The organism is Nonomuraea sp. NPDC050733, from assembly GCF_040654215.1.
In the GTDB taxonomy this organism is placed as follows: domain Bacteria; phylum Actinomycetota; class Actinomycetes; order Streptosporangiales; family Streptosporangiaceae; genus Nonomuraea.
On the sequence record NZ_JBFAHO010000040.1, the window covers coordinates 1 to 56,351 of the forward strand.

The following is a 56,351-nucleotide window of genomic DNA, read 5'->3' on the forward strand; positions in this document are numbered from 1 at the left end:
GCCTGGCCGTACCGGCCGAACAGGTCGCCCTGCGCCCGGAGACCGCCGACATCTACGGGGTCAAGAGCCTCCCGGTCACCTGGGACGTGTGACCGTGAGCCGGTGACGAGTGCGGCGCCAACGAGAACGGGCGGCAACCGCCGAGAAGAACCCCGCAGAAGAAGCGCTTGTTCTTGTATCGCGACAGGTAGAGCACCGCTTCCCTGCGATCCGTGGGAAGGGAGATGGGGTGATCGGAATCGGGGTGGCCGAGTACTGCGGTTTGGACGCGACGAGTGTCTTGAGTCATGAGGTCTCGCAGAATCCCTTCTGCTGCTGATGCAGCAGAAGGGACGAGAACCGCGAGGCAGCGCGCAACATCGCGTTTGGGTCGGTTGCGTCCACGGGAGTGGTGTACGAGTTTGACCTAGTCACAAGCGTGCCGACGCAACCACGGAGCCTCCCTCCCTGACTCCGCCGGCGGTAGAGCAGCCGCCCGACTGGGGATACTCAGGGATCGACCCGAAGCTGATGGGCGACTTCGAACGCGACCTGGGCCGGGCGGAGACCACACTCGCCAGGAGTGAACCACTAGACATTTTTCGACGTCATTCTTTCGGACGACGCGCTGATCGCGTTCTCTTGAATACTCGGACACTTTGGCGCTAACCGCATCGATTGTTGCTTTTTGCCAGGTAGATGCCTCGCTGGTGCCTGAAGTTCGACGTGTTGGCGAGACCCACGCCCGCTTGGTAGCACCGCTCGGACGCGGGGACATTGGGGTAGTCACGAAGGAATACTCTGTTGATGCGGAAGTTCCACATAGAGTAGAACCAGGGCACGCCGTACTTGTCCAGGTTCTGCCATTTTCCCTGGTCGTGGAACTGGTATCTGTTGCCCTTGAAGCTGGTTTTCGACCACAGGCAGAACCAATCTTCGGGGCAATCGGTCGGCTTCTGGGCCGACGCGTCGTCCGCCTCAACCGTGACGATGACCGCACCGTCGTCGTAGGAGATTTGGCGGTCGTTGATGACCACTCCGCCGGGTGCGCGCTGTAGCTGTGCGGCGATTTCTTGGGCCTGTTTTGTCGCCGCCGAGGGGGTGGGGTCGGCCTGGACTGACGTCGCTGCGATGCACAGGAATGCAACAGTCCCGGCGAGAACGGTGGTGCCCGCCCGCATCAGGTCTCTCGGGCGGCGCGTTGCTCTGACGTTCATCTGTCCTCCGAATTGTTCAGGATTGAATGACCGATCACACCTGGCCTGACCTGCACGCAGAGCGGGCGCTGGCGCTCAAGGTGCCCGGCAGCAAGCGGGTCCAGGACCGCTTGCCCGCCGGGGCTGTGCCACCAGAATCGTGGCGGCAGGATTGTTTGGCAGCCCTCATCGGACAGGCAAACAATGCTTCTTGGGTAGATGGAGAGGATCAGAGACAGTTAGCGAGCGCACAGGCGAGAGTAAAGAGAATTATTTCCACGGATCGCCTCGTGAAATTCGAAGATTCCCCGCTCGGTTCGGGGAACGGTGCTCATATCCTCGGGCGCGATCGGCGCTCAGTCGTCAACCCTTGGGCTGAATCGGCGGGTCCTGCCGCAGTAGCCGTAATTCCTCCTGCTGTCGTACGTCCGGGAATTGCTGCTCCTCCTGGCATACTGCAGAAGTTTACGGCGGACTGATATTTCGGCCTCCCGCGCGGGTGACAGGTCTCCGGTCACCACCCAGCGGCTGTTCATCCGGTGCCGGCTTCCATGCCGTCACCCGCCTCGCGAGAATCCGCAAGGCTGAGGTCGAGTGTTTGCAGCAGGTCTACCAGTTCGTGCGACTGGTAGTAGCCGGGCGCACGTCCCACAGCAGCACCCCCAGGATCACGAGGCACCAGGCCTCGCCTGGCTAGATCATGAGGAGTCACTCGGGCGGCGCGAGACGCGGCGCGTCTTCAAGCTTGATCTCCCGCAGATCGTCGTCGGCCTGCTCCGTGGCGGTGTGGAGCTACCGGATCGCGACCCGGGCCTCGTTCAGTGTCAGGCGACCGTCCAGGGCACGGAAGGCTTCACGGACCGGCTTTAGCGCAGCCTCCATCGCCTCTTGGTGCTCATCCATAAATCGACGTCACTTCCAGCACCCGGCCGAGTCATCCACCAGCCCCGGACGACCTGCGGGACGGGGCATCGCGGACGAGGCCGCCGCCTCGTGGCGTTCTTCGCCACCCTCTACTTCGCCGGCCTCCGCCCGGCCGAGGCGATCGGGCTCAGGGAAACGGACTGTGCTCTACCAGAGGAGGGTTGGGGACTTCTCACCCTCGAAGTGACCCGCCCGAGCAGCGGCAAACAGTGGATCGACAGCGGGACCGTGCACGACCAACGCGGGCTCAAGCAGTGAGAGGAACGAGAGGCCCGGCCCGTGCCGATCCCGCCGGAACTGGTTCGTATCCTGCGGGCGCACCTTGAGGAGTTCGGCACAGCCCCGGACGGACGCCTGTTCCGCAACGAGCGTGGTGGCGTCCTGTGCGCCTCCACCTATGCGCGGACCTGGGAGGAGGCGCGTCGCTTGGCCTTGACGCCGAAACAGGTCGCCTCACCCCTCGCCGGAAGACCCTACGGCTTGCGTCACGCCGCCCTGTCCACCTGGCTCAACGCAGGTGTGGACGCGACGGTGGTAGCCGAGCGCGCGGGCAACAGTGTGGAGGTCTTGCTCAAGCGGTACGCCAAGTGCCTCGACGGACGCGACAGCCAGATCAGCCGCCGCATCGAGGCCGCCCTTGAAACCTGATCGAGTTCAACCGGCACGGTTTTGAACTCTGTCTTCGCCGTCCGGGAGAGCGACCACGGAAGGGTTGGTTACGTCCTCACGGACAGCGACAAGATCGAGATGGGGCCTTCGATTGGTTTAAAAGGCGACCGCCACCGGTGGAGTCCTTGATTGGTGCGCCACGCCGCCAGTTGCGACCCTCGGTCGCCCGGAAGGGCGACCGCCACCTCCGGGGTGGCCGAGGATCGCAACATCGTCATCTGCGGCGCCTGCTGCGACTGCCTCGACGGGTGGCGGTCGCCCTCCGGGGCGGCTGAGCATCACAACGAGGGACTGTTCGCTCTGCCCTACCTGGCCTTGGGCGATCGGCCTGGCCGGCTGTTCAATGCACCTGGTTGATACGGCGGACCCGCTGACTCACGCCGATCTCGATCGTATGCCGGGGAGACGAAGCGGCACCTCGTCGTTCGAGACTTGGACGGAGCTCTGTCGTGGTCCACAACTGGTCCACGAGCAGTGAGCGCCAACGAGAACGGGCGGGGCTCCGTGAGACTGGAGACCCGCCCGTTCCTGTGTCGTTCGCCCTGGTCAGCGGCCGGAACCGCTGATCGGGATCGTGTGCCCCCTGTAGGATTCGAACCTACGCACCCGGCTCCGGAGGCCGGTGCTCTATCCCCTGAGCTAAGGGGGCCGAACGTGTGACAAGGCTACCAGTATTCGGCCACCACTCCGCACCACGATAAACCTCCGATCACACATCGCCGGAAAACCGCACGTGACCGCGTCACTACGGGTAGCTTTGCCGCCGTGGGTGAGGTTCTTGGGAAAGTGCTGGTCGTCGACGATGACGAGGTCATCCGTCAGCTCATCGCGGTCAACCTGAGCCTGGAAGGGTTCGATGTGTCGACCGCCACCGATGGGCAGGACTGCCTGGAGCGGGTGCTCGACGTCATGCCGGATGTGATCACGCTGGACGTGATGATGCCGTATCTCGACGGGTGGGTGACGGCGGAGCGGTTGCGTGCGGATGAGGCGACCAGTCACATCAAGGTGGTGCTGATCACCGCCCGTGCGCAGGACGACGACAAGCGGCGCGGGATGGGCATCGGGGTGGACGCCTATCTCACCAAGCCGTTCGATCCGGCTGAGTTGATCCAGGTGGTGCGGGATCTGGCCGCGCTCGCCAGAAGCTGATCCCGCCCAGAGCTGACGGCCCCAGGTGAGGGATCAGGTCAGGAGGCCGTGGGCGCGGGCGGTGGCGGCCGCCTGGGTGCGGGTCGAGGCGTCGAGCTTGCCGAGGATGTTGGAGACGTGGACGCTCACCGTCTTCTGGGCGATGAACAGCCGCTCGGCGATCTCCCTGTTGGTGAGGCCCTCCGCGACCAGCGCGAGCACTTCGAGCTCGCGGGCGGTCAGCCCGCCGTTGGGTGACTCGTGCGCGGCCGAGCCGGCCCCGGCGGCGGCGGTGAAGCGGGCCCTCCTGCCGAAGTCGGCCAGCGCCCTCTCCAGGGGGGCGGCGCGGAGCGTGGTGGCGGTCTCCTGGGCCAGCGCCCACTCCGTCTGGGCCGCCTCCCGGTCGCCGGCGGCGAGCAGCGCCTCGGCCAGGCGCCACCGGGCGCGGGCCGTCTCGTACACGAAGCCGTAGTCGAACGCCTCCACCACGGCCCGCCACAGCTCCGGGTCGAGCCGGCCGTGGACGCGGTGCCATTCGGCCTCGACCCGCAGCCCCCACGCGCGCCCTTCGGGACCGAGTGGGCCGCGCTGGCCCACCGGGCCGGACGTCAGCGCGAAACGGGCCAGATCGGCCATCTCGTCGGCGTCCTCGACGATCCCGAGGTCGCCGAGCGCCCACAGGCCGACGGCGGCGATGCGCACGACGCCAGATTCGCCGGCCTGGAGCACGTCGAGCGTCGCGCGTACGTGGGTGAGCGCCGTCTGGGGGTCGCCCTGCCAGAGGGCGTACTCGGCGGCGAGCCCGCGCGACATGTACGCCACCAGCCCGTCGGACCAGAACGGCCGCAGCCACCCGAGCCTGCTCTCCACGGCCGGCAGCCCGCGCGCCACCTCCAGGAACAGGGCGAACGACGACAGGGTGGCCTCCGGCACGGTGCCGACCCGGGCGCCGAAGGAGGCGGCCACGACCTCGGCCTGGTCCCACTCCCCCGCGACGTAGTGGATGAGGAAGCGCAGGAACCGCAGGTCGGTGCCGTAGGTGCTCCACTTGAGCCCCGTCTCGAACGCCAGCCGGATGCCCTCGTCGGCGACCTCGGCCGCGTGGGCGAGGTCGCCCTGCTCGTAGTGGAGGCGGGCGTGGTGGAAGCGGGCGCGCAGGTCCATGGCGAGGTCGCCGGTGCCCTCGGCGGAGGCGACGGTGACGAGGTCGTGGGCCTTGGGGGTGTCGCCCTGGAGCTCGGCGTGGATGGCGAGGATGAGCAGCGCGCCCACCTCGGCGTCGCGCGCCCCGGCGGCGCGGGCGACGTCGAGCGCGCGCAGGGCCAGCCCCTGGCCCTCGGCGTGCCGGGGGCTCCACGTGAGCGTGCGGGCGTGGGTGGCCAGGGCACGGGCCAGGGACGCCTCGTCGGCCGCCGTGGCGACGGCCTGCTCGGCGGCGGCGATGGCGCCTTCCTGGTCGTCCATCTCGGACAGGTAGTAGGCGAGCCGCTCGCTGACCTCGCAGGTGGGCGGCAGGGCGCGGAGCTGGGTGATGGCCCGGTGGTTGTCGCCGCTGTCGGCGGCCATGACGGCGCTGCGGAAGGCCAGGCACGCCCGGCTCTCGCCGGCCAGCCGCTCGGCGTCGGGCACCCGCTCCCACAGCGACAGGGCCTGGTCGTAGTGGCTGTGCGCCTCGGCCGGGGCGCCGAGGCGCTCGGCCAGCCGGCCGGCCTCGGCGGAGGCGGCCAGGGCGCCCGCCAGGTCGTGGCCGGCCAGGTGGTGGTGGGCCAGCTCGGCGGGCGCGGTGAGCAGCCGGGCGAACGCGGTGTGCAGGCGGGTGCGCTCGCCGGGCAGCAGGTCGGTGTAGACGGCCTCCTGGAGCAGGGCGTGGCGGAAGGCGTAGCCGTAGCCGTCGACGCGCAGCAGCCCGCGCGAGACGATCTCGCGTACGGCCTCCTCGAAGTCGGCGATCGGCAGCCCGGAGACCTCGCGCAGCAGCTCGTCCTCGACGCGCCGACCGGCCACGGCGGCGGCGCGCAGCACACGCTGGCCCGGCTCGGACAGCACCTCGACGCGGGACAGCAGGAGGCTGGCCAGGCCTTCGGGCAGGCTGTCGCCCTCGGTCATGGCGGCGAAGAGCTCTTCGGCGTAGAACGGGTTGCCGTCGGCGCGGGCGACGATCATGCCGAGCCCCTGCGCGTCGACCCGGCCCATGGTGGCGACGTAGTCGGACATCTGGCCGGCGTCGAGCGGCCCCAGCTCCACCGCCGTGACGGCGGGCAGCCGCTTCATCTCCGCCAGCACGGAGCGCAGCGGGTGGCGGCGGTGGAGGTCGTCGGTGCGGTAGGTGCCGACCACGCACACCTGCTCGGTCTGCACCATGCGGCTGAGGAACACCAGCAGGTCGCGGGTGGAGCGGTCGGCCCAGTGGAGGTCCTCGATGACGAAGAGCACGGGCTGGATGCCGGACAGCAGGCCGAGCAGCGAGCCGAACAGCCGCTGCTGCGTCAGCCCGGCCGACGGGACGCTCTCCACGCCGGGCAGGAGCTGGCCGAGCAGCGGGTGGGCGGCGGCCCTCTCGCGCACCGCGGGCTCGGCGCCGCGCAGGGCGTCGGCGAGCGGGAGGTACGGCAGGGCGTCGCCGAGCTCGGCGCACTGGCCGGACAGCACGTGGAAGCCGCGCTCCCTGGCCTCGGCCACCAGCTCGGTGACCAGCCGGGTCTTGCCGATGCCCGCGTCGCCCCCGACGAGCGCGACCCCGGCGGTGCCGGCCGCGGCGGACTCGAGCACGCCGACGAGCCGTGCCAGCTCGGCGCCGCGCCCCACCAGAAGACCCTTCACGGTCAGCAACTATGCCACGACCCACCGACAATCATTGGCCCACCGCTCCCACCCACCATTGGCCTTCTTATCGCCATATAGCCATGTCTACGCTGATATTTCGTGATCAGTTGGTCGACGTACCTGTTCTTCACCGGCGCCTGCCTGGCCCTGGTGCTCATCCCCGGCCCCAACCACTTCTACATCGCCGCCCGCGGCCTTGACCAGGGCAGGGCGGCGGCGCTGGCCAGCGCGTTCGGCGTGGAGACGGGCACGCTCGTGCACATCGCCGCCGCCGCGGCCGGCCTGTCGTACCTGATAACGAAGTCGGCGACGCTGTTCGGGATCGTCAAGTGGGCCGGCGTGGCCTACCTCGTCTACCTCGGCGTCCGCGCGCTCACCTCGAAGGGCCAGGCGGGCGGCGCGGCGCTGCGGCCGCAGCCGCTGCCCAGGGTGTTCCTCGAAGGCGTCGTGGTCAACGTGCTCAACCCCAAGGTCACGCTGTTCTTCCTGGCGCTCCTGCCGCAGTTCGTCGACGCGGACGCGAGCTCGCCGGCCCTCCAGATCGTGGTGCTCGGGGTCACGCTGCTCGCGCTGGGGCTGCTGTCGGACATCGTGTACGCGTTCACGGCCGGCGCGCTCGGCACCCGGCTGGCCCGCCGGGCCCGCACCCTGCGGTACGTCAGCGGCGTGGTCTACCTGGGGCTGGGCGTCGTCACCGCGTTCACCGGGAGAAAATGACGGCATGGCGCCCAGGAAGCAGCAGGAGATCTTCGACGCGACGCTCCGGCTGGTCGCCGAGCGCGGCTACGACGGGCTGACGGTCGAGGGGGTGGCCGAGCGGTCCGGGGTGAACAAGACGACGATCTACCGCTGGTGGCCGTCCAAGGCCGCGCTGCTCGGGGCGGCCTTGGTGGAGGCGGACGTGCTGGGGTTCGAGCCGCCGGACACGGGCAGCCTGCGGGGCGACCTGGTGGCGCTGGCCGAGGGCGTGGTGCGCCTGCTGACGCGGCCTCCCGCGCGGGACGTCGCGGTGACGGCGCTGGGCGCCGCCGTACGTCATCCGGAGCTCGACGCGCGGCGGTTCTTCGCCGACCGGTTCGCCCGGGAGCGCGCGGTGTTCGAGCGGGCGGCACGGCGGGGCGAGCTGAAGGGGACGGCCGACCCGATGCTGATCGTGGACCTGCTGGCCGGGGCGGTGTGGATGCGGGCGGTGTTCCGGGGACTGCCGGTGGGGGACGGCTTCGCGGAGGAGGCGGTGTCGGCGGTCCTGGACGGGCTGGCGTCCCGGTGACCGGCCGGCGGCTACTGGGCCTCCGCCAGGGCGGCCGGGATCCGGTCCAGCACCGGGTGGGGCGCCAGCCCGTACGCGTAGAAGTCGACCGCCGCCGCGCCCGCCGCCTTCGCCCCGCGGGCCTTGGCCACGAGCCGGTCGGCCGAGTCGCTGTCGGGGTGGCCCGGCCGCAGCACGGCCCGCACCTCCCGGTCCTTGCCGACCGAGCGCAGGTAGGCGCCCACGTCGTCGGCCACGCGGGCCGCGTCGCGGGCGTAGGCGAGCACCCCGAAGGCCGGCACGAGGTCGCCGAGCGCGACCAGGTCGACGCCGAGCTGCCAGGCGTCGTGCGCGGCGAGCCCGGGGGTGGGCAGCCCGTCGGTGTACCCCTTCACCGCGCCGGTCGAGTCGACGAACACCAGCCGGGCCCCCTCGGCCTCCACGGCTGAGGCGACCTCGGACACCAGCGTCGTCACGGTCTCGGACCTGGCCCGCGCGTAGGCCACCACCTCGGGCCCGGCGTAGGCGGTGAGCGCGGCCCGGGTCACCTCGCCCTGCGCGGGCGCGTCGCCGTCGAGGACGCGCCCGACGATGCCGGCGCACTCCTCGCGCGCCGCCTCGGCGTTGACGCCCAGGTCCGCGGCGCGGCGCATGCAGTAGTCGCAGAAGCACAGCCCGAACAGGTATGTGTCCATCGGCCCGAGCGGCACGAACGACCGCTGCGCCCGCAGCGGGTTGAAGTGCAGCGCCTCGGCCACCACGCTCTCGACGCCGAGCCGGGCGACGGCGCGGGCCAGCGCCACGGCGTAGTCGCGCACGTCGGGGTGCCCCGGGCACAGGTCGGCGGGCGAGCCGCGGTCGCCGAAGCAGTCGCGCACGGTCACGTCCGGGTGGCGCAGGCCGAGCGTGGCGTTGCGCAGGAACACCGTCCAGCCGTGCAGCTTCAGCCCGCGCTGCGCGCACGCCTGGGCGAGGCCGGACAGGGCGTCCTGGTGTCCGGCGGGCGGCTTGAGCCGCAGCCCCGCGAACAGCTCGGGCGGCGGCGTGAAGTGGGCGGCGTCGTGGCGGACGGTCAACCGGGACAGTCCGTGCGGGGTGATGTCCCGGCAGGCGTGGTGCACGGCGCCGACGGTGACGCCGGTGACGCCGTAGCCGCTGATCCTGTCGAGCACCCGCTCGACGCCCTCGCCTCTGAGATCCTCGACGAAGACGTACACCGAACTGTCCACGAGCCGACCTTACAGTCCTGGTTAGGCGCTCTTGTGCGCGACGAAGTCGATCTCCACAAGGATGTCCATCAAGTCCGATCCGACCGTGGTCCGCACGGGGTACGGGCGGGAGAAGTACGACTGGTAGACCTCGTTGAAGGCGGCGAAGTCGCGCTTGAGGTGCTGCAGGTGCACGGTCGCCTTGACCACGTCGTCGAACCCGAGCCCCTGGGCGGCCAGGATCGCGCCCAGGTTGCGCATCGTCTGGTGGGTCTGGGCCGCCACGTCGTCGCCGACGACCCCACCGGTGTCCGGGTCCAGGGGGCCGGCGCCGGAGGTGTAGACGAAGTCGCCGACGACCAGTCCCTGGGAGTAGGCGCCGATGGGAGGCGCGCCCTCGGTGCTCCGCACTTCACTCTTCATGGATGCTCCTCAGAAATGGGTGCTGATCTCGCCGACGACACGGTAGTCGCGATCGACGAGCGGAAGCGAGCGCCACTTGTCGAACGCGGTGCACGGGTGCGAGATGCCGAAGGCCAGCAGGTCACCGGGGCGCAGCCCGTCGGCCTGCACCACGGTGTGCTGGTCCTGCATCCGCGTCACGGCGACGCCGCCGCGCTTGGGGACCGGCAGGCCCTCGTCGTAGGGGGCGTCGCGCTTGCCCATGCCGACGACGGCCATGCCGGGCTCGGGGGTGGACAGCACGTGCGCCCAGATCTCCAGCGCGGGCCGCAGCTCGCCGTCGATGCGGTTGAACGGCGTGCGCTCGCGGTAGTAGCCGTCGTCGTGGGTGACGTAGGCGCCGCTGCGCAGCACGACGGTGGCCTTGGTGGCGACGAGCTCCCTGCCGATCACGTCGAACCACTGGCTGCCGCCGACCGACAGGATCGGCTGCCTGAGGCGCACGTGCTCGACGGCGTCCTGCAGCTCGCGCAGGTAGGCGCGGACCTCGTCGGCGCCGGCCAGCCCGCCCTCGTACCCGGCGATGCCGGCCAGCTCCACACCATGACTTTCCTGGACGTACCGGACAACCTCCAGCAGCTCCTCCAGCGACCGGCAGCCGGCCCGCCCGCCGTGGTGGCCCAGCTCCACCAGCACCCTGAACGGCCGGGGGCCAGCGTGCTTGGCCAGCAGGTCCACCCCGGCGGCCGAGTCGGCGAAGCTCAGCAGCTCGAAGCCGGGGTCGCGGGCCAGCTCGGCGGCGGCCCACGCCAGCCCGGCCGGGTCGACGAGCTGGTTGGCCACGATGATCCGCGAGGCGCCGAACGAGCGGACCGCCATGGCCTGCCGCGGCGTCGCCACGGTGAGCGCCCACGCGCCCGCCTCCAGCTGCAGGTCGGCGATCTCGGGCGACATGTGCGTCTTGGCGTGCGGGGCGAGCTCCATGCCGTGGCCGCGGGCGAACGCGGCCATGGTGGCGACGTTGTGCTCCAGCGCCTCGCGGTGCACGACCATCAGGGGGAAGGGCAGGCCGCCGTCGAAGATCGACCGGCCGAGGGCTTGCTGCACGACGTCTCCTCTGTCCACGTTCTCGGGTGTCACGGGCGCCGCCATCAGGAGCGCAGCGCCCGGCCGGGCGTCGCGCCGGTCGGCTCGCCGCCCGCCAGCACGGGTACGCCGGACACCAGCACGTCGTCCACCCCTCCGGCGAGCGTACGGGGCGCCTCGTACGTGGCGCGGTCGGCCACCGTGGCCGGGTCGAACACCACCACGTCCGCCGCGAACCCGGCCCGCAGCAGCCCCCGGTCCACGAGCCCGAAGCGGCGCGCCGGGTGCGCGGCCAGGTGGACGGCGGCCTGCTCCCACGTCCAGTCGCCCAGCTCGCGCACGTGCCTGCCGAGGAAGCGGGCGAAGGCCCCGAACCCGCGCGGATGCGGATGGCCGCCCACGTAGATGGCGTCGGAGCCGCCGGTCTGGGCCGGGTGGCGGAGCATCCGCCGCACCGACTCCTCCCCCTCGGGCCCCTCGTCCGGCCGGGCCGACACGCAGCCGGCCTCCAGCCGGGTCTCGACGAGCAGGCGCCGGCAGAACTCGGCCGGCTCCACCCCCGCCCGCCCGGCGGCCTCCACCATGCTCAGGCCCTCGGCCCACTCCAGGCCGGGCGCGTGCGAGACGGTCAGCCGCGGCCAGGTCTGCGCGAGGCCGGGCCACCAGGCGTCGAGCTCACCGGAGGTGAGCATCTCCAGGGCCCGGTCGGTCTCGGCGGCGGGCACGTCCGGCGGCAGCACCACCATCGCGAGGATCGTGCTGCCCCGCAGGTACGGGTACGTGTCGAAGGTCAGGTCGACCCCGGCGGCCAGCGCCTCCTCCACGAGCGGCAGCAGCACGTCCGCGGGGCCGTGCAGGTGGGAGACGTGGACGGCCGCGCCGGACCGCGCGGCGATCTCGGTCACCTCCGCCATGCCGACCCCGGCGCGGGCGCCGTAGGCGCGCATGTGGGTGACGTACGGCAGGCCGCCGAGCGGCACGCACAGCGCGGCCAGCTCCTCGGTGGAGGCGTACCGGCCGGGCAGGTACTCCAGGCCGCTGGACAGCCCGACGGCGCCCTCCGACAGGCCGCGCTCGACGTGGGCGAGTATCCGGCGCAGCTCGTCCGGCGCCGGGGCGTCCGGGGAGGGGCCCATGACGTCGTAGCGGATGGTGCCGTGGGGCAGCAGGTACGCGGTGTTGAGGGCGACGGTCCGGTCGTAGGCGTCGAGCAGGCGGGCCACGCTCAGCGGGCCGCCGGCCAGGGCGCCGGGCAGGGGGCCGTTGACGGCGGCGAAGTAGCGGGCGGCGTAGGCGACGGTACCGGCGGAGCCCGGGGCGTACGAGAGGCCGTCCTGCCCGAGCACGAACGTGGTCACGCCCTGCCGGAGCGCCGCGAGCTGCACGGACGGGTCGAAGACGGTCGCGTCGCCGTGCGCGTGGCAGTCGACGAACCCGGGCGAGACGAGCCGGCCGGTCGCGTCGACCACGGTGGCGGCGCTCACTCCGTCGAGGCGCCCCACGGCCGCGACCTTGTCGCCGGTGACCGCGACATCGGCCCGGTACGGCGGGGCGCCGGTGCCGTCGAGCACCCGGCCACCGCTGATGATCACATCGAAAGCCACCCAAGGATTAAACCCGATCCCCGCCTCGTCCGGCCCGGACCACGGACGCGGACCCGTCGCACTGACGGCGGACGCGGGCCGGAGAGCGATCCCGCCTCGTCCGGCCCGGACCACGGACGCGGACCCGTCGCACTGACGGCGGACGCGGGCCGGAGAGCGATCCTGCCCCTCCGACCCGGACCACGGACGCGGACCCGTCGCCCTCGCCGCGGGCGCGGGCCGGGGAGCCGGAGGGGACGTCAGTCGGACGTCCGGGAGGAGATCTGCGGGCAGGAGGCGCCAGGCCGGATCGGGTGCTCGGCGAGGAGGGCGCGGGCCTGCGCGCGGGCGAGATTCCAGCCGTTCCACGGGTCCGGGTCCGCCAGGTCGTCGGCGGCCACCAGGTCGGCCAGCACGCAGCTGCGTTGCGGCTCGGGCAGCCGGTCCAGCGCGGGCACCGCCTCGGCCCCCAGGTCGCCCAGGTAGTCGGAGTCCAGCTTGGCCACCCCGCGCACCGCCACCTGCGTCTGCGCCACCCGCAGGTCCGGGTTGACGAACGCGAAGCCGACCAGGGCCAGCCCGGTGACCAGGACGACCGTGCGGGGCAGCCAGGCCGAGCCGCGGCCCGCCAGCCGTACCGCCCCGGCCAGCAGCACCAGCGCGAACACGGCGCCCAGCCACCACAGCGTCGCCTGCACCGACAGCCGCAGCCGGGACAGGCCGTACGCGTCGGTGTAGAGGGCGAGCCGGTGCAGCGCGGAGGCGAGCACCACCATGGTCAGCGCGCACAGCACCCCGAGCTGCCCGGCCAGCAGCCACCGCTCGCGCCGCCCGGTCCGCACCACCCCGGCCGCCACGGCGACGATGCCGAGCACGAACACGCTCACCACGACGAGCTGGAAGAACCCCTCCCTGGCGTACTCCGCGTACGTCAGCCCGGCCGTTCTCAGCACCCACGCGTTGCCGCCGAACAGGGCGGTGATCTGCACCGCGACGAACGCGGCGAACAGCAGGTTCACGGCCGTCAGCGGCAGCAGCCACACGCTCCGGCTCAGTGTCAGCTTGGCCTCGGGGCCGGCCGGGTCGTTGACGGGCCGCAGCGCCACCAGCACCACGGCCGTCAGCAGCGCGCCCACGAGCGCGAACACGATGACGCGCAGCGGCAGCGTGTCGGCCCAGTCGGGGGTGGCCGTCAGGCGCCGCGCGTACGAGGCGAACACGCGGTCGGCCGACGCGAACAGCACCCCGAACACCACCAGCAGCACGGCCGTGATGCCCAGCCCGCCCAGCACCGGCAGGATCCGCCGGCGGGAGGTGAGCCGCTTCACCGGCTCCGCCAGGAACCACGGCACCGGAGGCAGCGCCAGCAGCACCGACAGCACGCCCCTGATCGCGCCGAGCCAGCCGGCCCCGGCCCCGGACACCGCCAGCGCGGCCAGCCCGGCGCCGGCCACGAGCAGCACGCCGACCAGCCAGTCGGCGTCGCGCACGGCCGCCATGGCGATCAGCGTGTACGCGACCAGGGCGTACGCGGACGTCCACGGCGTCATCCGCCGCAGCACGGCGGGCATGGCCGCCGCGCCCAGCACCATCGCGACCAGGACGACGCCCAGGCCGATCTGGGCTCCGGGGAGGGCCACGGCGCCGAACACCCCGGCACCGGCGGCGGCGGGCAACAGCCAGCGCGGCGCGTCGGGCAGCTCGGGACGCGGGAAGAGCGGCGGGGGGACGTAGGCGGGAGGCGGCGCCTGGCTCCCCGACGGCTGGGGCGTCGCGGGCGCGTGCCCGGACGGCTGGGGAGCCGCGGGTACGTGCCCGGAAGGCTGGGGCGCCGCCGCGGGTGGCCGGCCAGGGGGCTGGGCGGCCGTGGCGCCGTACGGAGGGCTCTGGTGGGCGGCGGCGACGCCGCGCCGGGGAGTTCCGCCGATGGACGCGCCCAGCGCTCCGGTCAGGAGGGTGCACAACGCCAGCGTGGCCAGCGCGAACCCGTCGCCCACCGCGAAGCTGACGAACACGGCCGCCACCACGCCGACCATGAACCCGAGGAGCAACCCGAGGAGGGTGCCGGTGACGAGCCGCGCCAGCCTCTCCCCTGCTCCGGCTCCGGGCACGGGCAGGGGCAGAGGCGCGGAGAGAGGCGCGGGCGCCGCGCCCGGCCCGTCCGAGGACCCGGACGGGCCGGGCGGCCCGGCTCGTACGGGCTCCGGCGCGCCGGTCCCGGCCCCCGCCGGCACCGACGCCCCGGCCTCCGCGACCGCGCCCGTCCCGCCGCCCTCGGACGCCGGGCCGAGCCCGGCACCCCCAGGAGCCGGTACGGGCGCCGCGGCCTCGAAGCCCTGCGAGCCCCTGTCCGGTGTGGTGGCGCCCCGTCTGTCCCCCATCGTGGTTCTCCCTGGCAGCTCGATGATCATGTGACAACCCGCGCCGTCCGCGATCCGGACGTCGCCCCCGTGCAGTTCGACGATCTCCTTGACGATGGCCAGTCCCAGCCCGGCCCCGCCGGCGTCGGCGGCGCGCGCCGCGTCCAGCCGCGAGAACCGCTCGAACACCCGCGACCGCGCCGACGCCGGGATGCCCGGCCCCTGGTCGGCGACCGTGATCCGGGCCCCGTCCCCGCGGGCGGTCCCCGCCACCGTCACCACGCCGCCGGGTGGGCTGTGCCGTACGGCGTTGTCGAGGAGGTTGGCCAGGACCTGGGCCAGCAGGTCGGGGTCGGCGCGCACCACGAGGCCGGCGGCGGTCCGCGGGACGATCCGGACGTCCTCGCGGGCCAGCGCCGCCTCCCGCACGGCCTGCTCCAGCAGCGGGGCCAGCTCGATCGGCTCCGGCTCGATGAGGCGGGCGCCGGAGTCGAGCCGGGACAGGTCGAGGAGCTGGGCCACGAGCCGCCCGAGCCGCTCGGTCTGGGCCAGGGCGGTGCGCATGGTGCCGGGGTCGGCCGCGGAGACGCCGTCCACGACGTTCTCCAGGACGGCGCGCAGGCCGGTGATGGGCGTGCGCAGCTCGTGGCTGACGTTGGCGACCAGCTCGCGCCGCTGCCGGTCCACCTCGCCGAGGTCGGCCGCCATCGCGTTGAAGGCCCTGGCCAGCTCCCCCACCTCGTCCCGCGAGGTGGCGCGCACGCGCAGGTCGTAGCGGCCCTTGGCGACGGTCTGCGCGGCGCGGGCCATCTCGCGCAGCGGCCTGGTCATGCCCATGGCCAGCACCTGCACCATGATCAGCGCGAGCACCACGGCGACGGCGATCCGCAGCTCGCGGGACAGGCCGGAGTTGATGCCGACCTCGTTCACCACGAACGCGGTGCCGACGGCCAGCACGATCACGATGCCGAGCTTGACCTTGATCCGGCCCAGGAAGTCGAGCGGCCTCATCGGCGCACCAGGGCGTACCCGACTCCGTGGACGGTGCGGACCACGTCGGAGCCGAGCTTGCGGCGCAGCGCCCGCACGTGGCTGTCCACGGTCCTGGTGGCGGCCGCCTCGGAGAAGCCCCACACGTCCGACAGCAGCCTGTCGCGCTCGAACACCTGGCCGGGCCGCTCGGCCAACCGGCGTAACAGGTCGAACTCCGTCCTGGTGAGCTGTGCCTCCGTGCCGCGCACGAACACCCGGCGCGCGGCCGTGTCGATCTCTACCTCGCCGACGCGGATGACCGTGTCCTCGGCCGCGAGCTGGGTGGCGCGCTCGACCCGGCGCAGCAGCGCGTGGATCCGCGCGACCAGCTCGCGCATGCTGAACGGCTTGGCGAGGTAGTCGTCGGCGCCCACTCCGAGCCCGACGAGCACGTCGGTCTCCTCGCCGAGGGCCGTCAGCATGAGGACGGGCACGGGCCGGGCCGCCTGCATCCGGCGGCACACCTCCAGCCCGTCGAGCCCCGGCAGCAGCCGGTCGAGGATCACCAGGTCGGGCTCCGCCCTGCCGTACTCGGTCAGGGCCGTCTCCCCGTCCCCGGCCACGCGGACGTCGAAGCCCTCCGCCGCCAGCCGGTCGCGGACGGCCCGCCCGATCGTCTCGTCGTCCTCGACCAGGAGGACCCGTCGCCGCTCTGCCACGGACGAAAGCCTAGGAGCGCCAGGTGCAGACAGCACTCCCTAAAACGTGCACATCCGGTGCAGACACCCCGCCCGCTCCGAGCTGTTCATACTCGGCTCACCAGGATGATGGCCGGGGGCGCCGCCCGGCCGCTATCGTCCACCTCGGGATGGGAGAGACCACGAGGCTCGCGGGGCGCTACCGGCTGCTGAACCCCCTCGGCGGGGGCGCCGTCCGGCTGGCCTTCGACGAGCCGGCGCACCGCGACGTCGTCGTCCGCGAGCTGCGCCTGCCGCCGGAGCTGCTGGAGCAGGCCGTGCGCGACGCCCAGCGGGTCGCGGCCCTGCGGCACGGCTGCCTCGTGCCGACCGTGGACGTGGTGGTCGAGCACGACGCGGTCTGGGTGGTCATGGAGTTCGTCTCCGGGGCGTCGCTGGAGCGGACCGTCATGGCGCGCGGCCCCCTGCCCGCGACGCAGGCCGCCCGGGCCGGGGTGTGCGCGATGGCGGCACTGTCGGCGGCGCACGCGGCGGGGATCGTCCACGGCCGGGTCAATCCGGGCAACGTGCTGCTCACGCCGACCGGCCGGGCGCTGCTGACGGGGTTCGGGCTGCCGCAGCCGGAGCTGCGGCCCTCGGCCGACCTGTGGTCGCTGGCGGCCACGCTGCACTTCGCCGTCGAGGGCAGGCCACCGGGCGCGGCTCCGGCCCCGGGCACCGACCCGCTGCGGTCACTGATCCGCGCCATGCTGGACCCGAGCGGGCCTCCCCCGGCCGAGGTGACGGCCCGGACGCTGCTGAGCCTGGCCGTGGACGGCTCCCCGTAGGGGGCACGATGTCCGAACGATTTGAGATACATCGCGATTCGGAACCCCGATGCGCCCCCACTCGTTGGACCGGCGACGCAGAATATGTGGAAGAGGCGGGGCGCGCGCTCCGCGTTCGGAGGATGTAGGGGATGTCGCCAGTCCAGAAGTACGCCATCGGTGCCGGCGCCGCCGTGCTGCTCTCGCTGATCTTCCTGCCGGGGTGGCTCACGTTGCTGGTCGTCCTGGGCGTGGTGGCCGCCCCGGTGGTCGGCTACCTGATGCTCGACCCCTCGCAGCGGGAGAGGCTCAAGCGCGCCCGCAGGCGCGGCATCGGCCACTGAGCCGGCCCGGCGCGGGCGGCGGGGGTCTCAGGCCCCCGCCGCCGGAGCCGCCGCGAGCTGCGCGTGCACCCGGTGGGTGACGCGCCGTTCCACGAAGAACGACAGGAACGGCACGGTGCCGCCGAGCATGATCCCCAGCATGTACGGCCAGCCCCACCGGGCCTTCATGCCCAGGTTCATGACCGCGACCAGGTAGATCATGTAGAGGAAGCCGTGGACGGGCGCCACGAACTTCGAGATGCCCTCGATGCCGAACCCGTACCTCAGCACCATGGCCGCGCACAGGATGAGCAGCATCACGCCGACGCAGTAGGCGAGCACCCGGAAGGGCTTCAGAGCCGATTCCACCGTTTCAACCTTCCAGAACCATCTCAGGGGACTTGCGGTGTTCCCGATCCGTACGCACGGCGTCGCGGACGAAGTGGAACCACATGAACACGGCGAACCCGGCGAAGATCCACCAGTTGGCGGCGTAGGCGAGGTTGCGCCACGTGAGGGTGCCGCCGACGACCGGCGCCGAGATCTTGACCTGCGTGAGCGCGCCCGACGGGGGCTGGGCGACCAGGAAGCCGTCGCGGAGCTCACGGCCGGTCCACACGTTGATGAGCTGGCCCGTCGACACGGTGTCGACCTGCCCGGCGGGCAGCTCCTGGGGCCTGCTCTGCACGCTGTCGGTGCCCTGCGACGGCCGGAGCCGGCCCGCCACGGTGACCTGGCCGGACGGCACGGCCAGGGCCGGGCCGCCGGGCCGGGCCGTCCAGCCGCGGACGACCGGCATCAGCGTGCCGTCGTCGAGGCGGAGCGGTGTGAGCACCCAGTAGCCCCGGTCGCGGGAGACCTTGCCGCCGGGCGCGTCCACGTCGGGCTCGCGGTCGACGACGAGAAGCTGGAGCGAGGCGTCGTAGACGCCGGTCGCGGTGACGCGCCGACCGGCCGACATGCCGTCCATCTGCGCGCCGACCCGGGCGAGCGTGGTGACGGAGACGGGGGCGGGATCGTTGGCGACGTGCGGCTTGCCGGACTCCTGGAAGACCCCGAGCTGCCAGCGGCCGAGCAGGATGAAGGACACGAGGACCGCCACCGTCAACAGGTGGAGCCCCAGCATGCGGGGCGAGAGCACGGTCCTGAGCATGCTTCAACGCTATCCGGCGAGGGGACCGGTCCCGTACTCAGCCTGCCCACCGATCGCGTAAAAGGCGCAAAATGCCGTAGGTGATCCCGCTAGGCTGCTGCCCATGTCTGAGCAGCACCAGCAGCCCATCGACCCGGCGGGCACCACGCAGCAGTTCCGTGCCTTCGCGCAGCGCTCCGAGCAGGAGACCGCCGCCGCGCCCAAGAAGTCCCCCCTCGTACCGATCATCGCGATCGTCGCGGCCATCGTGGTCATCGGCGTCGCCGCCTTCCTGCTCCTGCGCTAGCCCGGCGGCTCGCCCGCACGGCGCCGACGGCCGGCCGACGACGACGGCCCTCGGCGCTTTTCGCGCGCCCGGACGCCCGCGAATGTGCCGAGAAACCGTACCGACCAGTCGGTGCATGTGTTTCACTGCGAAGGAGGGTCCTCTCAGGCGTCGGTGAGGAGGAGCGGTGGCCGAGCCCGGGATCGTGATCGTCGGCGCCGGGTTCTCCGGCATCTGCATGGGGATCAAGCTCAAGCAGGCCGGCTACCACGACTTCGTCATCCTGGAGCAGGCCGGCGACCTCGGCGGCACCTGGCGCGACAACACCTATCCCGGCTGTGCCTGTGACGTGCCGTCGCCCCTGTACTCCTACTCGTTCGAGCTGAACCCCGACTGGCCCCGGCTGTTCTCCCGGCAGCCCGACATCTGGGCCTACCTGCGGCGCTGCGCGGACGGACACGGCGTCACGCCGCACATCCGGTACGGCACCCGCGTCGTGTCCATGGGGTACGACGACCGCCGGCACGGCTGGGACGTGACCACCGAGGACGGCGGGGTGCTGCGCCCGCACGCCGTGGTGTCGGCCGTCGGCGCGCTCCACGTCCCGGCGTTCCCCGACGTCCCCGGCAGGGAGACCTTCGAGGGGCCGGCGTTCCACTCCTCACGGTGGGACCACTCGGTCGACCTGACCGGCAGGCGCGTCGCCGTGATCGGCACCGGGGCGTCGGCCGCCCAGTTCGTCCCGCGCATCGCGCCCCGGGCGGCGCGGCTGACCGTGTTCCAGCGCACGCCCCCGTGGGTCCACCCCAAGCCGGACGTCGCCCTGGCCGGGCGGGCGCTGCGGCTGCCCGGCGCGGCCCGTGCGCTGCGTCATGCCCTCTACTGGCTGCTGGAGGCCCGCGCCCTCGGCTTCACCGTCCACCCGCGCCTGATGGCCGCGCAGGAGCGGGCCGCCCGCGCCCACCTCAGGGCCCAGGTGCCCGACCCGGAGCTGCGGCGCAGGCTCACCCCCGACTACACGATCGGCTGCAAGCGGGTGCTCATCTCCAGCGACTACTACCCGGCGCTGACCCGCCCGAATGTCGAGCTCGTCACTCGCCCCGTCACCGAGATCAGGCCGCGCGCCGTCGTGGACGCCACCGGCGCCGAGCACGAGGCCGACGTCATCGTCTACGGCACCGGCTTCAAGGTCACCGACGCCCTGCGCGAGCAGCGGATCGTCGGCAGGGACGGCCTCAAGCTCCAGGACGCCTGGCGGGACGGCATCGAGGCGTACTACGGCGTCACCACGGCCGGCTTCCCGAACCTGTTCTTCCTCCTCGGCCCCAACACCGGGCTCGGGCACAACTCGGTCGTCTTCATGATCGAGGCACAGGCCCGGTACGTGCTCGACTGCCTGCGGCTGCTGTCCAGGACCGGCGCGCGGGCCCTGGACGTGCGGCCGGAGCGGCAGCGCGCGTTCAACCGGCGGCTGCGCGCGCGGCTCGACCCGCTGGTGTGGAACGCGGGCGGCTGCCGCTCGTGGTACCTCGACGAGCACGGCGTCAACCGGACGATCTGGCCGGGGTTCACCTTCGAGTACTGGGCACGCACCCGGAAGGCGAACCCCCGCGCCTACGAGCTGATCCGCTAGCCGGCCGGCCGGACGACCAGGGCGCTTCCGCCGCCCCGCCGGACCGGCTCGGCCACCGCCTTCACCCTGCCCTTCCCGGTGAACTCCAGCGCGGTCGCCGCGCCGAGCTCGGCCACGACGGCGAAGCTTTGTCTACGGGCCTCCAGCTCGGCCTGGTGGGCCTGCAGGAACGCGGGCTCGGCCTGCGTCTGCGCGGTGTTGCGCTGCGAGGCGCGGGGCGCGGCCACGGCCTCGGGCAGGCTCATCCCCCACACGTATCGGTTGAGCATGATCTGCAGCACGGTCGTGATGATCGTCGCGCCGCCGGGCGAGCCCACCGCCATGATCGGCTCGCCGTCGTCGAACACGATCGTGGGCGCCATCGACGAGCGCGGGCGCTTGCCCGGGCCGGGCAGGTTGGGGTCGCCGGGCGCGGGGCCGAAGGTGAAGTCGGTCAGCTCGTTGTTGAGCAGCACGCCCCGGCCCGGCACCACGATGCCGTTGCCGCCGGTGGACTCGATCGTCAGGTTGTAGGCGACGACGTTGCCCCAGCGGTCGGCCACGACCAGGTGCGTGGTCTCCGGCCCCTCGGCGGCGGTCGGCGTGGACGTGCCCGCGGGGGTCGCGCACGCCTGGTAGTCGCCGTCCGGGGCGCCGGGGGCGACCGGCGAGGTCATCGCCGACGGGCCGACGAGGCAGGCGCGCTCCTTGGCGAAGCTGTCGGACAGCAGCTCCTTCAGCGGCACTCCGGGGATGTCGGCGACGTACTTGTTGCGGTCGGCGAAGGCCAGCCGGGACGCCTCCAGGTACTCGTGCAGGCCGGTCTGCGGCAGCGCGTCCACGATGTTGAGCGCCTCGCCCACGGTCGAGCCGCCGGAGGAGGGGGGTGCCATGCCGTACACGCGCAGGCCCCTGAAGTCCACGCGCGTCGGCTCGCGCAGCAGCGCCCGGTACTCCCGCAGGTCCGACAGCTCCATCAGGCCGGGGCGGACCTTGCGGGTCACCCCGGACGCGACGGGCGGCTGCTTGACGGTGGCGACGATCTCCTTGCCGAGCTGCCCGCCATACAGCCATTCGGGGCCGCGTTCGCCCAGCTCACGGTAGGTGGCGGCCAGGTCCGGGTTACGGAAGACGGAGCCGACGGCCGGCGGCGCGCCGTTCGGCAGGTAGAGGGCGGCGGTGGAGGTGATGTCCTTGAACCTGGCCAGGTTGGACTGGGTCTGGTCGAAGAACGTCTGGTCGACGACGAAGCCCTGGGACGCCACCTTGATGGCCGGCTTGAGCGCCTGCCTGAGCGAGATCGTGCCGAACCGGCGCAGCGCCAGGTCCCACTGGGCGACCGTGCCGGGCACGCCCGCCGACAGGCCGCTCGTGACGCCCTCCTCGAACGGGATGCCCTCGAACGTCGCCGGGGTCATGGCCCTGGGCGCGGTCTCGCGGCCGTCGATGGTGTGCACCTTGTGGTGCTCGGCGTCGTAGAACAACATGAAGCCGCCGCCCGTCAGGCCGGCGGAGTACGGCTCGGTGACGCCCAGCACGGCGCCGGCGGCCACGGCCGCGTCGACGGCGTTGCCGCCCTTCTTGAGCACGGCGACGGCGGCGCGGCTCGCGTCGAGGTCGACGGTGGAGACGGCCCCGCCGTACCCCTCGGCGACGGGCACCTTGCGGGGGGCTGTGGAGGTCGTTCTGGAGTCGATGGTCGGAGCTGCGGTGGCCAGCGCGGGCACGGCAGTGACCAGCGTGATGGCGATCGCTGCTGCTGGAGCTATCACACGGCGCATGCTCTCCACGATGGCCCAGGTACGCCCGTCGCGGTAGGGCCCCCTCCCCCGATGGTCGGACGCGGGCGGCGGACCCGGTGCCCTAGCGTGGATCCCGTGCGCAAGTCGTCCAGATACGCCCCCTTGCTCGGGCTCGTCGTCGCGGTGGCCCAGGTGGTGATGTCACAGGGGGCGGCGTACGGGCAGCTGGGGCACCGGAAACCGCTGGACGCGCTGGCGTACGCGCTGCTGCTGGTGGGGCCGGTGGCGTTGGTGGTCCACCGCAGGTTCCTCGTCCCGTCGTCCGTCGTCGTCCTGGTCGCGACCTACGCGTACACGTGGCTCAACTACCCGCTCGGCCCCGTCTACCTGGCGCCGACGATCGTCCTGTTCACCCTGGTCCTGCGCGGACGGCGGCCGGCGGCGTGGATCCTGGCCGGGATCACGCTGGTGGTGTTCCTGGCGTACGGGCACCTGGGCCCCGCCCGCTGGCCGGGCCTCTTCCACGACCTGGCCATCACCGCGTTCATCCTGCTCGTCATGGTGGTCGCCGAGCTGGTGGGCATCGTGCGCGAGCGCCGAGCCCAGCAGCAGCGCACGGCCGAGGAGGAGGCCAGGCGGCAGGCCAGCGAGGAGCGCCTGACCATGGCGCAGGAGCTGCACGACGTGCTGGCGCACAACATCTCGCTCATCCACGTGCAGGCGTCGACCGCGCTGCACCTCATCGACGACAACCCCGACCAGGCCCGCACCGCGCTGGCCACGATCAAGACCGCCTCCAAGGAGGTGCTCGGCGAGCTGCGCTCCGTGCTGAACGTGCTGCGCGAGGGCGCGCCGCGCTCCCCCACGGCCGGGCTCGACGGGGTCGACGAGCTGGCCGGGCGCTGCGGGCTCGACGTCACGCTGCGCCGCGAGGGGGCCCGGCCGCTGCCGCCGCAGGTGGATCGGGCGGCGTACCGGATCGTGCAGGAGTCGCTCACCAACGTCGCGCGGCACGCCCCCGGCGCGCGGGTGACGGTCCGGCTGGAGTACGGCGAGACCGAGCTGGCGGTCACGGTCACCGACACCGGCGCGACGGCGGCCCCGGTGCTGTCGGCCCACGGCAGCGGCAACGGCATCCCCGGCATGCGCGAGCGCGCCTCCGCCCTGGGCGGCACCCTGGTCGCCGGCCCGTCCGGTACCGGCTTCCAGGTCTCCGCCCGTCTTCCCATCCCCCCTTCCGAGGACACATGATGATCCGTCTGCTGCTGGCCGACGACCAGGCGCTGGTGCGCGCCGGCTTCCGCGCGCTGCTGGACGCCCAGCCCGACATGACCGTGGTGGCCGAGGCCGCCGACGGCGCGGAGGCGGTGCGGCTCTCGGCCGAGCACCGGCCCGACGTGGTGCTCATGGACATCCGCATGCCCGGCACCGACGGCCTGACCGCCACCCGCCAGATGCCGGAGGGCCCGCGCGTCATCATCCTGACGACGTTCGAGCTGGACGAGTACGTCTTCGAGGCGCTGCGCGGCGGCGCCAGCGGCTTCCTCGTCAAGGACACGGAGCCGGCGGAGCTCATCCAGGCGGTCCGGGTGGTGGCGGCGGGCGAGGCCCTGCTGTCGCCCAGCGTGACGCGCCGCCTCATCGCGGAGTACGCCTCGCGCGCCAAGGAGCCGATGGCGACGGAGCGGCTGCACCAGCTCACCGACCGGGAGCGCGAGGTGCTGGCGCTGGTGGGGACCGGCATGACCAACGACGAGATCGCGGCCAAGCTCTTCATGTCCCCGGCCACGGCCAAGACCCACGTGAGCCGCGCCATGATGAAACTCGGCGCCCGCGACCGCGCCCAGCTCGTGGTCATCGCGTACGAGTCGGGCCTGGTCCGGCCGGGCTGGATCTGACGGCCGGACCACCATCTGCCCGACTCGCGACTCGCCCGGCCGGCCGGGGTCAGGAGGAGCGTCGCTTCTCGTACTCGTCGATGACCTTGCCGAGCTTCGCCAGCCGCTCGGTGAACCACACGTTCTCCGCGCCCGCCGGCGGCCGGTTCGCGTCGACGTACTGGTAGCCGAGGTTGGAGAACATGGCGACGATGTAGGTGCGGCCGCCCTTGCCGGGCAGGGCCTTCACGATCCCCGCGTCGGCGCCGGTGTTGTTCACCCAGCCGTTCTTGTGTGCGTACGTCACTTCGGCGGCGTCGTTGCACGGCCGCACGTCATGGCCGTACGCGATGCCCTGGCCGGGGATGGTCACGGTGCCGTCGGCGCCGATCCAGCGCGAGGGCGTGAGCTGCGGGATGCCCGGGGCGGGGTAGGCGGCGCCGCACCAGTTGGTGGTGGACAGGGCGACGTTCATTGCCTGATCACCCAGCTTGCTCTTGAAGAACGCACGGGAGGCGTCGCTCAGGACGGCGGCGGTGACCGCGGTGCCGCCAGGAGTCGTCCACAGGGTGCCCAGGCCGCCGTTGACCAGCATGAGCAGCTTGGCCGTGTCGAGCGAGCTCATGGTGACGGGGTTGCCCCAGCGGCCGCCGGTGCTCGGGTTGGTGTTCTTCAGCTGCAGGGTCTCCAGGCCCAGGTCCTGGAAGGTCTGGTTGAGGCCGTCAACGGCTCCGCGGTCGTGCAGCAGCTTGACCATGGCGCAGGAGGCGTTGTTGGACGACCAGGTGAGCGAGGCGTCCAGGTACCCGCGGATCGTGTTGCTGCTGCCCGGGCCGCACAGCGAGCTGATCGGCTCGATCGGCTCGTAGTTGTAGGTGTCGTCGAGCGAGATCTGGCCCTGGTCCACCAGCCGCAGCACGCCGAAGGCCACCATCAGCTTCAGCACCGAGCCGGGGTAGGGGTTCATGAAGTCGATGGGGGCGTTCTCGCGGCCCGGCACGATGTCGATGGTGCCCTGGCCGCGGTTGGCGTACCAGCCGGCGTCGTCCCACTGCCGCCAGCGCACATCGGTGGTGTGCAGATTGCCGTCCACCGGCACGACCTTGCCGTCCGGGTACTGCGGGCTCATCAGCACGGTGCCCGAGGAGACGGCGCGGCCGAGCCTGTTCAGCTCGATGACGGTCAGGTCGATCTGCGGCTGCTGCGAGATCGGCTCGGCCGCCGCCAGAGCCGCGAGCAGGTCCGCCCTCTTCGGAGGCTTCTTGGCCTCCTTGTCGGCGCCGTCCTGCCGCAGCGCGTTCAGCTCGGCCGTGCTCGTCGGCGGGTTGGTGTCCAGGACCTGCTCGAACTGCTGACGGTCGAGCGCCTGCCGCAGGAAGTGCGCCAGCGAGCTCACGGAGCCGTTGGCCACCTCAGCGTTCGCCGGGGGCGGCGCCACGAGGCCGCCCAGCAGGACGGCTGCGGCGAGGCCCGAGAGAACACGTCTTCGATGACTTGTGGATCTAGTCAGAATCACCGGACCACTCTAGTCAGAAAGATCTTGGCGATCCGGTAAATATGAATGAATATCGCGATAAGTGGGGCTTGCGGGCTCTGCTGCCCGGCGAAGAGCTCCACCCGGCCGTACGCGGACAAAAGCGGTTGAGGTGCGGCGCGGGGCGTTGAGAGGCTGCGTGGATGGGACGCTCGTTCGATGATCTGGTGGCCGAGGCGGAGGCTGCGCCGGTCGACGGCTGGGACTTCTCCTGGCTCGACGGCCGTGCGAGCGAGGAGCGCCCGTCCTGGGGCTACTCGCGGCTGCTCGCCGAGCGCATGGCGCGGGCGACGGCGGCGCTCGACATCCAGACGGGTGGCGGCGAGATCCTGGCGGGTCTGCCCGTGCTGCCGCCCGTGACGGTCGCCACCGAGTCGTGGCCGCCGAACCTCCGGCTGGCCGCCGCCCGGCTGCGCGAGCGGGGCGCCGCGGTGGTGGCCGACGACGAGGAGCCGCGTCTGCCGTTCCGGAGCGGCGTCTTCGACCTGGTGACGAGCCGCCATCCGGTGCGGACGTGGTGGGCGGAGATCGCCCGCGTGCTGCGGCCCGGCGGCGCGTACTTCTCGCAGCAGGTGGGACCGCGCACCGTGTTCGAGCTGGCCGAGTTCTTCCTCGGCCCGCTGGACGGCTCCGGCCGCGACCCGGAGCGCGCCAGGGCGGAGGCCGAGGCGGCCGGGCTGACCGTCGTCGACCTCAGGGCCGAGCGGCTGCGGATGGAGTTCCGGGACGTCGGCGCGGTGGTCTACTTCCTGCGCAAGGTGATCTGGATCGTGCCCGGCTTCACGGTCGGCCGCCACCGCGCGCGGCTGCGCGACCTGCACGAGCGCATCGAGGCCGAGGGCCCGTTCGTGGCCCACTCCAGCAGGTTCCTCATCGAGGCGCGGGCGTGAGGCACTCCTGGCGCGCCCGGGGTGAGGGTGCGCGGGCCGCCGCCGAGGGCGTCCACGCAGAGCTGGGCGAACCAGGCGACGCCCGGCAGCATGATCAGCCAGCCGGCCAGCGCCCAGCCGAGATGGACGTGGGTGAGCGCCGACGCGAGCGCCCGCACCCCTTCCGCCGTGACGCCGTCGGCCCGCTCGTAGGTGATCCGGCGCAGCCCGCGCGGATGGTCCTCGGCGGCGGCGACCGCCAGCGCGACGGGCGTCCGGCGGGCGAGCCACCGCCCGACGGGGGCGCACTGCCCGCACGTCGCCGCCACGTGGACGACCGCCGCCGGCGGCGCGGCCGGCCGGAGGCGGGGCAGCCACGGCCGGACCGCCCGCCGGTACGCCCGCCATTCCTCGCCGAACCGCGCGTCGAGCTGCTCGCCCTCGTGCCAGGCGGCCAGCCCCGCGCCGTACGCGAACGCGATCGCCGCCGCGCCGAGGAAGGCCACGTCGAGGGTGGCCAGCAGCAGGTAGCCACCGGTCATGGCGGTCTGCATGGGGTTGCGCACGTACGCGTACGGCCCGCCGGTCACCAGCCGCCGGGGCGGATCGTACGGCAGTGGCGTGCCCCGGCCGGAGACCGCGAACTCGCGCACCGCGGCCAGCCCGAGCAGCCCCGGCACCGCCATGGCCTGGGCCAGCAGGGCGAGCGCCCAGGCGGGCTGCCGCCACGCCCCCGTCAGCAGCAGCGGCAGCACCACCCCGAGCCCGCCCGCGAGCGCCACCTGGGCCGCCGCCCGGGCCCGCAGCCGGCGGCCGCTCCACGTCCAGCGGGCCACCAGTAGCCCCGGCACCAGCGCGCAGGCGACCGCGGCCGACTCCCCCATCAGCCAGTCCGGCCCGAGCACCAGCACCGGCCCGGCCATGGGCATCAGCGCCAGGTCGGCCCAGACCAGCACGGCGGCGGTGAGCGGCAGGGGCGCCCCGGGCACCGCCAGCGCCGGCACCGCGCCCCACAGCAGCGCCCACCCGAGCAGCAGGTCGACCGGCACGCCCAGCGCCACGGCCCCCTCCGCGTGGAAGCTCCACCAGCCGAGGTGAAGGGCCGCCGCGTTGACGCCGCTCAGCGCGAGCACGTTCCAGCCGGTGGCGAGCAGCGCGGCGGCGATCCGCGGCTCCTCGGGGCGCCGCGCGACGACGACGGCCGCCACGGCCAGGATCGGCCCCATGAGCGCGACCGCCCTGATCAGCGCGGCGCTCATCGTGTGAAGGTCTCGGCCAGGTAGCCGGCCGCCTCGCCCAGCCCGTACCGCTGGAGGGGACCGAAGTACCAGGCCGGGTCGAAGGTCCGCCGGTAGCGCAGCGACACGGTCAGGTCCGAGCGCGTCCACGCGAACCGGGCCTCCTCCAGCTCCAGCCACCGCGCCAGCGTGCTGTCCGCCACCACGTCGAACACCACCACGCCGGGGGCCCGCTCCTTGACCCGCAGCGTCATCGAGCGCGGCTCCAGGGCGGCGCCGATGCCGAGCGACCGGCGCGGCGTGAAGGTGACCCGCCGCGTCGCGCCCACCTGGAGCCCCTGCCCCTGGGCCGTGAGCGGGCGGGGGAAGCCCAGGCGCAGGAACGCCGACTCCACCCCCGGGAACACCGGCGCCGCCCCCAGCGCCGCCTCGACGTCCGCGCCGCCGGTGGCGCGGGTGGCGCTGACCACGTTCTCCCTGGGCAGCGAGGTCGCCCCCGTGGCGCCCTCGCTGACCACGGCCAGCAGCAACGGCGCCACCAGCAGGTTGACCCCGTTGCCCCGCCGGCGGCCCCAGTCGACGAGCAGTCCGAGGAAGAGTCCCACCAGGTAGAACAGCGGCGCCGCGAACACCAGGCAGACGATCCCCTCTCCGAGTAACGGCCCGGAGAGGGCCAGCCCGATGGTGATCACCGCCATGATCAGGCCGGTCGCGCTCTTCGGCCGGACCGCGAGCGCCACGGTGATCGCGATGACGGCGGGGACGCCCACGTAGAACACCGCCGTCTGCTCCAGGTGGCCCGCGTGCAGCACCCGGTAGGCGAGGAACGCGGCGAACAGGGCCGCGAGCACGCCGGCCAGCGCACGTCGCGACCTGCGCTGATGAACGGGATCCGGCTCGGCGGACATCGGCCACTCCTTGAGCGATCGGTTTAATCGAGTGATTAAACCGTATGATGAGCCTGACGGAACGTGCAAGAGGGAAGGCGCATGACGAAGCAGGCAGGGGCGGAGACGCGGGAGCGGCTCATCGAGGCCGCCGCGGAGACGCTGCGCACGGAGGGCTACGCCGGCACCAGCGCCCGCACCATCGCCAAGGCCGCGGGCGTCAACTCGGCGCTGGTCTTCTACCACTTCGGCGGCGTCGACCCGCTGCTGCTCGCGGCGCTCGACCGGTCCTCCGAGCAACGGATGGCCACCTACGAGGCCGCCGTGGCCGGCGTCCGCACGCTGGAGGAGCTCGTGGCGGTCGCCACCGAGATCTACCGGGCCGACCTGGAGGGCGGCCACATCACGCTGTTCTCGGAGCTGGTGGGGGCCAGCATCGCCCGGCCCGAGCTGCGCGAGGAGATCGTCAGGCGGTCGGAGCCGTGGATCGCGTTCGTCGAGCGCAACCTGGAGCGCGTCATCGGCGGCTCCCCGCTGGCCAAGCTGCTGCCGCCGCGCGACCTGGCGTACGCGTCGATCACGTTCTACCTGGGCGTCAACCTCTTCACCCACCTCGACGCCGACCGGTCGCGCACCGAGGCGCTGTTCGCGCTGGCCGAGCGGGTGGCGCCGCGGGCCAAGCTGCTCACCGTGCGCCTCCCCCGCCGCCGCGGCGGCGCGAAGGGCGAGGCCGGGACCGAGGGGACATAAGTGTCACTGGCCGCATCCGGGACGCCACGTTAGGTTGCCGGTAGAGCGACGCCGTGGGGGCGCCGCCGACAGTGGGGGACGAGAATGCGGCAGCCCACCCGATCCCATGCCTGGCCGGCCCACCGCGCTCCGCACGCCGCGGGCCCGGCCGTGCCCCGCGCCGTCGCCGTCTTCGCCGTCCCCGCCCGCTGAGCGTGCAGGCGGCCGCACTGCTCGCGACCGGGCTCGCCGCCGGTCTGCTCGCGGGCACCGCATCGTGTACGGCGGTCCAGGGCGGACTCCTCGTGGGCCTGACGGACCGCCGCCCATCAGGGCCGGAGCCCGACCGGCCCGCCTCGGCGCGGATGGTGATCGGGTGGTTCCTGCTGGGGCGGTTCGCCGCCCACACCGCCCTGGGCGCCCTGCTCGGGTGGCTGGGCGCGGCCGTGCAGCCGCCACCGGCCGTGCGGGCCGCGCTGCTCGTGGCCGCGGGCGCAGCCGTCGTCGTGTTCGCCGTACGGCTGCTGCGCGGCCCCCGGCACGCGTGCGGCCGCGCGCCGGACCGGCTCGGGCGGGCGCCAGGCCGACTCGGGCGGGCGCATCCGCTGGCGCTGGCCGGGTCGCTCGGCGCGGCTACCGTGCTGGTGCCGTGCGGCGTGACGCTCGGCGTGGAGATGGTCGCCGTCACCGGCGCCTCGGCGGCCGGCGGGGCGGCGGTGATGGCCGGGTTCGTGGCGGGCAGCGCCCCCGCGTTCGCGCTGCTCGAGTACGTCCTGCGGCGCGTCTCGCACACCCGCGTGGCCCGGCTCGCCGGGGTGGTCGCGCTGGCCGCCGGGCTGTGGACGGCCGGGTCGGGGCTCAACCTGGGCGGCTGGCTGCCCGGCGCCACGCCTCCGGCCGGCGCCGTCACCGGCGAGGAGGCTCCCGGCACCGGCCCCGTCACGGTGTGGGCCACGCGCGACGGCTTCCGTCCCGGGCTCGTGACGGTCCGGGCGGGCGTACCCGTGGAGATCGTGTTCAGGCTCGCCGACCCCGGCGGCTGCACCCGTACCGTCACCATCGAGGGCCGTGACGTGCCCCTCCCGGCGACCGTGCGGCTGCCTCCGCGACCCCCCGGAACCCTGCGCTACGTCTGCGCGATGGGGATGTACACAGGCTTCATCAACTTCTCCTAGTGCTCTCGGCGATTACACTCCGCACCGGCTCGATCACGTGCCACCCTGTGCGCATGGCGTGGTGGCAAGGTGAGGTGGCGGCACCGGCCGTTCCGGCGCCCCGGGTCGGCGACGAGCCCGAGCTGCTCCAAGCCGCGCAGGCGGGCGACCCGCAGGCCGCGCACCGGCTGGGCCGGCTCTGCGCCCAGCGCGGCGACCGCTCGGCGGCCCGGCACTGGTGGGAGCGGGCCGCGGTGAGCGGCAACGTCGACAGCGCCTACAACCTGGGCATCTGGCACGAGAAGCACGGCAGCCTGGAGGAGGCCGTGTCCTGGTACGAGCGGGCGGCGGGCCGGGGCGACGTCGAGGCCGCGGTCAACCTGGCCACCCTGCTGCTGGAGCAGCGCGGCGACCCGGGCGCCGCGCGCGGCTGGTTCGAGCGGGCGGCCCGGTCCGGCTCCCGGGTCGCGGCCCGCCGGCTGGCGCTGATCTGCGAGGACGCGGGCGAGCTGCCCGCCGCCCGGCAGTGGCACCGCAGGGCGGCCGGCGAGGGCGACCACGCCTCCGCGCACGACCTGGGCTTCCTCGCCTACGCCTGCGGCGACGAGGCCGAGACGGCCCGCTGGTGGGAGCACGCCACCCGGGGCGGCCACGCCGACTCCGCCTACCACCTCGGCCTGCTCCTCCAGGCCGGCCGCGATCCCGAGAGCGCCGAGGCGTACTACCGGCTGGCCGCCACCAGCGACCACCCGGGCGCGGCCTCGCAGCTCGGCGGCATCGCGTTGTCGCGCGGCGACCTGCGCACGGCCCGCGCCTGGTACGAGCGGGCCGCCAACGCGGGGCGGCTGGGCGACCAGCGCATGGCCGGGTTCGTGTGCGTGGAGCTCGGCGACCCGGCGGGAGCCAGCCACTGGTTCGGCCGGGCGGCGGCCGCGGGCGACGCCGGCTCGGCGTTCGGCTTCGGGCTGCTGCTCATCGCCGAGTACGGCGACCTGGCCGCCGGGCGGCACTGGTTCCGGGTGGCGGCGCTGGCCGGGCACCACCACGCGGCCGTGGAGCTGGGCGGGCTGCTGTCGGCCGCCGGGGAGTTCGCCGAGGCGGAGCGCTGGCTGTCCCACCCGCCGCCGCCCGGCTGGGACCGGGTGACCGAGCCGGAGCTGGCGGCGCGGGCCGAGCTGGCCGCCGCCGCGACCGGCCGCCGGGGCGGCGTGGCGCTGGCCGTACCGGAGCTGTCGGAGCTGCTCGGCACGTGGGACCTCGTGACCAGGCCGCTGCGCGACCACACCGACGTCGTGCGGTGGCTGGTCGAGCGCAGCGGCCTGCACGCCAGCGCGGTCGAGCACTTCGCGTCGGTGCGCGGCACGCTGCTGCGGCCCGGCAGCTCGCCCTGGCCGAGCCAGGGCGAGGTCGAGCACGTGCTGGCCACCGCCCGCGACCTGCGGCGCCGCCTCGGCGTCCGCTGACTTCCCGGCGGCGCCTCCGGCGGCTCCCTAGGAGGCGAGGACCTCGGTCACCGGCGTGTACGGCAGCCGCAGCGCCTGGGCGACCGGCGCGTTGGTGAGCTTCCCGTCGTGCGTGTTGAGGCCCGCCGCCAGGGCCGGGTCCTGGGCCAGGGCGTCGCGCCAGCCGAGGTTGGCCAGCTTCACCGCGTACGGCAGCGTGGCGTTCGTCAGCGCGTACGTGGAGGTGTTGGCCACCGAGCCCGGCATGTTGGCCACGCAGTAGAACACCGAGCCGTGCACCGTGTACGTCGGGTCGGCGTGCGTGGTCGGGCGGGAGTCCTCGAAGCAGCCGCCCTGGTCGATGGCGATGTCGACCAGCACTGAGCCCGGCTTCATGCGCGAGACCAGGTCGTTCGAGACGAGCGTCGGCGCCTTGGCGCCGGGGATGAGGACCGCGCCGATGACCAGGTCGGCCTGCAGCACCTCCTGCTCGATGGCGTACGAGGTGGAGACGAGCGTCTTGAGCCGGCCCTGGTAGATCGCGTCGATCTGGCGCAGGCGGTCGACGTTCGTGTCCAGCACGGTCACGTCGGCGCCCATGCCGACGGCGATCTGCGCGGCGTTCAGGCCGGAGACGCCGCCGCCGATGACGACGACCTTGGCCGGGGCCACGCCGGGCACGCCGCCCGGCAGGACGCCGCGGCCGCCGTTGAAGCGCATCAGGTTGTACGCGCCGACCTGCGGGGCGAGCCGACCGGCCACCTCCGACATCGGCGCCAGCAGCGGCAGCGCGTTGCCGACCTGCACGGTCTCGTACGCGATGCCGGTGGTCCGCGCCGACAGCAGCGCGTCGGTGCACGGCCGCGACGCCGCCAGGTGCAGGTACGTGAACAGCACCAGGCCCTCACGCAGCCGGTGGTACTCCTCGGCGATCGGCTCCTTGACCTTGAGGACCATGTCGGCCTCGGCCCAGACGTCGTCGGCGCTGTCGAGCATCTTCGCGCCGGCCGCGAGGTACTCCTCGTCCGTGATGTGCGAGCCGAGGCCCGCGCCGCGCTGCACGGTCACCTCGTGGCCGTGGCGCACCAGCTCGTGCACGCCCGCCGGCGTGGCGGCCACCCGGTATTCATGGTTCTTGACCTCGGCAGGCACGCCGATCTTCATCGCGCAATCCTTTCGGGACGTGCTCCGGCACGGCGCGTGGCCGTGCCGGAGAGGGGGGTGTCAGAGTCGAGACCACGCTTCGGTGAGCACCGAGCGGAGGATCGAGCCGATCTCGTCGAACTCCCGCGGCCCCGCGATGAGCGGGGGCGCGAGCTGGATGACCGGGTCGCCCCGGTCGTCGGCGCGGCAGTAGAGGCCCGCGTCGAAGAGTGCCTTGGACAGGAAGCCGCGCAGCAGCCGCTCGGACTCCTCTGCCGTGAACGTCTCCTTGGTGGTCTTGTCCTTGACCAGCTCGATGCCCCAGAAGTAGCCGGAGCCGCGCACGTCGCCGACGATCGGCAGGTCCTTGAGGCCGTCGAGCGTGGCCTGGAACAGCGGCTCGTTCCTGGTGACGTGGCCGAGCAGGTCCTCGCGCTCGAAGATGTCGAGGTTGGCCAGCGCGACGGCCGCGGAGACGGGGTGGCCGCCGAAGGTGTAGCCGTGGGCGAACATGTTGTCGCCGTCCTTGAACGGCTCGAACAGCCGCTCGTGCGCGATCATGGCGCCGATCGGCGAGTAGCCGGAGGTCATGCCCTTGGCGCAGGTGATGATGTCGGGCACGTAGTCGAACTTCTCGCCGCCGAACATCGTGCCGAGGCGGCCGAAGGCGCAGATGACCTCGTCGGAGACGAGCAGCACGTCGTACTCGTCGCAGATCTCGCGCAGGCGCTGCCAGTAGCCGGGAGGCGGCGGGAAGCAGCCGCCGGCGTTCTGCACCGGCTCGGCGAAGACGGCGGCGACCGTGTCGGGGCCCTCCATCTCGATGGCGCGGGCCACGCGCTCGGCCGCCCACAGGCCGTACTCCTCGGGCGTCATGCCCTTGACGCCGCTGATCTCGTCGGCGCGGTAGTGGTTGGTGTTGGGCACGCGGACGGAGCCGGGGACCAGCGGCTCGAACATCTGCTTGAACGCCGGGATGCCGGTGATCGACAGGGCGCCCTGCGGGGTGCCGTGGTAGGCGATCTGGCGGCTGATGACCTTGTGCTTGAGCGGCTTGCCGGTGAGCTTGAAGTACTGCTTGGCGAGCTTCCACGCCGTCTCGACGGCCTCGCCGCCGCCGGTGGTGAAGAAGACGCGGTTCAGCTCGCCCGGCGCCAGGGCCGCGAGCCGCTCGGCCAGCTCGACCGCCTTCGGATGCGCGTAGGACCACAGCGGGAAGAAGGCCAGCTCCTGGGCCTGCTTGGCGGCGGCCTCGGCCAGCTCGCTGCGGCCGTGACCGGCCTGGACGACGAAGAGCCCCGCGAGCCCGTCGAGGTAGCGCTTGCCGTGGATGTCGTAGATGTACGAGCCCTCGCCCCGGACGATCGTCGGGATCTCGGCCTGCTGATAGGCGCTATGCCTGGTGAAGTGCAACCACAGGTGGTCTTGCGCGGCCTGGTTGATGTCGTTGTCCGGCTGCGTCATGGTTATCTTCCCTTGCCTCTGACCTCCCCACAGTCTGCATGTTCACTTGGGGTTTGCCAAGCGAAAGCGTCGCGACACTCTGCAAGAAAACCGAGATCCGCAAAAGCGCTATGTAACCGCTACGAAATCCGCAGGTAGATTGGCGCGCGGGTCATGCCCGTTCCCGCGGTGCGGGACGTCTGTGATCCAATGAGACGTTGACTACCGAAACGACCCCGGGGGATCGTCCCGTGACTCCTGACCAGATCGAGAACGCCGTCGCCGCGGCGATGCCGCAGGCCGTCGAGGAGCTCCGACGGCTCGCCGCCATCCCGTCCGTCGCCTTCCCCGGGCATCCCGAGGAGCCCGTGTACGCGGCCGCGGCCTACACCGAGGAGCTGCTGCGCTCGGCCGGGCTGCCGCGCGTCCAGCAGATACCCGTCGAGGGCAGCTTCCCCGCCGTGTACGGCGAGGCGCCCGCCCCTCCCGGCGCGCCCACCGTCCTGCTGTACGCCCACTACGACGTGCAGCCCGCCGGTGACCCCGCCGCCTGGCGCACCCCGCCGTTCGAGCCCACGCTCATCGACGGGCAGCTGTACGGCCGGGGCACCGCCGACGACAAGTCCGGCGTCATCTCGCACGTGCTCGCCCTGCGCTCCTTCCAGGGCCGCTTCCCCGTCGGCGTGAAGGTCATCATCGAGGGCCAGGAGGAGTACGCCGGCGAGCGCCTCGAAGCCTTCGTCGACCGCAACCCCGACCTGCTCCGGGCCGACGCCATCGTCGTCGCCGACTGCGGTAATCCGCGCGTCGGCGACCCCGCCGTCACCACGTCGCTGCGCGGCATGGCGGCGTTCACCATGGAGGTCCGCACGCTGCGCGAGCCCGTGCACAGCGGCCAGTTCGGCGGCGCCTCTCCCGATGCGCTGGCCGCGCTCATGCGCATGGTCACCTCGCTGCACGACGACAACGGCGACATCCGCGTGCCCGGCCTGCCGCGTGGCACCTTCCTCGGGCAGGGGCCGTCGGAGGAGGAGTTCCGCCGGACGGCCGGGGTGCTCGACGGCGTCTCGCTCGTCGGCTCCGGCTCGCTCGCCGACCGGCTCTGGGCGTCGTACGCCATCACCGTGACCGGCCTCGACGTGCCCACGGTCTCCGGGGCCATCAACGCGGTCCAGCCGATGGCCCGGGCCCGCGTCACCGTCCGCATCCCCCCGGCCGGCGACCCGAAGACCACGGTCAACGCCGTCGTCGACTTCCTGCGCCAGGTGGCGCCGTGGGGCGCGCAGGTGTCCTTCGGCGACTTCACCGTGGGGTCCGGCTTCCAGGCCGACTCCGGCGGCAAGGCCCGCGCCGCCCTCAACCGGGCCATGGAGCGCGCCTTCGGCCGCCCGCCCCGCGACGTCGGCGCCGGCGGCTCCATCCCGCTGGTCAACACGCTGCTCAAGCAGTTCCCGGCGGCGGAGATCCTGCTCTTCGGGGCGGAGGACGAGGAGGCGGCGGTGCACGCCCCGAACGAGCGGGTGGACCTGGAGGAGCTGCGCCGCGTCGCCACGGCCGAGGCCCTGTTCCTGGAGGAGCTCGGCTCCCCGTCGGCCCTGGGCGTCTGACGCCGGAGTTCTCTCGGCCTGCGGTCTTCGCGACCGTGGCACTTCAGGCAGCGCCGTGTGGGGGGGGCTCAGCGCCCCCCACACGGCCCACAAGGGCGCGGACCTCGCCCCCGCTCGGCCGCCCCTGACCCCGGGCGAGGGGGCTCCCGTCCCCTCGCGCACCCCGCGACTGGTCCACTTCCGAGTGCGGTGTGGCACGGTGGTGGTTGTAGGTGCGCAGAAACCGGCAGGCTGCGGCGCGGTGCGTTCGCCGGTTGCGCCGAGGTCGGCGCCGTCGACGATCAGCTGTGACCAGCCTCGTCCAGAGCGATCCAGTAGCGGCGCTTGACCCCGATTCCGGTGCTGCGCACATCCTCCAGGACGCCACCGTTGCTCTCGATGGTGCGCGCCGAGCCGACATTGTCATCGTCACAGGTGAGCAGGACCCGGTCCAGACCGAGCCCCGGAGCCTTGAGCAGGACCGCTCCCAGCGCCCACGTGGCGAGTCCGCGTCTCCTGGCAGAAGGCCGGATGCTGTAGCCGATGTTTCCGCCGCCTTCCAGGAGGAAGGCGTTCAGATAGTGCCGAAGGTCGATGGCGCCCAGGTAGGTCCCGCCGTCGACTATCCACCAGTGAGTGGCGTGCACGCGCCCTTCCCCTACCGGCAGCGACCTGTCCGACTGCCGGCGCAGTCGCTCCACCCATGCTGCGAACCCGTCCGGGCTGTTGAGGTCTTCGTCAGCGACCAGACGCAGGCCGGCCCCGTCCTGGTGAGCACCTGGCTCCCATTCGTCACGCGCCGCGAGCCACGAGGAATGCAGCCGTTCCGTAGGGGCGATCAGTTCAGCCATGCGATCGACGATAACACCCACACACCCTATGTGATCAGGCATTTCGCACCAGATCCGGCCTCTGGCTCCTCGGGTGGGACGCCTCGGAAAGCCGGGACGGGCCCGAGCAGGTGTCAGGACCTGGCCTGCTCCGGGGTGGACGCGGTCGGCGGAGGCACCGCGACCGCACGGCGGCGTGCGGTGGCCAGGTGGAAGAGCAGGGTCAGGGCCGTGACACCGGCGGCCGCCGGCCCCAGCGTGGCGGGCGCGACCGCGAACCACTCCTGCGCCAGCCCGCCGAGGCCGCCGCCGAGGGCGACCCCGATCTGGATGGCCGAGGAGTTGAGGCCGAGCAGAACGGGGGCGGCGGCCGGGCTGAGGGCGATGAGCCGGTGCTGCTGCGGTACGACGACGAGGCCAACGGTCGCGCCCCAGATCACCGCCCATACCAGGGTGGGCGCGGGCGCGGCCGTCACCACCGGAGTGAGAGCCAGGGCGACGGCGGCGATGACGAGGGCCCCGGTCACCACGTGCGCGGGGCTGTGCCGGTCGACCAGCCGTCCCGCGGCGATGTTTCCGGCCAGGGTGCCGATCCCCCAGGCCAGCAGGATGACGGTGAGCACGGATTCCGAGCCGCCGGTCGCATCGCGCAGGGCCGGGGCGATGTAGGTGTAGAGGATGTAGACGCCGAGGAAGACCAGGGCGGTCACGGCCAGCAGCCCCACGACCTGGCCCTGCCTGAGCGGGCGCAGCCGGTCTCTCAGGGACGCGGCGGGGAGGGTCACCTTGGGCAGGCCGACGGCGATCCCCAGGGCCGCCACGAGACCGATTCCGGCGACGGCCCACAGGGTGACGTGCCAGTCCGTTCGGCCGATCAGGGTGCCGAGGGGAAGGCCCAACGCCGTCGCCAGCGTCATACCGCCCAGCACGAAGGCCAGCGCCCTGCCTCGGCGATCCGGGGGTGCGATGGCCGCGGCGGTGCTGGAGGCGGCGGAGGTGATGGTCCCGGCCCCGATCGCGGTGACGATGCGGGCGATCATCACCATCTCGTAGCCGGTGCCCAGGGCGGTGATGGCGTTGCCGAGCACGAAGACGCTCAATGCGACGAGCAGGGCGGAGCGCCTGTCGAGTCCGCTGGTGAGCGCGCCCATGGTGGGCGCCGACAGAGCGACCACCAGCGCGAACACCGTCACCAGCTGCCCGGCGGTGGGGATGGAGACGCGCAGGTCGGTGGCGATGGCGGGGAGCAGGCCCGCGATGACGTAGCCGTCGGTGCCGACGGCGAAGGTCGCCAGAGCCAGCGGAAGAAGTCGTTTCAACACCACGTGGTGCCGCCTTTCCCGAAGAGCCGCGGAGGGAGATGGGCGGGAGCCTAAGCGATATATGGATGCTTGTCCATGTATCAATATGTCGGTAGTGTGCGGGCATGCGGAACGCGGGGAGTGGCCATGCGTGAGGTGTCACAGCCGGCGACCGACGCCATCCGGCTGGTCGAAGTGCTGCGCGCGCTGGCCGATCCGGTGCGGCTGGAGATCGTCCAGCGCCTCGACCGGACCGGTGAGGAGAACTGCAACGCGATCGGCGGCGAGATCGACGTGCATCAGACGACGCTGTCGCATCACTACCGGGTGCTGCGCGAGGCCGGGGTGACGTGGACGACCGTGCAGGGCCGATCCCGGCTGGTACGGCTGCGCCGGGACGACCTCGACGCGCTGTTCCCCGGTCTGCTCGACTCCGTGCTGATCGGCCAACGCCGAGCACGCACACCTGCGACCACCGGCGGCGACGCCGGGACGCCGTAGGAGACGGGGATCGCCGCAGCCCCGTGATCGTCCGACCGGCCGGCCCCGAAGCGGCGTAAAACGAGTGGATCACATGGACGGCCTCGTACGAGACTGGCGCGCATGAGCGACGAGGAAGGTCTGGTGACGGCGGCGGCGCTGGGCGAGCTCGACACGGTGCGCCGGCTGCTCCGGGGCGGCGCTCTTCCGGACGAGCCGGACGAGAACGGCGGCACCGCGCTCTACCGGGCCGCCGTTCAGGGCCACGCGGAGATCGTACGCGTGCTGCTGGAAGCCGGCGCCGACCCCGCCCGTGAGGGCGGGGGCGACGACGAAGGGCTGCCGTTGTGCGCCGCCGCGGCCTGGGGGCATCTCGACGTCGTCGAGGCCCTGCTCGACGCCGGGGCCGACCCCGACCGGCGGGAGGACGTCGAGCGGACCGGGATGACGGCGCTGCACTGGGCCGCCGCGAACGAGCGCCTCGCTGTCGTGCGCGCCCTGCTCGCCGGGGGCGCCACGCCTGATCTGGGCGACTCGGCCGGCCGCACCGCGCTGTCCCACGCCGCCGGACACGGCTCGACGGCCGTGGTCAGGGCGCTGCTCGACAACGGGGCGAGCCCCGCTCACCGCGACGGCCAGGGCCGGAGTCCGGCCGACCACGCCCGCCCGTACGCCGGGCGCGACATCGAGGCGGAGCTCCTGGCGCAGGTCGCGGCGGGACCGGGACGCCGCGTCACGGTCCACCACGAGCGGTCGGAGGACGGCGACGTACGGATCGTGGCCGAGGTACGCGACGAGGCGGGCGCCCTCCGCTCCGAACGCCGGCTCGGCACGGGCCACGCCGAGATCCTCCACCTGCTGGAGCCCTGAACGACCATGGGACCCGGCCGGAGCATCCGGTCCGCTGTCGACGAGTTCCAGGGCGACGGCGCGCAGAGCTCGCGCCTGGGTCGGCGTCAGGCGGTCGACCAGGCGGTGGAGGTCGTCGTACTCTTCGGCTGCCGCGGTCATGTCAGTGAGTTTCGTCGAGCAAGAGATCATTGGCAGGCTTGTCGCAGCGGATACCGGGATGCGCGGTGTGGACGGGGCGGGGTACGTTGCGGCGCATGGCAGACAACCGTGTTGACCCGCCGCTGGCCGCCGATGAGCGGGCCACGTTGAGCGGATTCCTCGACTGGCAGCGTGACACCCTGGCGCTCAAGTGCGACGGCCTGACCAGTGAGCAGTTGCGGCTGCCGGCCGTCGAGCCGTCCGGCATGTCGCTGCTCGGGCTGGTACGGCACCTGGCGCACGTGGAGCGGGCGTGGTTCCGGCACGTGCTCTGCGACGAGGACGTGCCGCTCCTGTGGGGCAAGGAGTCCAACCGGGAAGCCGACTTCGAGAACGTGGAGGACGCGTCCGCCGAGGAGGCGTTCGCCGTCTGGCGGGCCGAGGTCGAGCACGCGCGCGAGGTGTCGGCCGGGCTGCCCCTCGACGCCCTGGGCAAGCGGCTTCGCCACGGCGAGGGCTACTCCCATCGCTGGATCCTCGTGCACATGATCGAGGAGTACGCCCGCCACAACGGCCACGCCGACCTGCTGCGCGAGCGGATCGACGGCGCCACCGGGGAGTGACGACGGGCGATCAGCAGCGTGGGCGTGGGGCCCGCCTCCGGGACGGACCGTGGTCAGCCAGAACGTCTCCGCCCTCGCGAGGGCCGCGCACGCCTCCTCCCAGCGCGTGGCGGTGGCCGCGGGGCGGTGGCGGTCACCGGCGGTGAGGCTCGGCCCGGCGGGATTCGGCCTGGTGGATCAGGCGCCTGCCCAGCCGCTGCGCCGGCAGCTCCACCCATCGCCAGGTCAGCGCACACAGGCCGAGCAGCGCCGCGTACACCGCCACCAGCAGCGTCAGGCGCGCCGCGAGCGGCACGGCCGGCGGGTCCGGCAGAAAGAACTCCACGCTCTCCAGCAGCAGCGGGTGCAGCAGGTAGATCGAGTAGGACACCAGGCCCAGCCAGGTCAGCCATGACGGCATCGTGCGGTGGCGCAGTGCCGTCCCGGCGGCGAAGGTGAGCCAGGCCGCCGCGATCGCCACCTGCGTCCCGAGCTCGGCGCGCGCCAGCCACAGCCCCGCCGCCGGTATCAGCGCCACCCAGGCGATGTGCCGGTGGCCGAGCCGGCGTGTCTCGACGCGATACAGCGCGGTGCCGGCGAACATGGTCGCCAGGATGAACAGGCCCTGCCACGGCCCGGGGTAGCTCTGGTTGACCGCCAGCAGCAGGAGGATCGTGCCGGCGATGACCACCGCGCCCACCTGCCGCACCCGCCTGCCGCCGTACAGCGTCGCGGCCAGGCCGGCGGTCAGCACGGCGGTCACCACGACCACGACCGTGAGCATCCGGCCGGCCCCGCCGGCCGACAGGAGCGCCACCGGCAGCAGCCCCGCACCCAGCACCGCGGCCGCCGCGAACGCGAGCGCGGCCGCGGTGCTGCGCCGGTGTACGCCCAGGCTGAACATCGCCGTCAGCAGCAGGTAGAAGGCCATCTCGTAGGACAGCGTCCACAGCACGTTGACCACGTTCGGCACGTACATCAGGTTCTGCAGCATGCCGGCGTGCGCCAGGGCCAGCGCCACCGGCCGGCTGCCCCACCAGGTGTGCAAGCTGTCCCAGCCGACCGCCGCCAGCAGCATCATGCCGGCCACGCACACGGTGAACAGCGGCCACAGCCGGAAGAACCGCGAGATCCAGAAAGCCCGCACGCTCCCGCGGCGCTCCAGCGACGCCGGCACGATGTAGCCACTGACCAGGAAGAACACCAGCACGCCGTACCAGCCGGGATCGAAGACGGCCTTGATCGGCATCCGCGCCTCCGGCCACAGCGGTTCGAGCGCATGCTCGAGGACCACCACGATCGCGGCCAGCCCGCGCAGCGCGTCCAACCAGGCCAGCCGCCGGGTGTGCGGCGAAGCTGAGCCGGCGGCGGTGGGGGCGGCGGAAAGCATCCGGAGATCATAGTAAGAAACTTCTTTTACGGTTCTTCGATCACCCGGTTACCGATACCGCGGCTTGGATCGGGGGCGCCGCGATGAGTTTCCGGGCCGCGGCCGGTCCAAGAGGAGAAGCGTTCAGGAGGAGGGTGACATGGCGACGTTCGCGCTGATCCACGGTGGTGGCGGCAGCGCCCGCGACTGGCGGCTGGTCGTGCCGGAGCTGCGCCGCAGGGGGCACGAGGCGGTGGCGGTGGACCTGCCGGTCGAGGACGAGTCCGCGGGGCTTCGCGACTACGCCGACACGGTCGTGAAAGCGGTCGGCGGCCGCTCCGATCTGGTGGTGGTCGGCCACTCCTGGGGCGGGTTCGTCGCGCCCCTGGTCTGCGACCGGGTACGGGCCGAGCTGTTGGTGCTGGTGACGGCCATGATCCCGGCCCCGGGCGAGCGGCCGGCCGACTGGTGGCACAACACCGGCTGGCGGCAGGGCGGCTGGGAGGGCGTGGACCTCTTCCTGCAGGACGTGCGGCCCGATCTGGCGGCGGAGATGATGGCCGGCTCCAGGCGGCACTCGGGCACGGCGGACGCGGAGCCGTGGCCGCTGGACAGGTGGCCCGACGTGCCGACGCGGTTCCTGCTCTGCCGCGACGACCGGTTCTTCACCCCCGCGTTCATGCGGGAGGTCGTCCGGGCGCGGCTCGGCGTCACCCCCGACGAGCTCCCCGGCGGGCACTGCCCCATGCTGGCCCGCCCGGCTGAGCTGGCGGACCGGCTGGTGGGCTACCTGGCCTCGCCCCGGCGCAAGGCCGGCTAGCGGATCGGGAGGTCGTACGTGCGCCGAATGCTGCTGCCCAGCTTGCCGATGTCGGCGCCGTACACGTGCAGCGACACCCCCACCTCGCCGCTGGTGTTGCGCACGCGGTGGATGTCGCCGGGCGGCGCGAAGCCGCTGGCGTCGCCGGGAAGGTTGTCGGCGCGGCCGATCTCGACCAGGTGGTCGCCCATGTCGCGGTACAGCGTCTCGTGCTCGATGCCGCTGATCACACCGAACGCGCACCAGGAGACGTGGTCGTGGACGACGGTCTCGGCGTCGGGCTGCCAGACCACGGCGGTGATGGAGAAGTCCTCCTGGGCGTGCAGGACATGGGAGACGTAGCCGCCGGGCACGCCGGCGCGCTCCTCGGGCGTGAGGATGTCGGGGCCGGGCAGGCCGGCGCGCAGCAGTGCCGCGACTTCGTGGGCCGTGCCACGCAGGAGGAGCCCGCGCGCGGTGATCCGCCCGATGCCGGTGACCAGGTCGCTCAGGCCGGGCCGTTCGGTGATGGCCGTCATTTTCATGGTATCCCCCTAGGGAATGCATATAATCCGCCTTCCCCTTCCACGGTGCTACAGACAGACCGATAGGTCCAACAGAAGTCTTCTGTGTGACCCATAGATATGATTGATGGATGTTGGACGTCGTACGGCTGCGCGTGCTCGACGCGGTGGCCCGCAAGGGCTCCTTGACGGCGGCGGCCCGGGAGCTGCACTACTCGCAACCCTCGGTCAGCCACCACCTCGCGCGACTGGAGGCCGAGACGGGCGCCCGGCTGATCCAGCGCGCGGGCCGGGGCATCCGGCTGACCGAGGCGGGCCGGCTGCTCGCCGCACGGGCGGCCGACATCCTCGCCCGGATCGACGCCACGGCCGACGAGCTCGCGGCGCACGTCGGCCTCCGCTCCGGCCGGGTACGGCTGGCGGCGTTCCCGTCGGCGCTCGGCACGTTCGTCCCCGAGGCCGCGACGCGCCTGTCCCGCGACCATCCGGGGCTGGAGCTGCGCCTGACCGAGACCGAGCCGCCCGAGGCGCTCAGGATGCTGCGCGCCGGGCGCGTCGACGTGGCGGTGGTCTTCCGCTACGACGACACCGCGCCCGAGGAGGCCGAGGTCACCATGATCCACCTGCTCGACGACCCCAGCCTGCTGGTCGCCACCGGTGAGCCCGGCGACCTGGCCGCGTACGCGGACGCCGACTGGATCGCCGGCTGCGACCGGTGCCGCAGCCATCTGCTCGACATCTGCGCCACGTCGGGGTTCGAGCCGCGGCTGTCGTTCACCAGCGACGACATCGTGGCCGTCCAGGCGCTCGTCGCGGCGGGCATGGGCGTGACCGTGCTGCCGGGGCTGGCCCTGCGCGCGCACCGCCACCCGGACGTCTCCGTGGCCGAGATCCCCGGCTCGACCAGGCACGTCTACGCCGCCGTGTACGGCGAGCCGCCCCACCCGCCCGCCACCGAGGCCCTGCTGGGAGCCCTCCGCGCCAGCCTCTGAGCGGCGCCCGAAAAGCCGTTGACCGTCTTCCTACGATGGCCATATGCCCGATGTTGCGACGCTGGCCGTGTTCTGCACCGCCACCCTGGCCCTGCTCCTGGTGCCGGGTCCCGCGGTCCTGTTCATCGTCACGCGCAGCGTGTCCCAGGGCCGCACGGCCGGCCTGGTGTCGGTTCTCGGCGTGCACGCGGGCTCGCTGGTCCATGTGGCCGCCGCCGCGCTCGGCGTCAGCGCGCTGCTGGCGGCCTCCGCCACGGCGTTCACCGTGGTCAAGTACGCGGGCGTCGCCTACCTGGTCTGGCTCGGCCTGCGCAAGCTGCTGCACCGGGCCAAGGACGAGGAGCCCGGGGCAGGCGTCGCGGCCGAGCCGCACAGCCGGCGGCGCATGTTCTGGGAGGGGTTCGTGGTCAACGTGCTGAACCCCAAGACCGCGATCTTCTTCCTGGCGTTCCTGCCCCAGTTCATCGACCGCGACGCGGGGCCGGTCGGGCCGCAGATCCTCGTGCTGGGCGCGCTGTGGATCACGCTCGGTCTGCTCAGCGACGGCGCGTACGCGCTGCTGTCGTCGGGGCTGGCGGGCCGGATGAAGCGGTCCGCACGCGCCCGCCGGCGCCTCGACATCGGCACCGGCGTCGTCTACCTCGGCCTGGCCGCCGTCCTCACCGGGGAGAAGGCCTGACCGGGGGAAGGCCAGGAGCAGTCACGCCGAGGCGGCCGCCTCGGCGGTCTCCCGCGCCCACCGGTAGTCGGCCTTGCCCGCCGGTGAGCGCACCATCTCCGCCACGAACGCGTACGTCCGCGGCACCTTGAAGCCCGACAGCCGCTCCCGGCAGTGCGCGTCCAGCTCGGCGGCGGTGACCGTGACGCCGGGGCGCGGCTCGACCACGGCCGCCACCCTGCTCCCCCACCGCTCGTCCGGCACCCCGGTGACCACCGCGTCGAAGACCGCCGGATGTCCCTTGAGCACGGCCTCCACCTCCTCGGGGAACACCTTCTCCCCGCCGGTGTTGACGCACTGCGAGCCCCGGCCGAGCACGTTGACCGTGCCGTCGGGGTCCACCGTGGCGAGGTCGCCGGTCAGCAGCCACCGCGTCCCGGCGTCGTCCGTGACGAACGTGCGGGCCGTCTTGTCCGGGTCGTTGTAGTAGCCGAACGCGATCCGCCCCGCCTTGGCCACGGTGCCGAGCTGCCCCGAGCCGGGCTCCACCGGCCGCAGCCGCTCGTCGAGCACCGCGACGCCGGCGGAGGCGTTCGGCCGGAAGCGCAGCCCCTTCTCCGGGGTCGAGCCGGGCACGCCGGAGGCGGTGAAGCCGGACTCGGTCGAGCCGAAGTTGTCGAGGATCATCACGTTGGGCAGCAGCTCCTGGAGCCGGTCGCGGACCGAGCCGCTGAGGATGGCCGAGGTGGAGCTGATCAGGCCGAGCGACGACAGGTCGTAGCCGCCGCGGGCCAGCTCCTCGGCGAGCGGGCGGGCCATCGCGTCGCCGGTGATGTTCATCGTGAACACCCTCTCGCGCTCGACCGCCCGCCACACGGCCGCGGGGTCGAACCTGCGCACGTACACCAGCGTCGCGCCCATCCAGAAGCCGATGAACGTGGTCATCTGCGCGGCCCCGTGCATGAGCGGCGGCGTGGCCATCATGACCAGCGGCCCCGCCGCGGCGGCGGCCTCCACGACCTCCTGCGGCGTGGCGCGCGGCTCGCCGGACGGGTTGCCGCCGCCGAAGGCCATGAACATGTCCTCGACCCGCCACATGGTGCCCTTGGGCATGCCGGTCGTGCCGCCGGTGTAGATGATGTAGACGTCGTGCCCGGAGCGCGGCGCGAACCCGCGCCCCGCCTTGCCGCTCTCCAGCGCCATCCAGTACGGCACGGCGTCCGGGACGGCCGACCGGCCGCCCACGACGACGAGGTGGCGCAGCTTGGGCGCCTCCTTCACCACGGCACCGACCCGGGCGTCGAACTCCACGTCGTAGAGCAGGGCCCGGATGTCGGAGTCGCGGTAGAGGTAGAGCAGCTCCGACTCGACGTACCGGTAGTTGACGTTGACCGGCACGGCCCGGATCTTCAGCGCCGCCAGCAGCCCGGCGACGTACTCCACGCTGTTGTACAGGTGCAGCCCCACGTGCTGGCCGGGCTCGATGCCGCGCTCCAACAGGAAGTGCGCCAGCCTGTTGGCCTCGGCGTCCAGCTCGGCGTAGGTGCGGCGGTCGTCCCCGCAGACGACGGCCACCCGGTCCCCGACGACGTCGGCGACGCCCTCGAACAGGTCGGCGTGGTTGAACTCCATCAGGGCCGCTCCCGTCCGACGATCCACATCGCGAAGAACTGGGCCCCGCCGCCGTAGGCGTGGCCGAGCGCCAGCCGGGCGCCGTCCACCTGGTGCTCGCCGGCCATGCCGCGCACCTGGAGCGCGGCCTCGGCGAACCTGATCAGCCCGGACGCGCCGATCGGGTTGCTGGACAGCACGCCGCCGGAGGCGTTCCACGGGATGTCGCCGTCGAGGGCGGTGGCGCCGGACTCGGTGAGCTTCCAGCCCTCGCCCTCGGCGGCGAAGCCGAGGTTCTCCAGCCACATCGGCTCGTACCAGGAGAACGGCACGTACACCTCGGCCACGTCGATCTGCCGGCGCGGGTCGCTGACGCCGGCCTGCCGGTAGACGTCGGCGGCGCAGTCCTTGCCGCCCTGCGGGTTCACGGTGTCGCGGCCGGCCCGGAAGATCGGCTCGGAGCGCATCGCGGTGCCGTGGACCCAGGCGGGCGTGCCGGTGACGGCGGACTCCGAGGCCAGCACCATCGCGCAGGCGCCGTCGCTGGACGGGCACGTCTCCAGATAGCGGATCGGCTCCCAGAGCATGGGCGTCGACTCGACCATGGCCCGGTCGATGCCGGGGATCTTCAGGTGGGCGTACGGGTTCTTCAGCGCGTTGAGCCGGTCCTTGACCGCGACGAGCGTGCCGATGTGCTCCGGCGCGCCGGTCCTGCGCATGTACTCCCTGATGTGCGGGGCGAAGTAGCCGCCCGCGCCGACCACCAGCGACGCGTTGAACGGCAGGTGCGTCGACAGGGCCCAGGTGGCGTTGGACTCCGACTGCTTCTCGAAGGCCACCACCAGCACCCGGTCGTGGACGCCGCCCTGCACCAGGCTCGCGCCGACCAGCGCGGTGGAGCCGCCGACGCTGCCCGCGGTGTGGACGCGCATCATCGGCTTGCCGGCCGCGCCGAGCGCGTCTGCGAGGTACGCCTCGGGCATCATCACGCCCTCGAACAGGTCGGGCGCCTTGCCGATGACGACGGCGTCGATGTCCCTGAACGTCAGGCCGGCGTCCTCCAGCGCGCGTAGCGCCGCCTCACGCACCAGCCCGGCGATCGACACGTCCCGGCGCTTGGTCGTGTAGTAGGTCTGGCCGACGCCGATGACCGCACAGCGGTTACCGCCCATCTTCATGCCTCCAGGACCGTGACGAGGTTGTGCTGCAGGCAGGGGCCGCCGGCGGCGTGGCCGACCGTGCGCGACGCGGTGCCGTCGTGGATGCGCCCTGCCGCCTCGCCGATGCGGATGAGCCCGGCGGCCATGACGGGGTTTGCCGCCAGCGGGCCGCCGGACGGGTTGACCACCGTGTCGGCGGGCAGCTCCAGGGCCCGGCGCAGGATGATCTCCTCGTGGGCGAACTGGGTGTGCAGCTCGGCCACCTCGACGGGGCCCTTGCCGACCCCCGCGGCTCGTGCGGCGTCGGCCGCGGAGGCCGACCGGGTGAGGTCGCGCATGCCCAGGTAGTGAGGCTCGATGCGATGCGCGATGCCTCTGATGTAGGCGGGCCGGGAGCACAGGTCCGCGACGGCGTCGCCGGCCGCCAGCACCACCGCCGCCGCGCCGTCCGTGACGGGCGCGATGTCGCAGGCCCTCAGCGGCTCGACGGCCGTCTCGCCGGGGAGCTCCTCCGGCAGGTCCGGCGCGTACGGGTTGTCCCGTCCGGCGGCGCGGCTGCGCCGGACGATCGCGTCGAGCTCCGCCCGGTCCGCGTCGACGGCGGCGGCCTGGAGCGCGGCGAAGGACACCTGGTCGAGGCCGAGCGGCGCGAGGTAGTACGGGTCGAGCTGGAGCGTCATGATCGAGCGCAGGTCGCCGAGCGAGGACTTGCCGAAGCCGTACACCAGCGCGGTGTCGACGTCGCCGTGCTGGAGCCGCACCCACGCCTCGTACAGCGCCCAGGCGCCGTCCATCTCGACGTGGCTCTCGGAGATGGGCGGCCAGGCCCCGAGCGCGTCGAGCGCGGAGACGAACGAGAACGGCGCGCCCGCGAGGTAGTCGCAGCTCCCGGAGCAGGTGAAGCCGAACCTCCTGAGCCCGGTCCGCTCCTTGACCTCCTCGATGACCGGCAGGATGAGCTCGGGCTCCGACATGCCGGTGTCGTGCTCGGTGTGCCGGGTCTGAGCGAAGGCGACGATGGCCACGTCTCTCATGACAACTCCGCGTCTTCCTCGCCGGTGGGGGTGAACCACCGGACGTTCGCCATGGACAGCGTCCGCTCGCTCTCCGGGACCCATTCGGCGCGGACCCGCATGCCCTGGCGCACCTCGTGCGCGGGCACGCCGCCGACGAGCGCGATCATGGGGATGTCCGCGCCGTCGAGCAGGATGTACGCCGAGACGAACGGCACCTCGGGGGCCCGCGGGTCGGGCAGGTTGTTGATGGCGAACGTGGTGATGGTGCCGGTGTCGGGCAACTCGACCCGCTCCTCGATGCGGGTGCCGCACTCGGGGCAGGAGGCGCGGAACGGCACGTACACCTTCTCGCAGGTGGCGCACCGGCCGCCGAGGAAGACGCCGCGCCGGACGCCTTCGAGGAAGACCCGCAGCGCGCCACCGGCCTGGATGCGGTACTCGGGGCGGACCGGCGAGACGATCCGGGACACCTCCGGTGCGAAGTGGGAGATGTCGGTGATGTGGCCGGTGCGCTCCTGCCGCCAGACCGGCCACACGCGGGTGCCGGGGGACAGCGCCTTCGGGTTGCCGGCGTCCACGGCGTGGACGAGCGCGGTGTCGGCGCCGTCCAGCCTGATCAGCGCCCAGGCGAACGGCCGGTCGAGCGGGTGCTCGGGCCGGGGCTCCTGGATCCAGGCCGAGGCCGTCACCGTGCCGGCCGGGCCCACCTCGACGTACTCGTCCGCGACGGGGTCGCCGGTCGCCGGGTCGTACTCCAGGGGCGGCACCAGCACCCGGCCCTCGGCGGTCCTGACCCCGACGATCCGGCCGGCGCGCAGCTCCGTGAGGAAGCGCCCGATCACCGGCCCCGTGGTCCGTGTGTACCCGCCGGGGAACTCCAGCACATGCCGGGCGACCAGCGGCTCGCTCGTCTCCACACGCCCTCCGCTCTGTGTTGTCGGATCATGCTCGGATGGCGCCCTCAGATGGCGCGGTCGCGCCCCTCCCAGTACGGCGCGCGGAGCTTGCGCTTCAGCAGCTTGCCGTTGGGCTCGCGAGGCATCTCCTCGATGAAGTCGATCGACCTGGGCCACTTCATCCGGGCCAGCCGTCCCTCCAGCGAGCCGAGGATCTCGGCGGCCAGCTCCGGGCCTGGTACGGCTCCGGGCGCGGGCTCGATGACGGCCTTGATCTGCTCGCCCCACTCCTCGTCCGGGATGCCGAAGACGGCCACGTCGGCCACCTTGGGGTGGATCATCAGCTCGTTCTCGATCTCGGCCGGGTAGATGTTGGCCCCGCCGGAGATGATCAGGTCGGACTTGCGGTCGCACAGGTAGAGGTAGCCGTCGTCGTCCAGGTAGCCGACGTCGCCGACGGTGAAGTAGTCCTGGAGCCGGCTCTCCTCGGTCTTGGCCGGGTCGCCCTTGTACTCGAAGCGCGCGCCCATCATCTTCATGTAGATCGTGCCGGGGGTGCCGGTCGGTACGGGCTTGCCGTCGTCGTCCACGATGAGCAGCTCGCTGATGGGCCACGCCTTGCCGACGGTGCCCGGGTGCGACTTCCAGCCCTCGGGCGTGGCCAGGGTGCCGCCGCCCTCGGTGGCCGCGTAGTACTCGTAGATGCAGTCGCCCCACCACGCGAACATGTCCTGCTTCACCGGGACCGGGCAGGGGGCGGCGGCGTGGATCATCCACTTCAGGGAGGACAGGTCGTAGCGGCGCCGGGTCTCCTCGGGCAGCGCGAGCATCCGCTTGAAGTGGGTCGGGACCATGTGGGAGTTGGTGATCCGGTGGCGCTCGCAGAGCCGCAGCGTCTCCTCGGCGTCCCACTTGTCCATGTAGACGAGGGTGTGGCCCATGTGCAGGGCCGTGCCGCCGAACTGGGTGACGGCCGTGTGGTAGTTCGGTGAGGTGACCAGGTGCGCGTTCGGCCGGCCCGCCGTGATGCCGAACAGGCCGAGCAGGAACGTCATCATCTCGGCGGCGTCGTCGGGGTCGAGCCCGGTGAGCGGCCGCCGCACGCCCTTCGGCTTGCCGGTGGTGCCGGAGGTGTAGTGCATGGTGAGCCCGGCCGTGCGGTCGGCGGGCAGGGTGTCCGGCTGTCCCCCGATCAGGTCCGTCAACGGCCGGAAGCCGGGGACGGTCTCCCCTTCGGGCAGGGCGAAGCGCCGCTCGGGGGCGATGGCCTCGGCGCCTCGGACGCCCTCGGTGGCGTAGCGGGTGTGCACGAAGAACGCCTTGGCCTCGCTGTCGGCGACGATGTAGGCGATCTCGGGGCCGGTCAGGTGCCAGTTGACGGGCGTGTAGTACCAGCCGGCCTGGAGCGCCGCCAGGTAGAGGACGAGCCCGTCGGCGCCGTTGGGCACCAGGCCGCAGATGCCGTCGCCGGGCCGCAGTCCCAGCTCGCGCAGGCCGTGGACGAGGCGGTTGGCGCGGGCGAGCAGGTCGCCCGCGCGGTGCTCCGTGCCGTCGGGGTCGACGGCTGCGATCCAGCCGGGATCCGCCTGCGCCAGCCTCCAGAATCCGAGCGTGCCCATGGGTACTCCTCGTCAGTGGTCGAGGCGCCGGGTGCCCGGAGGATCGCCACAGGACTCCGGCCTGCCAGGCGGAAACGAGAACTTGTTCTCGTTTGCCAGGGCAGCGTAACCCGGCCGGAGAGAGCAGAGCAAGCGCTTGATCGTAGGACGACGGCGGCAGACGGAGGTCGTCGTCGGACGGGCCGCGCCGGGGTAGGATCACTGCCTACCAAGCGCTTGATACAAGCACCCTGGAGGCGTCCGTGGAGCTCCTGCCGATCAGCACCCCGCACTGCCGTGTCGAACGCGACGGCCACGTCGTGGTCGTCACCATGAACCGCCCCGAGGCCCGCAACGCGCTCTCCTCGGACATGCTGGTCGGCCTCGCCTCCGCGTGGGCGTACGTGTCGGAGGAGACGGGGGTCCGCGTCGCGGTCCTGACCGGCGCCGAGGGCACGTTCTGCGCGGGCGCGGACCTCAAGGCGATGGGCACGCCGTCCACGGACCCCGACGTGCAGGCGCGGGCCGCGCGCATCCCCAACTTCCACTGGAAGGGCCTCCTGCGCGAGGAGCTGCCGACCAAGCCGATCGTCTGCGCCGTCGAGGGGTACGCGGTGGCCGGCGGGACCGAGCTGCTGGTCGGCACGGACCTGCGGATCGTCGCCGAGTCGGCCACGCTGGGGCTGTTCGAGGCCAAGCGGGCGCTGTTCCCCATGGGCGGCAGCGCGGTGCGGCTGCCGCGCCAGATCCCGTACTGCCACGCCATGGACCTGCTGCTCACGGGGCGGGCGGTGACGGCCGCCGAGGCGCTGTCGATGGGCCTGGTCAACCGGGTGGTCCCGGACGGGCGGGCGCTGGAGACGGCCCTGGAGGTCGCGGCCGACGTCGCCGCCTCCGGTCCGCTGGCCGTCCAGGCCATCCTGCGCACGTACCGGGACACGCTCGGCATGCCGGAGGCGGAGGCGCTGAAGGTGTCGGACGACCTGGGCTGGCCGGTGATCGGCTCCGCCGACGCACGCGAGGGCACCCGAGCCTTCAAGGAGAAGCGCCCGGCCACCTACGAGGGCCGGTGAAGCGGTGTAGCCCCACCTGCTACACCGAGCCACACTAGTTTCCATGAAGGTCATCACCCAACGCGAGTTCCGCAACGACCCCGCCTCCGTCATGGACCAGGTGGAGGCGGGCGAGATCTTCCGCATCACTCGCAACGGCGTCGAGGTGGCCGAACTGCGGCCGCTGCCCCGTCGGCGCCGCCTCAGCGCCGAGGAACTCATCGCCAGGCATCGCAGGCTGCCACCCGTCGACTACATCGCGATGCGACAGGAGGCCGACGAGTTCTTCGGCGGCGAGGATCGCCTGGAAGACCGCGGCGGCTCGTGCCGCTCGTGTCGAGAAGCTCGGGGCGGCGGTGGTGGACTTCGAGCCGCTGGTCTTCGACGCGGAAGCGGCGGCACGGTACGGCAGTCTCGTGGCCCTGACCATCGAAGCCAAGCGGGATCCCCGACCTCGGCGCGTCGACCTGATGATCGCGGCGATCGCGTCGAGCCGGGGACTACCGCTCTACACCCGCAACACCGATGACTTCATCGGCCTCGAAGGGCTCGTGACCGTGGTGCCCGTGTGACCTTTCAGTCCCCGGTGATGCGGTCCAGGCGTTCCAGGGCCTCGCTGTACTCCTCCATCAGGGAGTACATGACGTCCCGGGTGGAGCGGACCTGGTTGGTCAGGCCGATGACCTGGCCCGCCGGGAAGGTGGCCAGCTCGGAGGCGTCGGAGCGGCCGATCCGGCGCAGCGCGTCCGAGACCAGCATGAACTGCAGCGGCATCGGCAGCGTCCCCGGCGACTCCTGCGACTCCCAGGCGTCGGTCCACTCGTTCCTCAGCAGCCGGGCCGGCTTTCCCGTCCAGCTCCGCGAGCGGACCGTGTCGCGCGAGGTGGCCTGGAGGATGCGCTGCTTGGCCATCTCGGGCGTGTCGGCCTCCTCGACGGTCAGCCACAGCGAACCGGTCCAGACGCCCTCGGCGCCCAGCGCCATGCCCGCGGCCATCTGCCGGCCGTTGCCGATCCCGCCCGCGGCCAGCACCGGCACGTCCACCGCGTCCACGACCTGCGGGATCAGCACCATGGTGGAGATCTCGCCCGTGTGGCCGCCGGCCTCGGTGCCCTGCGCGACCACCACGTCCACTCCGACCTCGACCTGCTTGAGCGCGTGGCGCGGGGTGGAGGCGAGCGCGGCGACCTTGACGCCGTGGGAGTGGGCGAGCTCGACCACGTCGGCCGGGGGCGGGCCGAGGGCGTTGGCCAGCAGGGCGATCGGGTGCCGCAGCGCGACCTCGACCTGCGGCCGGGCGGTGGCGTCGGTCCAGCCGAGCAGCACCTTGCCGGCCTCGGCGTCGGCCGACAGCGCCGGCACCCCGTGGGAGGACAGCAGGTTCTCCACGAACGACCGATGGCCTTCGGGGATCATCGACTGGAGCCGGCCGACCAGCTCCTCAGCCGGGAAGTCGGCCCCCTCGTAGGAAGCCGGCATGACGACGTCCACCCCGTACGGCTTGCCGTCGACGTGGTCGTCGATCCACTTGAGCTCCATCTCGAGCTCTTCGGGAGTGAAGTAGAGGGCGCCGAGGACGCCCATCCCGCCGGCGCGGCTAACCGCGGCGACGACGTCCCGGCAGTGGCTGAACGCGAAGATGGGCAGCTCGATTCCGAACATGTCCGTTACACGTGTCCGCATGGCCCGACAATACGACCGCATAACGGCCAACTGCAACGCGTTCTACTCTAGAACCTTTTGTCGGTACCGGCCAGTAACATCGAGTGGGAACGCGTTCTAGTAACACGTCGTGACGGTGACCGGGGACGGCCGGTTCGGAGGCCGGATGACAAAAGGCCCGCGCCGCCGGCGCGGGCCTTTTCGGGAGGCAGGTCAGGCGCCGGCCTCGGGAGAGCGGCGGCCGAGCAGGATGCCTGCTCCCACCAGCGCGACGCCCACGATGAGCAGCACCAGCGGGATGATGTTCCGCAGCAGGTTCATCTTCGACTTGGCGTCCTTGGCCTGCGCGACCAGGTCGCCGACCGTGCGGTCGGTCATCTTGACGTCCGCGACGAAGGCGGGCGAGCGCTCGACTCCGTCCTGGGTCTTGAGCACCTCGTGCCGCTGCTGGTCCTGCCTGACCGGGCTGCCGGTGGTGGGCTCGACGTAGTACGTCACCTTGCCGTCGTACCAGCGGTCCACCTGCACCATCGCGGTGCCGGTCATGCCGAGCACGTTGGCGGGGGCGCTGCGGGTCTCGGTCTTGGTCGGCGGCACGGTCTGCTCGAAGACGTAGACGGGCAGGCCGTCGACGGTGTCCTCGCGGACGAACTGGGCGTCGAACGCCTTGCCCGCGGTGGAGTTGAAGGCCCGGTAGGTCTTCTTCTCCGTGTCGAACGGGAACTTGTAGATCTGGCCCTCCAGCGTCACCGGGGCCTTGCTGATGTTGACGCCGCAGCAGTTCATGCCCACGCCGGTGTACTTGTCGAAGGCGCTGCGCCGGTCGCTGATGACGATCTGCGGCCGGTGGTTGGTGACGTCGTTGACGACGGTGGCCTCGTCCCAGACGACCCGGTCGGAGTCGGCCTCCTTCACGTCGCCGCGCGTGGTGACGATGACGTCGAGGTCGGCCGTGAGCACCTTGAGGTCCTGGGTGGAGAAGTACTGGGCGCCCTTGGCCTCCAGCCGCGTGACACCCCACTGGTTCGCCGGGGCGGAAATGATCTTCCCCGCCGCCCAGAACTTCATGAGGGGAGCGAGGGCGATGAAGAAGGCACCGACCCCGATGAGGACGAGCGTGGAGATACGACCCATCAAAGGCCTCCGCGATCCTAGAACCTGTTGTCATCTTGCCGAAACATCCGGCATCAAAGTATGACAGTGAGTGACATGCGTCACTGGCCGGTACGGAGCCGCAATCAAATTGATAGAAACAGGTTCTATCGTGGTTCTCCCTATGAAAGCGGCAAATATGCCCATGCGCACCGACTTGGCGCGGTCCATCCGGCTCTTCCGGGCGTTCCGCACCGAGCAGGGCGACCAGCAGGGCTACTACACCACGCTCGCGGCCGACACGGCCGGGCTCCTGCTCCGGTACGTGGACCTGCGCGACCGGCTGGTGCTGGACGTGGGCGGCGGTCCGGGCTTCTTCGCCTCGGAGTTCCGCGGCCACGGCGCCCGCTGCGTCTGCGTGGACGTGGACGCGGGCGAGCTGGCCGGCCAGGGCGCGCCCAGCGGCGGCGTCCTCGGCAGCGCGCTCGACCTGCCGCTGCGCACCTCCTCGGTGGACGTCTGCTTCTCCTCCAACGTGCTGGAGCACGTGCCGCAGCCGTGGCGGATGGCCTCCGAGATGGTCCGGGTGACCCGGCCCGGCGGGCTGGTCTTCCTCGCCTACACCAACTGGCTCTCCCCGTGGGGCGGTCACGAGACCTCGCCCTGGCACTACCTGGGCGGCCACCGCGCCGCCCGGAAATATCAGGAAAAGTACGGCAAGCCGCCCAAAAACCACTTTGGCCGGAGCCTCTACCCCGTCTCCGTCGCCCACGGCCTGCGCTGGGCCCGCGGCGACCGGCGGGTCGAGCTCGTCGACGCGTTCCCCCGCTACCTGCCCTGGTGGTACCGCCCGATGCTCAAGGTCCCGATCGTCAGGGAGTTCGCCACGTGGAATCTGGTCCTGGTCCTGAGAAAGCGCCCGTAACGACACCCGCCGCCCCGAGCGCCGGAGAGGCCCCACCCGCCGCGCGGACCGCCACCCCGGCGGCCGAGGAGGGACAGCCTCCGGGCCCGCCCGGAGAGCTGCGTGTGGCGCCCCTGGACGCCCCCGCCCGGCGCGACACCGCGCTCGACGGCATCCGCGCGCTGGCCGCCCTCGGCGTGTGGGTGCTGCACGTGGCCGGCAACACCGGCGTCATGTACCGCGACGGCATGCTCGCCTGGATGACGACCCGGCTGGGCATCGCGGTCCCGATCTTCTTCCTGCTGTCCGGCCTGCTCCTGTACCGGCCGTGGGCCCGCGCCGTGCTGGAGGACACTCCCGCGCCCGGCGCCGGCGGCTACCTGTGGCGGCGCGTGGTACGCGTCATGCCCGCGTACTGGGTGGTGACGACCCTCGCCCTGCTCGCGTGGAGCTCCCTGGACTTCGGCGGCTGGGCGAAGTGGCTGCTCCTGCTGCAGAACTACACCGAGCAGACCCGCGCCCCCGACGGCCTCTACCAGATGTGGACGATGCCGATCGAGATGGCCTTCTACCTGGTGCTGCCGGCCCTGGCCTGGCTGCTGCACCGCTGGGCGCGGCACGGCAACCGGCCCGTGCGGCTGCTCGGCGGCATCGCCGTGCTCCCGCTGGTGTCCTTCGGCAGCGCGGTCGCGGCCCACGTCTTCGACCAGCCGCAGCTCGCCCTGTGGCTGC

Annotated in this window: 52 protein-coding genes, 1 tRNA gene and 1 pseudogene (1 of these 54 running past the window's edge); 27 read left to right on the top strand and 27 right to left on the bottom strand. The window is 72.4% G+C overall.

Going from position 1 to position 56,351, the window contains the following annotated elements; translation table 11 throughout:
• Positions 1-644: 644 nt before the first annotated feature.
• Entirely contained in the window at positions 645-1,196 is a 552-nt protein-coding gene (locus AB0H64_RS37000) for a peptidase inhibitor family I36 protein (protein ID WP_357634248.1), read from the bottom strand.
• Between the two features lie 972 nt (positions 1,197-2,168).
• On the opposite strand from AB0H64_RS37000, the gene AB0H64_RS37005 reads away from it, so the two are divergent.
• On the top strand, positions 2,169-2,357 hold the full coding sequence (locus tag AB0H64_RS37005; RefSeq protein ID WP_357634251.1) for a hypothetical protein: 189 nt from the start codon (positions 2,169-2,171) through the stop codon (positions 2,355-2,357).
• A 21-nt stretch (positions 2,358-2,378) separates the two neighbouring features.
• Positions 2,379-2,747, top strand: coding sequence for a hypothetical protein (locus tag AB0H64_RS37010; protein ID WP_357634254.1), 369 nt, complete (start codon positions 2,379-2,381; stop codon positions 2,745-2,747).
• 598 nt (positions 2,748-3,345) lie between these two features.
• Here the strand turns inward: AB0H64_RS37010 and AB0H64_RS37015 are convergent.
• A tRNA-Arg gene (locus AB0H64_RS37015) sits at positions 3,346-3,417 on the bottom strand.
• A gap of 116 nt (positions 3,418-3,533) precedes the next feature.
• Here AB0H64_RS37015 and AB0H64_RS37020 point away from each other — a divergent pair.
• Positions 3,534-3,920 carry a response regulator gene (locus AB0H64_RS37020; RefSeq protein ID WP_357634257.1) on the top strand — a complete coding sequence of 129 codons (387 nt, stop codon included), beginning with the start codon at positions 3,534-3,536 and terminating at the stop codon, positions 3,918-3,920.
• Between the two features lie 33 nt (positions 3,921-3,953).
• Here the strand turns inward: AB0H64_RS37020 and AB0H64_RS37025 are convergent, their stop codons facing one another.
• Positions 3,954-6,719: an AAA family ATPase gene (locus tag AB0H64_RS37025; protein ID WP_357634260.1), complete on the bottom strand. Its 2,766-nt coding sequence runs from the start codon at positions 6,717-6,719 to the stop codon at positions 3,954-3,956.
• Between the two features lie 102 nt (positions 6,720-6,821).
• On the opposite strand from AB0H64_RS37025, the gene AB0H64_RS37030 reads away from it, so the two are divergent.
• Together AB0H64_RS37030 and AB0H64_RS37035 are read left to right on the top strand one after the other, a co-directional pair.
• A complete protein-coding gene (locus tag AB0H64_RS37030; protein ID WP_357634263.1) occupies positions 6,822-7,439 on the top strand; it encodes a LysE family translocator in 618 nt (205 codons plus the stop codon).
• A gap of 4 nt (positions 7,440-7,443) precedes the next feature.
• On the top strand, positions 7,444-7,992 hold the full coding sequence (locus AB0H64_RS37035; RefSeq protein ID WP_357634266.1) for a TetR/AcrR family transcriptional regulator: 549 nt from the start codon (positions 7,444-7,446) through the stop codon (positions 7,990-7,992).
• A gap of 11 nt (positions 7,993-8,003) precedes the next feature.
• Here AB0H64_RS37035 and AB0H64_RS37040 read toward each other — a convergent pair whose 3' ends face one another.
• The 6 genes from AB0H64_RS37040 to AB0H64_RS37065 all read right to left on the bottom strand — a co-directional run bounded on the left by AB0H64_RS37040 (position 8,004) and on the right by AB0H64_RS37065 (position 16,301).
• Positions 8,004-9,200 (bottom strand): hypothetical protein, encoded by a 1,197-nt coding sequence (locus AB0H64_RS37040; protein ID WP_357634269.1) that lies wholly within the window; start codon positions 9,198-9,200, stop codon positions 8,004-8,006.
• A 21-nt stretch (positions 9,201-9,221) separates the two neighbouring features.
• Entirely contained in the window at positions 9,222-9,602 is a 381-nt protein-coding gene (locus tag AB0H64_RS37045) for a Rid family detoxifying hydrolase (protein ID WP_357634271.1), read from the bottom strand.
• A 9-nt stretch (positions 9,603-9,611) separates the two neighbouring features.
• The gene (locus AB0H64_RS37050; RefSeq protein ID WP_357634274.1) at positions 9,612-10,688 is read right to left on the bottom strand and encodes an alanine racemase; all 1,077 of its coding nucleotides are present in this window, start codon (positions 10,686-10,688) and stop codon (positions 9,612-9,614) included.
• Between the two features lie 44 nt (positions 10,689-10,732).
• Complete coding sequence (locus AB0H64_RS37055; RefSeq protein WP_357634277.1) at positions 10,733-12,271, bottom strand: D-aminoacylase; 1,539 nt, start codon at positions 12,269-12,271, stop codon at positions 10,733-10,735.
• Positions 12,272-12,510: 239 nt separating this feature from the next.
• The gene (locus AB0H64_RS37060; protein ID WP_357634280.1) at positions 12,511-15,621 is read right to left on the bottom strand and encodes a DUF4153 domain-containing protein; all 3,111 of its coding nucleotides are present in this window, start codon (positions 15,619-15,621) and stop codon (positions 12,511-12,513) included.
• Entirely contained in the window at positions 15,618-16,301 is a 684-nt protein-coding gene (locus AB0H64_RS37065; protein ID WP_357634283.1) for a response regulator transcription factor, read from the bottom strand. The genes AB0H64_RS37060 and AB0H64_RS37065 overlap by 4 nt, the downstream gene beginning before the upstream one ends.
• Positions 16,302-16,450: 149 nt before the next feature.
• Here AB0H64_RS37065 and AB0H64_RS37070 point away from each other — a divergent pair, with 149 nt between their 5' ends.
• Positions 16,451-17,107 (top strand): protein kinase, encoded by a 657-nt coding sequence (locus tag AB0H64_RS37070; RefSeq protein WP_357634285.1) that lies wholly within the window; start codon positions 16,451-16,453, stop codon positions 17,105-17,107.
• A gap of 131 nt (positions 17,108-17,238) precedes the next feature.
• Complete coding sequence (locus AB0H64_RS37075; protein WP_310709471.1) at positions 17,239-17,430, top strand: hypothetical protein; 192 nt, start codon at positions 17,239-17,241, stop codon at positions 17,428-17,430.
• A 27-nt stretch (positions 17,431-17,457) separates the two neighbouring features.
• Here AB0H64_RS37075 and AB0H64_RS37080 read toward each other — a convergent pair whose 3' ends face one another.
• Both AB0H64_RS37080 and AB0H64_RS37085 read right to left on the bottom strand, forming a co-directional pair.
• Positions 17,458-17,778: a DUF3817 domain-containing protein gene (locus AB0H64_RS37080; RefSeq protein ID WP_357634288.1), complete on the bottom strand. Its 321-nt coding sequence runs from the start codon at positions 17,776-17,778 to the stop codon at positions 17,458-17,460.
• Positions 17,779-17,782: 4 nt separating this feature from the next.
• Positions 17,783-18,562: an SURF1 family protein gene (locus AB0H64_RS37085; RefSeq protein ID WP_357634291.1), complete on the bottom strand. Its 780-nt coding sequence runs from the start codon at positions 18,560-18,562 to the stop codon at positions 17,783-17,785.
• Between the two features lie 103 nt (positions 18,563-18,665).
• Between AB0H64_RS37085 and AB0H64_RS37090 the strand changes: the two genes are divergently transcribed.
• Both AB0H64_RS37090 and AB0H64_RS37095 read left to right on the top strand, forming a co-directional pair.
• Positions 18,666-18,848 carry a hypothetical protein gene (locus AB0H64_RS37090; RefSeq protein WP_357634294.1) on the top strand — a complete coding sequence of 61 codons (183 nt, stop codon included), beginning with the start codon at positions 18,666-18,668 and terminating at the stop codon, positions 18,846-18,848.
• Positions 18,849-19,014: 166 nt separating this feature from the next.
• On the top strand, positions 19,015-20,460 hold the full coding sequence (locus AB0H64_RS37095; RefSeq protein WP_357634297.1) for an NAD(P)/FAD-dependent oxidoreductase: 1,446 nt from the start codon (positions 19,015-19,017) through the stop codon (positions 20,458-20,460).
• Here the strand turns inward: AB0H64_RS37095 and ggt are convergent.
• Positions 20,457-22,220, bottom strand: a complete 1,764-nt coding sequence (gene ggt, locus AB0H64_RS37100) for a gamma-glutamyltransferase (RefSeq protein WP_357634300.1) — start codon at positions 22,218-22,220, stop codon at positions 20,457-20,459. The genes AB0H64_RS37095 and ggt overlap by 4 nt on opposite strands.
• A 96-nt stretch (positions 22,221-22,316) precedes the next feature.
• Here ggt and AB0H64_RS37105 point away from each other — a divergent pair, with 96 nt between their 5' ends.
• Positions 22,317-23,432, top strand: coding sequence for a histidine kinase (locus AB0H64_RS37105; RefSeq protein ID WP_357634303.1), 1,116 nt, complete (start codon positions 22,317-22,319; stop codon positions 23,430-23,432).
• Positions 23,432-24,079, top strand: coding sequence for a response regulator transcription factor (locus tag AB0H64_RS37110; RefSeq protein ID WP_357634412.1), 648 nt, complete (start codon positions 23,432-23,434; stop codon positions 24,077-24,079). Before AB0H64_RS37105 ends, AB0H64_RS37110 begins: the two co-directional genes overlap by 1 nt.
• A gap of 49 nt (positions 24,080-24,128) precedes the next feature.
• Here AB0H64_RS37110 and AB0H64_RS37115 read toward each other — a convergent pair whose 3' ends face one another.
• Positions 24,129-25,574, bottom strand: a complete 1,446-nt coding sequence (locus AB0H64_RS37115) for a serine hydrolase (RefSeq protein WP_357634306.1) — start codon at positions 25,572-25,574, stop codon at positions 24,129-24,131.
• Positions 25,575-25,735: 161 nt separating this feature from the next.
• Here AB0H64_RS37115 and AB0H64_RS37120 point away from each other — a divergent pair, with 161 nt between their 5' ends.
• Positions 25,736-26,482, top strand: coding sequence for a class I SAM-dependent methyltransferase (locus AB0H64_RS37120; RefSeq protein ID WP_357634309.1), 747 nt, complete (start codon positions 25,736-25,738; stop codon positions 26,480-26,482).
• A gap of 1,234 nt (positions 26,483-27,716) precedes the next feature.
• On the opposite strand, the gene AB0H64_RS37125 is transcribed toward AB0H64_RS37120, so the two are convergent.
• Positions 27,717-28,607 (bottom strand): hypothetical protein, encoded by an 891-nt coding sequence (locus AB0H64_RS37125; protein WP_357634312.1) that lies wholly within the window; start codon positions 28,605-28,607, stop codon positions 27,717-27,719.
• A gap of 81 nt (positions 28,608-28,688) precedes the next feature.
• Here AB0H64_RS37125 and AB0H64_RS37130 point away from each other — a divergent pair, with 81 nt between their 5' ends.
• From AB0H64_RS37130 to AB0H64_RS37140, 3 genes are all read left to right on the top strand, one after another.
• A complete protein-coding gene (locus AB0H64_RS37130) occupies positions 28,689-29,336 on the top strand; it encodes a TetR family transcriptional regulator (RefSeq protein WP_357634315.1) in 648 nt (215 codons plus the stop codon).
• A gap of 194 nt (positions 29,337-29,530) precedes the next feature.
• Positions 29,531-30,490: a sulfite exporter TauE/SafE family protein gene (locus AB0H64_RS37135; RefSeq protein WP_357634317.1), complete on the top strand. Its 960-nt coding sequence runs from the start codon at positions 29,531-29,533 to the stop codon at positions 30,488-30,490.
• 53 nt (positions 30,491-30,543) lie between these two features.
• Positions 30,544-31,932, top strand: coding sequence for a tetratricopeptide repeat protein (locus tag AB0H64_RS37140; protein WP_357634320.1), 1,389 nt, complete (start codon positions 30,544-30,546; stop codon positions 31,930-31,932).
• 27 nt (positions 31,933-31,959) lie between these two features.
• Here AB0H64_RS37140 and ald read toward each other — a convergent pair whose 3' ends face one another.
• Both ald and AB0H64_RS37150 read right to left on the bottom strand, forming a co-directional pair.
• Positions 31,960-33,075, bottom strand: coding sequence for an alanine dehydrogenase (gene ald / locus AB0H64_RS37145; protein ID WP_357634323.1), 1,116 nt, complete (start codon positions 33,073-33,075; stop codon positions 31,960-31,962).
• 60 nt (positions 33,076-33,135) lie between these two features.
• Positions 33,136-34,518: an aspartate aminotransferase family protein gene (locus tag AB0H64_RS37150; RefSeq protein ID WP_357634326.1), complete on the bottom strand. Its 1,383-nt coding sequence runs from the start codon at positions 34,516-34,518 to the stop codon at positions 33,136-33,138.
• A 230-nt stretch (positions 34,519-34,748) separates the two neighbouring features.
• On the opposite strand from AB0H64_RS37150, the gene AB0H64_RS37155 reads away from it, so the two are divergent.
• Complete coding sequence (locus AB0H64_RS37155; RefSeq protein WP_357634329.1) at positions 34,749-36,104, top strand: dipeptidase; 1,356 nt, start codon at positions 34,749-34,751, stop codon at positions 36,102-36,104.
• Positions 36,105-36,385: 281 nt separating this feature from the next.
• Here the strand turns inward: AB0H64_RS37155 and AB0H64_RS37160 are convergent, their stop codons facing one another.
• Together AB0H64_RS37160 and AB0H64_RS37165 are read right to left on the bottom strand one after the other, a co-directional pair.
• Positions 36,386-36,934, bottom strand: a complete 549-nt coding sequence (locus AB0H64_RS37160) for a GNAT family N-acetyltransferase (RefSeq protein ID WP_357634331.1) — start codon at positions 36,932-36,934, stop codon at positions 36,386-36,388.
• 113 nt (positions 36,935-37,047) lie between these two features.
• A complete protein-coding gene (locus tag AB0H64_RS37165) occupies positions 37,048-38,232 on the bottom strand; it encodes an MFS transporter (RefSeq protein ID WP_357634334.1) in 1,185 nt (394 codons plus the stop codon).
• Between the two features lie 129 nt (positions 38,233-38,361).
• On the opposite strand from AB0H64_RS37165, the gene AB0H64_RS37170 reads away from it, so the two are divergent.
• The 3 genes from AB0H64_RS37170 to AB0H64_RS37180 all read left to right on the top strand — a co-directional run bounded on the left by AB0H64_RS37170 (position 38,362) and on the right by AB0H64_RS37180 (position 40,307).
• Positions 38,362-38,715: a helix-turn-helix transcriptional regulator gene (locus AB0H64_RS37170; protein WP_357634336.1), complete on the top strand. Its 354-nt coding sequence runs from the start codon at positions 38,362-38,364 to the stop codon at positions 38,713-38,715.
• Positions 38,716-38,817: 102 nt separating this feature from the next.
• Positions 38,818-39,564 carry an ankyrin repeat domain-containing protein gene (locus AB0H64_RS37175; protein ID WP_357634338.1) on the top strand — a complete coding sequence of 249 codons (747 nt, stop codon included), beginning with the start codon at positions 38,818-38,820 and terminating at the stop codon, positions 39,562-39,564.
• A gap of 236 nt (positions 39,565-39,800) precedes the next feature.
• Complete coding sequence (locus tag AB0H64_RS37180) at positions 39,801-40,307, top strand: DinB family protein (protein ID WP_357634340.1); 507 nt, start codon at positions 39,801-39,803, stop codon at positions 40,305-40,307.
• A gap of 133 nt (positions 40,308-40,440) precedes the next feature.
• Here AB0H64_RS37180 and AB0H64_RS37185 read toward each other — a convergent pair whose 3' ends face one another.
• Entirely contained in the window at positions 40,441-41,676 is a 1,236-nt protein-coding gene (locus AB0H64_RS37185) for an acyltransferase (RefSeq protein ID WP_357634343.1), read from the bottom strand.
• 139 nt (positions 41,677-41,815) lie between these two features.
• On the opposite strand from AB0H64_RS37185, the gene AB0H64_RS37190 reads away from it, so the two are divergent.
• Positions 41,816-42,475 carry an alpha/beta hydrolase gene (locus AB0H64_RS37190; RefSeq protein WP_357634346.1) on the top strand — a complete coding sequence of 220 codons (660 nt, stop codon included), beginning with the start codon at positions 41,816-41,818 and terminating at the stop codon, positions 42,473-42,475.
• On the opposite strand, the gene AB0H64_RS37195 is transcribed toward AB0H64_RS37190, so the two are convergent.
• Entirely contained in the window at positions 42,472-42,999 is a 528-nt protein-coding gene (locus tag AB0H64_RS37195) for a cysteine dioxygenase family protein (RefSeq protein ID WP_357634349.1), read from the bottom strand. The two genes, AB0H64_RS37190 and AB0H64_RS37195, sit on opposite strands and share 4 nt — an antisense overlap.
• A gap of 110 nt (positions 43,000-43,109) precedes the next feature.
• On the opposite strand from AB0H64_RS37195, the gene AB0H64_RS37200 reads away from it, so the two are divergent.
• Entirely contained in the window at positions 43,110-43,970 is an 861-nt protein-coding gene (locus AB0H64_RS37200; protein ID WP_357634352.1) for a LysR family transcriptional regulator, read from the top strand.
• A 43-nt stretch (positions 43,971-44,013) separates the two neighbouring features.
• Entirely contained in the window at positions 44,014-44,649 is a 636-nt protein-coding gene (locus tag AB0H64_RS37205; RefSeq protein WP_357634355.1) for a LysE family translocator, read from the top strand.
• Between the two features lie 21 nt (positions 44,650-44,670).
• On the opposite strand, the gene AB0H64_RS37210 is transcribed toward AB0H64_RS37205, so the two are convergent.
• Genes AB0H64_RS37210 through AB0H64_RS37230 form a run of 5 tightly spaced genes read right to left on the bottom strand, consistent with a single transcriptional unit; the run spans position 44,671 to position 50,930 of the window.
• Complete coding sequence (locus AB0H64_RS37210; RefSeq protein ID WP_357634358.1) at positions 44,671-46,260, bottom strand: acyl-CoA synthetase; 1,590 nt, start codon at positions 46,258-46,260, stop codon at positions 44,671-44,673.
• Positions 46,260-47,411, bottom strand: a complete 1,152-nt coding sequence (locus AB0H64_RS37215) for a thiolase domain-containing protein (RefSeq protein ID WP_357634414.1) — start codon at positions 47,409-47,411, stop codon at positions 46,260-46,262. Before AB0H64_RS37215 ends, AB0H64_RS37210 begins: the two co-directional genes overlap by 1 nt.
• Before the next feature lie 2 nt (positions 47,412-47,413).
• Entirely contained in the window at positions 47,414-48,433 is a 1,020-nt protein-coding gene (locus AB0H64_RS37220; protein WP_357634361.1) for a lipid-transfer protein, read from the bottom strand.
• The gene (locus AB0H64_RS37225) at positions 48,430-49,332 is read right to left on the bottom strand and encodes an OB-fold domain-containing protein (protein ID WP_357634364.1); all 903 of its coding nucleotides are present in this window, start codon (positions 49,330-49,332) and stop codon (positions 48,430-48,432) included. Before AB0H64_RS37225 ends, AB0H64_RS37220 begins: the two co-directional genes overlap by 4 nt.
• 44 nt (positions 49,333-49,376) lie before the next feature.
• Positions 49,377-50,930 carry an acyl-CoA synthetase gene (locus tag AB0H64_RS37230; RefSeq protein WP_357634367.1) on the bottom strand — a complete coding sequence of 518 codons (1,554 nt, stop codon included), beginning with the start codon at positions 50,928-50,930 and terminating at the stop codon, positions 49,377-49,379.
• Between the two features lie 242 nt (positions 50,931-51,172).
• On the opposite strand from AB0H64_RS37230, the gene AB0H64_RS37235 reads away from it, so the two are divergent.
• The 3 genes and pseudogenes from AB0H64_RS37235 (at position 51,173) to AB0H64_RS37245 (ending at position 52,533) form a co-directional block, all read left to right on the top strand.
• Positions 51,173-51,982 (top strand): crotonase/enoyl-CoA hydratase family protein, encoded by an 810-nt coding sequence (locus AB0H64_RS37235; RefSeq protein WP_310715666.1) that lies wholly within the window; start codon positions 51,173-51,175, stop codon positions 51,980-51,982.
• Positions 51,983-52,025: 43 nt separating this feature from the next.
• Positions 52,026-52,175, top strand: a pseudogene (locus AB0H64_RS37240) (type II toxin-antitoxin system prevent-host-death family antitoxin); the annotation flags it as partial.
• A gap of 142 nt (positions 52,176-52,317) precedes the next feature.
• Positions 52,318-52,533 (top strand): hypothetical protein, encoded by a 216-nt coding sequence (locus AB0H64_RS37245; RefSeq protein WP_357634418.1) that lies wholly within the window; start codon positions 52,318-52,320, stop codon positions 52,531-52,533.
• 4 nt (positions 52,534-52,537) lie between these two features.
• On the opposite strand, the gene AB0H64_RS37250 is transcribed toward AB0H64_RS37245, so the two are convergent.
• On the bottom strand, positions 52,538-53,644 hold the full coding sequence (locus tag AB0H64_RS37250; protein WP_310715669.1) for a nitronate monooxygenase family protein: 1,107 nt from the start codon (positions 53,642-53,644) through the stop codon (positions 52,538-52,540).
• Positions 53,645-53,836: 192 nt separating this feature from the next.
• Positions 53,837-54,757, bottom strand: a complete 921-nt coding sequence (locus tag AB0H64_RS37255; protein ID WP_357634370.1) for a DUF3068 domain-containing protein — start codon at positions 54,755-54,757, stop codon at positions 53,837-53,839.
• Positions 54,758-54,914: 157 nt separating this feature from the next.
• Here AB0H64_RS37255 and AB0H64_RS37260 point away from each other — a divergent pair, with 157 nt between their 5' ends.
• The gene (locus AB0H64_RS37260) at positions 54,915-55,640 is read left to right on the top strand and encodes a class I SAM-dependent methyltransferase (protein ID WP_357634416.1); all 726 of its coding nucleotides are present in this window, start codon (positions 54,915-54,917) and stop codon (positions 55,638-55,640) included.
• 104 nt (positions 55,641-55,744) lie between these two features.
• A protein-coding gene (locus AB0H64_RS37265) for an acyltransferase (RefSeq protein WP_357634373.1) crosses the window boundary here: on the top strand, positions 55,745-56,351 show its 5' portion. Its footprint extends 557 nt past the window's final position; the window shows 607 of its 1,164 coding nt (coding positions 1-607); it begins with the start codon at positions 55,745-55,747; its stop codon lies beyond the right edge, outside the window.

Bases quoted from the DNA above. Each gene is read 5' to 3' on its own strand.
- AB0H64_RS37000 (WP_357634248.1), bottom strand. From the start codon at position 1,196: ATGAACGTCAGAGCAACGCGCCGCCCGAGAGACCTGATGCGGGCGGGC.
- AB0H64_RS37205 (WP_357634355.1), top strand. From the start codon at position 44,014: ATGCCCGATGTTGCGACGCTGGCCGTGTTCTGCACCGCCACCCTGGCC.
- AB0H64_RS37130 (WP_357634315.1), top strand. From the start codon at position 28,689: ATGACGAAGCAGGCAGGGGCGGAGACGCGGGAGCGGCTCATCGAGGCC.
- AB0H64_RS37035 (WP_357634266.1), top strand. From the start codon at position 7,444: ATGGCGCCCAGGAAGCAGCAGGAGATCTTCGACGCGACGCTCCGGCTG.
- AB0H64_RS37185 (WP_357634343.1), bottom strand. From the start codon at position 41,676: ATGCTTTCCGCCGCCCCCACCGCCGCCGGCTCAGCTTCGCCGCACACC.
- AB0H64_RS37120 (WP_357634309.1), top strand. From the start codon at position 25,736: ATGGGACGCTCGTTCGATGATCTGGTGGCCGAGGCGGAGGCTGCGCCG.
- AB0H64_RS37170 (WP_357634336.1), top strand. From the start codon at position 38,362: ATGCGTGAGGTGTCACAGCCGGCGACCGACGCCATCCGGCTGGTCGAA.
- AB0H64_RS37070 (WP_357634285.1), top strand. From the start codon at position 16,451: ATGGGAGAGACCACGAGGCTCGCGGGGCGCTACCGGCTGCTGAACCCC.
- AB0H64_RS37220 (WP_357634361.1), bottom strand. From the start codon at position 48,433: ATGAGAGACGTGGCCATCGTCGCCTTCGCTCAGACCCGGCACACCGAG.
- AB0H64_RS37090 (WP_357634294.1), top strand. From the start codon at position 18,666: ATGTCTGAGCAGCACCAGCAGCCCATCGACCCGGCGGGCACCACGCAG.
- AB0H64_RS37210 (WP_357634358.1), bottom strand. From the start codon at position 46,260: ATGGAGTTCAACCACGCCGACCTGTTCGAGGGCGTCGCCGACGTCGTC.
- AB0H64_RS37175 (WP_357634338.1), top strand. From the start codon at position 38,818: ATGAGCGACGAGGAAGGTCTGGTGACGGCGGCGGCGCTGGGCGAGCTC.
- ggt (WP_357634300.1), bottom strand. From the start codon at position 22,220: ATGCGCCGTGTGATAGCTCCAGCAGCAGCGATCGCCATCACGCTGGTC.
- AB0H64_RS37230 (WP_357634367.1), bottom strand. From the start codon at position 50,930: ATGGGCACGCTCGGATTCTGGAGGCTGGCGCAGGCGGATCCCGGCTGG.
- AB0H64_RS37200 (WP_357634352.1), top strand. From the start codon at position 43,110: ATGTTGGACGTCGTACGGCTGCGCGTGCTCGACGCGGTGGCCCGCAAG.
- AB0H64_RS37180 (WP_357634340.1), top strand. From the start codon at position 39,801: ATGGCAGACAACCGTGTTGACCCGCCGCTGGCCGCCGATGAGCGGGCC.
- AB0H64_RS37250 (WP_310715669.1), bottom strand. From the start codon at position 53,644: ATGCGGACACGTGTAACGGACATGTTCGGAATCGAGCTGCCCATCTTC.
- AB0H64_RS37150 (WP_357634326.1), bottom strand. From the start codon at position 34,518: ATGACGCAGCCGGACAACGACATCAACCAGGCCGCGCAAGACCACCTG.
- AB0H64_RS37190 (WP_357634346.1), top strand. From the start codon at position 41,816: ATGGCGACGTTCGCGCTGATCCACGGTGGTGGCGGCAGCGCCCGCGAC.
- AB0H64_RS37140 (WP_357634320.1), top strand. From the start codon at position 30,544: ATGGCGTGGTGGCAAGGTGAGGTGGCGGCACCGGCCGTTCCGGCGCCC.
- AB0H64_RS37110 (WP_357634412.1), top strand. From the start codon at position 23,432: ATGATCCGTCTGCTGCTGGCCGACGACCAGGCGCTGGTGCGCGCCGGC.
- AB0H64_RS37125 (WP_357634312.1), bottom strand. From the start codon at position 28,607: ATGTCCGCCGAGCCGGATCCCGTTCATCAGCGCAGGTCGCGACGTGCG.
- AB0H64_RS37085 (WP_357634291.1), bottom strand. From the start codon at position 18,562: ATGCTCAGGACCGTGCTCTCGCCCCGCATGCTGGGGCTCCACCTGTTG.
- AB0H64_RS37060 (WP_357634280.1), bottom strand. From the start codon at position 15,621: ATGAGGCCGCTCGACTTCCTGGGCCGGATCAAGGTCAAGCTCGGCATC.
- ald (WP_357634323.1), bottom strand. From the start codon at position 33,075: ATGAAGATCGGCGTGCCTGCCGAGGTCAAGAACCATGAATACCGGGTG.
- AB0H64_RS37075 (WP_310709471.1), top strand. From the start codon at position 17,239: ATGTCGCCAGTCCAGAAGTACGCCATCGGTGCCGGCGCCGCCGTGCTG.
- AB0H64_RS37160 (WP_357634331.1), bottom strand. From the start codon at position 36,934: ATGGCTGAACTGATCGCCCCTACGGAACGGCTGCATTCCTCGTGGCTC.
- AB0H64_RS37195 (WP_357634349.1), bottom strand. From the start codon at position 42,999: ATGAAAATGACGGCCATCACCGAACGGCCCGGCCTGAGCGACCTGGTC.
- AB0H64_RS37045 (WP_357634271.1), bottom strand. From the start codon at position 9,602: ATGAAGAGTGAAGTGCGGAGCACCGAGGGCGCGCCTCCCATCGGCGCC.
- AB0H64_RS37255 (WP_357634370.1), bottom strand. From the start codon at position 54,757: ATGGGTCGTATCTCCACGCTCGTCCTCATCGGGGTCGGTGCCTTCTTC.
- AB0H64_RS37215 (WP_357634414.1), bottom strand. From the start codon at position 47,411: ATGGGCGGTAACCGCTGTGCGGTCATCGGCGTCGGCCAGACCTACTAC.
- AB0H64_RS37260 (WP_357634416.1), top strand. From the start codon at position 54,915: ATGCCCATGCGCACCGACTTGGCGCGGTCCATCCGGCTCTTCCGGGCG.